Consider the following 55,845-nt stretch of genomic DNA (forward strand, 5'->3'; position numbering starts at 1 on the left):
GAAAGGCGCGTTCGGCGATGTGCCGGCGACGGAGAAGCCCGGCGGCATCCTGGTGATGCGGTCGCCATGGCTCATCCAGACCTGGTTCTTGCTGCCTGATGACCAGACGTCCTCGAACAGCTTGCTCTCGGCCTTGACCTCGACGTCGGCGCGGCCGAATTCGCGGTGATGGCCGCCCTCGACCTCGCCGCCGAGCTGCGCGGCCATGGTCATCTGGCCGTAGCAGATGCCCATCACGGGCACGCCGGAGGCGAAGATCAATTGCGGCGCGCGGGGCGAGCCGGCCTCGTGCACCGACTCGGGGCCGCCGGAGAGGATCACCGCCTTCGGCTTCATCTCCTTGAAGGCCTCTTCGGCCTTGTTGAACGGCACGATCTCGCAATAGACGCCGTCCTCGCGCACGCGGCGCGCGATCAGCTGCGTCACCTGGCTGCCGAAGTCGACGATGAGAATCTTGTCGTGCGCCGAGGCCACCGGGGGCGTCGACGCGGAGCGGTCGTTCTGTGCTGCTGTCATGGCCAGCAGATACGCTGGCAGCGGGCGCGCCGCAACCGCGCACGCGGCGCGCCCACATGCTTCTTTGGGCATGGACAAGCGGATATAGGTCAGTATTATTGACCTATTATCGACCCGCTCTGAAAAGGGTCGCTCAGGGAGAATGCCATGTCACAGCATCATCAGCCATCAACGCTTGCCGCGCTCGGCCGGACCTGGGTCGAGGCCTGGAATACTGGCGATCTCGAGCGCGTGCTGGCGCTCTATGACGAGGCGGCCGTGATGACCTCGGACCGCATCCCCGCGATGGGGTTCGACGCCAGCGGCACCGTGCGCGGCAAGGACAGCTTGCGCGCCTATTGGGGCAAGGCGCTGGGGCTGCTGCCGGAGCTGCACTTTTCACTGATCGATCTGTTCGTCAGCCCGGACAGCGTGGTGGTGTTCTACGAGAACGAGCGGGGGAAGAAGATCTGCGAATATCTGCGGGTGAACGATGCCGGGCTGATCGTGCAGGGCTCGGCGAATCATTTGCCCCATTGATCCGTCTGCGCCGCGAGATCAGCCCTTGCGTGCGCCGACCTTTCGTACCTTCGTGTCGGACCACGTCAGCGGCCGGCCGGTTCGCGACGGCAGCACCAGCAGCCCAACCGGCTGGCCTGCCTGGTCCACCAGGTCGGAATGCGCCTCGCCGCGCGCATAGAGATGCGCCTCACCCCATTGGCGCAAACCGACGATGACAGGAAACAAGTCGCGTCCCCGCCTCGTCAGCGCGTATTCCTGATACGCGCTGCCGTCGGCAGCCGGCACCAGTTCGAGCACGTCGAGCTCGACCAGCTTGCGCAGGCGCGTGCTGAGCATGCCCTTGGCAATGCCGAGGTTCTTCTGGAAATCGCCGAACCGGCGCAGCCCGTCGAAAGCATCGCGCACGATCAGGAGCGACCACCAGTCTCCGATCGCATCGAGCGCGCGCGCCACCGGGCAGTCGGCCTCGGAAAAACCTGTCCGCTTCATGCTCCCGCTCCAATCTGGTTCTAAAATAGGACTAGACAGCGCCATGTGCAACTGGTCCTATTATAGGACCAAGAAAGCAGTGCCGGAGATGACGGATGACGAGCAATGACCTCGCTGGAGGCACCCCGAAGACCAGTGCCGGGCCGGCCGGGCACGGGCTTTCTTCCGCGATGGCGCTGCTGCTCGCGCTGGCGTGCGGCCTCAGCGTCGCCAACATCTACTTCGCCCAGCCACTGCTCGACGCGATGGCCCAGGACCTCGGCATCGCTCCCGCAGCGATCGGCATGGTCGTGACCTTCACGCAGATCGGCTACGCGTTCGGCCTGATCCTGATCGTGCCGCTCGGCGACCTCTGGGATCGCCGACGTCTGATCGCCGGCCAGATTGCACTGTCGGCAACCGGACTCGTGGTCGTCGGCACCGCATCGCACGCCGCGGTCCTGCTCGCGGGGCTGACGCTGGTCGGCGTGCTTGCCGTCGTCGTGCAAATCCTCGTCGCCTTTGCCGCAACGCTCGCGACGCCGGACGGCCGGGGCCGCGCCATCGGGACAGTGACCAGCGGCGTCGTCGGTGGAATCCTGCTCGCGCGTTTCGCCTCGGGCGCGCTGGCCGATATCGGCGGCTGGCGCACGGTCTACCTGGTCTCGGCCGGCCTCATGCTCGCCATGGCCGTCCTGCTGTTGCGCGTCCTGCCCCGCGGTCCGCACGCGGCAATGGCCGGCTCCTCGTATCTGTCGCTGTTGCGCTCGACGGCGGCGCTGTTCGCCGAGGAGCCGATCCTGCGCGAGCGCGCCCTGTTTGCGTTCCTGATCTTTGCCGACCTCAACGTGTTCTGGACCTCGATCGTACTGCCGCTTTCGGCGCCCCCCTTCGTGCTGTCGCACACCACGATTGGACTGCTCGGGGTCGCCGGCTTCGCCGGAGCACTCGGCGCGCGCAATGCCGGCCGTCTCGCCGACCTCGGATGGGCCCAACGCACCACCGGACTGTCGCTGATGCTGATGCTCGCCGCCTGGGGCGCGATCGCCTGCCTGCATGTCTCGCTCTGGTTCGTCGTCGCAGGCGTGATCATGCTGGATCTCGGGCTGCAGGCCGTGCATGTGACCAGCCAGAGCCTGATCGTCGCCGCCCGTCCCGACGCAGCGAGCAGGCTGGTCGGCGGCTACATGGTATTCTACTCGATCGGCAGCGCGGCTGGCGGAATCGCGGCGACCATGGTGTACGCGATGATGGGGTGGAGCGGCGTTTGCATGCTGGGTTCCGGCATCAGCGCCGCAGCTCTGCTGGTCTGGGCCATCAATGCGAGCAGGATGCAAGAGGCGGCCGGCTGTGCGCTGACGCCCTCGCCGCCCAGGTAAAGTGCACGACCCGGAAATCGGCATCGGCTAACAAGCGATGCACCGCATCAAGGCAGGATACCCCCATGAAACTCCCCACCTCCCCCTTTACCGTCACCGACTGGAGCCGGATCGAGGCGACCACGCATCCCGGCGAGAGCGGTGCGGCCAGGTGGCGCACGCTCAATATCGGCGATCTCCGGGTGCGGATGGTGGAATATTCGCCGGGCTATCTCGCCGATCATTGGTGCGATCGCGGCCACGTGCTCTACGTGCTGAAGGGCGAGCTCGACTCCGAGCTGCGCGACGGGCGCAAATTCAAGCTCACGGCAGGCATGAGCTACCAGGTCTCGGATTTCGGCGACGCGGCGCACCGGTCCTCGACGGCCACCGGCGCCACGCTCTTCATCGTGGACTGATGCGCCCGGGGCGGTTCATTGCACCGCAAAATAGCAAAGAGGCGCGACATCCCGAGCCACGGGTGGTGCCTTGAAGTAGCCCCAAATTCTCGCTATATTGTGATCATCGATACTTGGCCGAACGACTGGGCCGCTTCGCTTCGTTACAGACGGGCGCGCACGCTTCAGATGACTTCTCCAAAAATCGACTGAACAGGATCAAGGGCGCAGCGACGCGTACCGGTCCGCGTGCGTACCCTCTCTAACAAAGGAAATTCCCATGGCTATGGGCACCGTGAAGTGGTTCAACACCCAAAAGGGTTATGGTTTCATCCAGCCGGACGACGGCCAGAAGGACGTGTTCGTGCACATCAGCGCGGTCGAGCGCGCCGGCCTTTCGACCCTCAACGAGGGCCAGAAGGTCTCGTTCGACATCGTCGCCGACCGCCGCAGCGGCAAGTCCTCGGCTGACAATCTCCGCGTCGGCTAACGCCCACGCATCGTTCTGACCACGGACGTACCGGCAGAACGCTAGAACTAGAAAGCCCCGCGACCGGGATCGGTGCGCGGGGCTTTTGTTTGGGCTCTCGTCCGTCATTCGAGGCGGGATCAGCCACTCTTCCGCAGCACCGAGACGAAAAACCCGTCCGTTCCGGTCCGTCGCGGTGTCATCAGCCAGCCCTCCGGCGACCGGAGCGCGGCCTCGCCAAAAGCTTCCGCCTTGTCCCAGAGCACGCTCGCGGTCTGCTCGGGCGGCACCACGCTGAACTCGGGATGGCGCGCGACGAGCGCCCTCACCTGCTCGCCGTTCTCCTCCGCCAGCACCGAGCAGGTGATGTAGGCGATGCGGCCACCCGGCTTCACCAGCGGCACCGCACGCGCGAGCACCTCGGCCTGGTCGCGCAGGCGGATCTCCAGCGCGCCCGGGCGCATGCGCCATTTGGCATCGGGGTTGCGGCGCCAAGTGCCGGTACCCGTGCAGGGGGCGTCGATCACGACGAGGTCGGCCGAGGCGCGAATGTCCGCCAGCGGATCGGCCTCGCCCTTGGGCGTGCGAACGTCGGCATTGTGGACGCCGGCGCGCGACAACCGCTCATGGATCGGCGCGAGCTGGCGCTTATCGCGATCGGTCGCGATCAGGCGGCCCTTGCCCTGCATCAGGGCGGCGAGCGCCAGCGTCTTGCCGCCGGCGCCGGCGCAGAGATCGATCACCTGCTCGCCGGGCTTTGCCGCGGTAAACTGGGCCGCCAGCTGCGATCCTTCATCCTGCACTTCAATTGCGCCCTTGATGAAATCCTCTTCCGCCTGGATGCCCGGGTTGCGCGCATCGGCCGAAAGCTCGATGCGCAGGCCCGTTGCCGACCACGGCGTCGGTTTCGCATGAAGATGAGCAAGTGCACGCAGCACCTTGTCGCGATTGGACTTTAGCGTGTTGACGCGCAAATCGAGCGGCGCCCGGCTCGCCATCGCGGCGGCTTCCGCAGCACGGTCGCCACCGAAGACCTTTTCGAGGTGCGGATCCAGCCATTCGGGATAGTCGCCGGCCACGGCGGCTGGCGCGTCCTTCAGGGAGCGCGAGGCGAGCGCGGCCTGCTCGGCCTCGGTCAGCGGCGCCGGCGCAAACCGGCTGCCGTCGAACATCGCGGCCATGGTGGCCGTGTCCATCTTGCGCTCGAGGCGGAGCATGCCGATCAGGCGCGCCCGCGCGGTATCGGAATCCATCAGGAACGCGCTCGAGGCGTAGCGGCGCAGCACGTCCCAGACGAGACCGGCGATCGCGGCGCGGTCGCCCGAGCCGGCGAAGCGGTGCGCGGTGCCCCACTCCTTCAGTGCCTTGGCCGCGGGCACGCGGTCCCTCTCGATGGTGTCGATCAGTTCGATGGCTGCGGACAGCCGGGCAGCGGGGGTCATTTAAATCTTTCGGTTTTGCGCATGATCTTCTCGGAAAACCGGGATCCACTTTTCCGGATCATGCGCGCTCAGATCAGCAGCAAGAGCTTCAGCGCGAAGTAGATCCACATCGCCAGCAGCACCAGCACACCGGCAAGCCAGACGGTGGAGCGCCGGCCCATATCGTTCGAGGACACGAAGATCCCGGCATGGGCAAAGCGCGCCACGACGAACACCCAGGACATCAGCACGATGAAGAGATCGGCGCGGCGCAAGGGCAATGCCAGCGCGATCAGGACGTAGAACAGCACCGGCAGCTCGAACTGGTTGCGGTAGCAATTGGCGATTTGTGTGGCGCCCTTCGGCCAGTTCGGCTCGCCCAGCGCAATGTCTCGAATCCTGGTTTCGCCGGAGACCAGCGTCTTGCGGCGCGCGACGACCATGCCGATCAAGAGCGCGAAGGTGAGAGCGACCTGCACGAAGACCGGCAGCAAAACCATTTGAACGGACATCGGAACTTTCCCGAGAGGCGAAATGCCGCCGACCGTCATTAGCCGCGACTTCTGCCGCTGACAATGAACGACTTGAACCGGCGTTCCCGGCCTTGCGACCAACCACCGACAGCTAAAGCGATTTCGGCCCCTTGGGCCCGCAGCAAGATAGCGCCATGACGACCTGGTCCAGCCTCTTCACCGAATCCGCCGACGGCAGGCTCGGCATCCTGATGTCGGCGCTGTCAGGTATCGCGATGGCGCTCGCGGCCGCGCTGGCGATGACGGTGTACCTCCGCTCGAGCTATCGGATGATCTACGTGACTTGGCGCGACGCGGCCCGGTACGGCCTTGCTGCCTTCGCCGCGCTCGCCCTGTTCGCCTTTGCCGCCTACGACATGCGCCATGCTGCGCTTGCCTATCTCGGCCTCAATCCGTCCAAGCCCGCCGTCGCTTTCGAGATCCGCATGCCCCGGGAGATGCCGACGGCGGTGACGGCCGACACCCAGATCGAGCTGCATACCGACCGCAACCAGACGCTGGCTCTGGTCGAGGGGCTGCACGACCTCTCGGACGGGCGGGCGGTGCTGCGCGGCGCAGTCGCGCTCAACCATCGCACCGCGGACCGCGTTCTGGTCGTGAACCTGCCCGGCAAGGGCACCTTCGAGTTCCGCCTCCGCCTGCCGGCCGAGCCGCATCGCTCCGAGCAGTTCGGCCCCTGGCATCTCGCCGACCGCATCGCCTCGCCGCTCGCCGGCCCCGTCGCCCCGCAGGACGGCTACACGATCCGCTACCGCGTGCTTTAAACTTTGTTCGTTGCGATCCATGCCCGCGCCGTCATCGTTCCGACGCGCGACGACGGGTAGGATGATCGCATGCCCGAATTTCGCCTGACCCAGATTTCCGACACCCATCTCGGCCGGCGCTTTCCCGGCCTGATCGCCAACTTCCACCGCATCAGCGAGCACATCGACGCCGACAGGCCCGATCTCGTCGTCAACACCGGCGACGTCTCGTTCGACGGGCCGGCCGGCCGCGACGACGCCGAATTCGCGAAGGGCCTGCACGACGCCCTGCCCGTCGCCTGCCGCTACCTGCCCGGCAATCACGACATCGGCGACAATCCGACCGCGATCGGGCCGGCGCCGAAGCCGCCCGTCAGCCCGGCTCACCGGCGGCAATTTTGCGACATCATCGGCGAAGACCATTGGTCGTTCGACGCCGCAGGCTGGCGCTTCATCGGCCTCAACTCGCTGGTGATGAATTCGGGGCTCGGCTTCGAGGCCGAGCAGTTCGACTGGCTCGCCTCCGAGCTATCGCGCACGAACGGCAGGCCGGTCGCGCTGTTCCTGCACAAGCCGCTGTTTCTCAACCTGCCCGACGACCCCGAGACGCCGGAGACCTCGATCCGCTATGTGCCGCAGCCGGCACGGGCGCGGCTGATCGAGATGTTCGGGAATGTCGACCTGCGTCTCATCGCCAGCGGTCACGTACACCAGCGGCGCGACTTCACCTGGCGCCGCACCCGCCACGTCTGGGCGCCGTCGGCCGGTTTCGTCATCAATGATCAGCGCCAGGACCGGATCGCGATCAAGGAAGTCGGGCTCGTCGAATACCGCTTCCAGCCCGACAGTCTCGAGGTTCGTCACGTCCGCGCGGCGGGCCAGGTGGACGTCGACATCGAGGAGCTGCTCGTCCAGATGGGCGGCGAGCACTGAATCAGCTCGCCATCGGTTCTCAGGCGACGCTCTTGAGATCCTGCTGGATCGCGGCGAGCAGGGATTGCAGCGCTTCACTGTTCACTGGTTTGGCCGCCGGATCATTGGCAGGCGGATGCCCTGGAGTTTGCGCAACCATGACCGGACGCCTCGGGAATGGCGGCGGCACCGGCATCGCGGCCTGCGTGAAATCGCCCTCTTCGTCGACGTGGACGAACTTGCCATGGATGACGTCGTCGCGACGGCCCATGACGAACATGGTCGCCCAATAGCCGGCGGCCAGCACAATGACGCACAAAATACCAATCTCTAACATCGCAGCACCTAAAATATCTGCGATGATTCAATGCCTTCGCCGGCCCGTCAATCAACCGGCGCACACACCTGCGGCTTTTGCCAGCAGGTGTGGCCGATCGGTAACTCTTTCTTAACCATTCCCGCCCCCCTGCGGGGCCCGGAAGCGGCGGCTCAGGCCTTGTCCGGCCCGACCCGCACCAGCTGCTTGCCGAAATTGGCGCCCTTCAGGAGCCCCATGAAGGCGCCGGGCGCGCTCTCCAGGCCCTCGGTGACGAATTCCTTGTACTTGACCTTGCCGTCGCGAACCCAGGCGGACATGTCCCGCAGGAAGTCGCCATGGCGTGCGGCGAAGTCGGAAACGATGAAGCCGCGGAAGGTCAGCCGCTTGGTGAGGATGTTGCGCATCATCGCGCCGGCCCATTTCGGCGGCTTGGCCTCGGTGTCGTTGTAATGGGCGATCAGGCCGCAGACCGGCACGCGCGCGAACGGATTGAGCAGCGGGAACACAGCCTCGAACACGGCGCCGCCGACATTCTCGAAATAGACGTCGATCCCCTTGGGGCAGGCCTCCTTGAGCCTGGCGGCGAGATCGGGATCGCGGTGATCGATACAGGCATCGAAGCCGAGCTCCTTGACCACGTAGTCGCACTTGTCCTTGCCGCCGGCGATGCCGACCGCGCGTGCGCCCTTGATCCTGGCGATCTGGCCGACGGCCGAGCCGACCGCGCCGGAAGCGCCGGCAACGACGACGGTCTCGCCGGGTTGCGGCTTGCCGATGTCGAGCAGGCCCGTGTAGGCCGTCATCCCCGGCATGCCGAGCACGCCGATCGAGGTCGAGATCGGCCCGAGCTTGGGATCGACCTTGTTCAGGCCCTTGCCGTTCGAGATCGCATGCGTCTGCCAGCCGGAGCGGATGCGCACGATGTCGCCGACCGCGAAATCGGGATTGTTGGAGGCCGCGACCTCGCTGACCGCCTCGCCTTCCATCACCCCGCCGATCGGCACCGGTGCAGCGTAGGACGGTCCCTCGCTCATGCGCCCGCGCATGTAGGGATCGAGCGACAGCCAGATCGTGCGCAGCAGGACTTCACCCTGTCCGGGTGTCGGAACTGCAAATTCCTCCAGGCGAAAATCGGACGGCTTGGGTTCGCCGGCGGGGCGTGCGGCGAGAACGATGCGTTTGCCTTGGGACATGACTTCCTCCGGAGTTTCGTCGGCGCGAGCGAAGCGGAGGGAGAGAAGCGCGTCAATACAAAAGCGGTGGACCGGTTATGCGGAGACGTACACAGCACTCGTGTCCCGGACGCGCTGCAACGTGAAACGTTGCTGCGCAGAGCCGGGACCCAGAGCGCAACACGGCAGGACGCGGAGGCATGGGCCCCGGCTCTGCAGCGCACCACCGAAGAGGTGCTGCGCTGCGTCCGGGGCACGAGGCCGGCGGCTAACCCCCGCCCGGATAATTCGGGCTCTCGCGCGTGATCGTCACGTCGTGGACGTGGCTTTCGCGCAGGCCGGCGCCGGTGATGCGGACGAACTGGGCCTTCTCGTGCAGCTCCTTCATGTCGCGTGCGCCGACATAGCCCATCGCGGCGCGCAGGCCGCCGGCGAGCTGGTGCATGACGTGGCCGACCGCACCCTTGTAGGGCACCTGGCCCTCGATGCCTTCAGGCACGAGCTTGAGCGTGTCCTTGATATCCTGCTGGAAATAGCGGTCGGCCGATCCGCGCGCCATCGCGCCGACCGAGCCCATGCCGCGATAGGCCTTGTAGGAGCGGCCCTGCCACAAGAACACTTCGCCGGGCGTCTCGTCGGTGCCGGCGAGCAGCGAGCCTACCATCGCGATGTCGGCACCGGCGGCAAGCGCTTTCGCAAGGTCGCCGGAGTATTTGATGCCGCCGTCGGCGATGACCGGGATGTCGGACTTCTTCGCCGCTTCAACCGCATCCATGATCGCGGTGAGCTGGGGAACGCCGACGCCGGCGACGATGCGGGTGGTGCAGATCGAGCCCGGGCCGATGCCGACCTTGATACAATCCGCGCCCGCGTCGATCAGCGCCTGCGCGCCTTCGGTGGTGGCGACGTTGCCGGCGACCACCTGCACCGAGTTGGACAGACGCTTGATGCGGTTCACCGCGTGCAGCACGTGACGGGAATGGCCATGCGCGGTGTCGACGACGACGAGGTCGACGCCGGCATCGATCAGGCGCTCGGTACGCTCGAAGCCGGTATCGCCGACGGTGGTGGCCGCGGCGACGCGCAGGCGCCCTTGCGCGTCCTTGCAGGCGAGCGGATGGGCGACCGCCTTCTCCATGTCCTTCACGGTGATGAGACCGACGCAGCGATATTGCTCGTCGACGACGAGCAGCTTCTCGATACGGTGCTGGTGCAGCATCCGCCGCGCCTCGTCCTGGCTGACATTCTCACGGACCGTGACGAGGTTTTCGTGCGTCATCAGCTCGGAGATTTTTTGCTGGCGATTGGTCGCAAACCGCACGTCACGGTTGGTGAGAATGCCGACCAGCTTGCCGGGCGTGGACTTGCCCGCGCCGGTGACGACGGGAATGCCGGAGATGCCGTGATCGCTCATCAGCTTCAGCGCATCGTCGAGCGTGGCCTCGGGGCTGATGGTGAGCGGGTTTACCACCATGCCGGACTCGTAGCGCTTGACCTGCCGCACCTGGGCGGCCTGCCCTTCGGGATCGAAATTGCGGTGGATGACGCCGAGGCCGCCGGCCTGCGCCATGGCGATCGCCATGCGGGCCTCGGTGACCGTGTCCATGGCGGAGGCCATGATCGGAATATTGAGCGGAATGGCGCGGGTGACGCGGGAACGGATGTCGACCTCGCCCGGCATGACGTCGGACAGGCCCGGCTTCAACAGCACGTCGTCGAACGTAAGGGCTTCGCGGATGCCTTGAAGTTGCACCGTGGCCATCTGCCAACTCCTTCCTGCGGCCCTGCCGCAAATGCTTATGGATGAGCGCCGCCCTCGGCGTACCTTGCGGCATCGCCGGAGAATCGGAGCCCATCGGTGGGGTTGACGCGGGTCGATAGCACGGCCGCGTGACGAATCAAAGCAATTCGGGCCGCCGGCCAGCCATGCACAGGCTTTTTACGTAAATTCGGCGGAATAGCCCGTGCGCGCGGCCCACCCGCTGCCAATCCGGGGCGCGACGAAGTCGCGAACCCGGAAATCCATCCCACAGCGGTCCCCCGGCCCAATGGATTCTCGGGTACGCCATTGCGCACCACAGCTCGCGCCAGGCCGCGCGCCCCGGAAGGACGGAGACGGAGGGTCACACCGTTGTTACGCGGGATTTAGGTGCCATGCGTCGATCCGCAATGGTCTCCGCCGGGTGGCGATGATAAGCCGCAACTCCGTCCTGTCTCCCGATTTCATTACCAATCCGTCATGGTCGACAAGCAACGCGTCATTCCGCTGATCGTGGCCACTGCTCTCTTCATGGAGAACATGGACTCGACGGTGATCGCCACCTCGCTGCCGGCGATCGCGGCCGACATCGGCACCAGCCCGCTGACGCTGAAGCTTGCGATCACCTCCTATCTGCTGTCGCTGGCGGTGTTCATTCCGGCGAGCGGCTGGACCGCCGACCGGTTCGGCGCGCGCATGGTGTTCGCCATCGCGGTCGGGGTGTTCATGGTCGGCTCGGTCGGCTGCGCGCTCTCGACCTCGGTCACCGACTTCGTCTTCGCGCGCATCCTGCAAGGCATGGGCGGCGCGATGATGACGCCGGTCGGACGCCTCGTCCTGCTGCGCTCGGTCGACAAGAGTGCGCTGGTCAATGCCATGGCCTGGGTGACGGTTCCTGCCCTCATAGGCCCCGTGATCGGCCCGCCGCTCGGCGGCTTCATCACCACCTACGCGTCCTGGCACTGGATATTCCTGATCAACATCCCGATCGGGCTGCTCGGCATCTTCATGGCCCTGCGCTTCATCGATCCGATCAAGAGCGAGGAACGCGAGCCGTTCGATCTCTACGGCATGGTGCTCGCGGGCATCGGGCTCGCAGGCATCGCCTTCGGCCTGTCGGTTGCCGGCCTCAATCTGCTGCCGTGGAGCACCGTTGCCGCGCTGATCGCGGGCGGTGCGATCTCGATGACGCTCTACGTCATCCATGCCCGGCGCACGGGATCGCCGGTGCTGGATTTCTCGCTTCTGAAGCTGCCGACGCTGCGCGCGGCCGTGTTCGGCGGCTTCCTGTTTCGCCTCGGCATCGGCGCGCTGCCGTTCCTGCTGCCGCTCTTGATGCAGATCGGCTTCGGGCTGACGCCGTTCCATTCCGGCCTCGTCACCTTCGCCTCCTCGCTCGGCGCGATGGGCATGAAGACGCTGGCCGCCCGCATCATCCGCACCTTCGGCTTCCGCAATCTGATGACGGTGAACGCGATCGTCAGCGCGTTCTTCCTCGGCGTCTGCGCGCTGTTCACGGTGTCGACGCCGCTGCTGATCATCATGGTCATCCTGGTGGTCGGCGGCTTCTTCCGCTCGCTGGAGTTCACCGCGATCAACACGGTCGCCTATGCCGAGGTCGAGACCGCGCAGATGAGCCGTGCCACCACCCTCGTCAGCGTCAACCAGCAGCTCGCGGTCTCGGCCGGCGTCGCCGTCGGCGCGGCCTGCGTCGAGACGACGATGTGGTTCAACCATGTCAGCGAGATCGACGCCACCGTGTTCGCGCCGGCCTTCATCGTGGTGGCGCTGACCTCGGCGGCATCGAGCTGGTTCTTCTGGCAGATGCCCGCCGACGCCGGCAACGAGATCTCCGGTCGCAAGGCGGCGGAGATCGCGAGCCGCAAGGGCGCCGGCAAAGGCGCGGCGAAGGCTGCCGTCAAGGCGGCGTCCGAGGACACGCAGGACGTTCGGGACCAGCGGCTGGGGTAGTTTCTCGCTCGTCATTGCGAGCGCAGCGAAGCAATCCAGAATGCCTCCGCGGCAACAGCCTGGATTGCTTCGTCGCTACGCTCCTCGCAATGACGGATGATGTGGCTACTGCTGTGTCCCGCCGCGAAATCCCGTCGCCAGCACGTAGCGCTCCGAGGAATCCTGCCGGCTCGCGGCCGGCTTCACGTGGCGCACCGTCGCAAAGTCGCGCTTGAGCTGGGCCAGAAGCTCGGCATCGGCGCCGCTCTGGAACGTCTTTGCGAGGAACGTGCCGCCGGGCTTGAGCACGTCACAGGCAAACGCAGCGGCCGTCTCGACCAGGCCGACGATGCGGAGCTGGTCGGTCTTGCGGTGTCCGGTGGTGTTGGCGGCCATGTCGGACATCACGACGTCCGCCTTGCCGCCGAGCATCGCGGTGAGCTTTTCCGGCGCGTCATTGTCCATGAAGTCGAGCTGCGCGAAATCGACGCCGGGGATCTCGGGCATCTCCAGCAGGTCGATCGCGACGACCCTGCCCTTGCCTTCCGCGGAGCCGACGCGCTTGGCGGCGATCTGGCTCCAGCCGCCGGGCGCGGCGCCGAGGTCGACCACGGCCATGCCGGGCTTCAACAGCCGATACTTGTCATCGATCTCCAAGAGCTTGAACGCCGCGCGCGAGCGATAACCTGCCGCCTTGGCTTTCGCGACATAGGGATCGTTGAGCTGCCGCTCCAGCCAGAGCTTGGACGACAATTTGCGCTTGCCGCCGGTCTTGACCTGGACGTGCAAGCGGCCGGTGGTGTCTTTCGCCATCTCACCAGCTCCTGAGCGCGCCGTCCTCGCGCATCATCTCGACCAGCATGCCCTCGCGCAGGCCCCGGTCGGCGACGCGCAGGCGCGGCAGCGGAAAGGCGCGGCGGATGGCATCGAGGATGGCGCAGCCGGCCAGCACGAGATCGGCGCGCTCGACGCTGATGCAGCTGTTGTTCGCGCGCTCCTCGTAGCTCATGCCGAGCAGCCTGCCGATGGTCGCGGTGAGGTCCCCATCATTCATCCAGATGCTGTCGATACGGCGGCGGTCGTAGCGCGGCAGGTTGAGATGGATGCCGGCGAGCGTCGTCACCGTGCCGGACGTGCCGAGCAGGTGCATGTCGGTGAGATCGCGGCCGTGCTCCTCCGCGAACGGGGCGACATGGTTTGCGACCTCGCGCTCCATCGCGGCATAGACCCCGGGCGTCACGTCGCGGCCGCCGAACTGCTCGGCGAGCGTGACCACACCGTACGGGATCGACATCCAGGCCTTGATGCGCGGCTGCGGATTTGCGGGATCGCGCTCGATCCGCACCAGCTCGGTCGAACCGCCGCCGATGTCGAACAGGATCGCGCCGCGTCCTCTGGGGTCGACCAGCGGCGAGCAGCCGAGCACGGCGAGCGAGGCCTCGGTCTCGCGGTCGATCACCTCGAGCTCGATCCCGGTCTCGGCCGCGACGCGGCTGCGGAAACCTTCCGCGTTCGAGGCGGCTCGGCAGGCTTCGGTCGCGATCAACCGCAGCCGCCGCGCCTTCCTCAGATTGATCTTGTCGCGGCAAATGCTGAGCGCCGCAATGGCGCGCTCGATCGCGGCCTCGCTGATGCACCCGGTCGCGGAGACGCCCTCGCCGAGGCGGATGATGCGTGAGAAGGAATCGACCACGCGAAAGCCGTCGTGGGTCGGACAGGCGATCAGCAGCCTGCAATTGTTGGTGCCGAGGTCCAGCGCCGCATAGACGCCGGTTCCCGGCGCTTGCGCGCCAATGGCCGGATCGGCGGCCAACGCCACCGCCGTCATCGACCCCTCCAGCTCGCCGTGCGGCCCATGTTGGCTTACATGGCCGTCGCGGAGCCGCGTGTGGTCATTCATACAAACTGTCTTTCCGCGGCCGGTCGGGCCGGTCTGGAATTGATTTTTCGCCTGAAACATTAGCAGCGCGGCAGGCCTGCGCAACAACGCATCACATGGGACCATGCCCATTCGTGCGTTGTCGTGAACAGGGTGGTGGGTTATCTGAGGAAAGTCCGGTCCCCCGCTGCCGCGAAAATGCGCAAATGCCGGCTTTTCAGGTCAATTCCATGCAAGAACACACCAAATCGTCCACGCTCGAGAACGCTATTGCACTGCAAAAATATGGCGTCGGGCAACCGGTCCGCCGCAAGGAGGACGACACGCTGGTGCGCGGCAAGGGCCGCTACACCGACGATTTCAACCTGCCCGGCCAGGCCTATGCCGTGATCGTCCGCTCCACCCATGCCCATGGCATCATCCGCGGCATCAACAGCGAGGCTGCCAAGGCGATGCCGGGCGTGCTGGGGGTGTGGACCGGCAAGGATCTCGATGCCGCCGGTTATGGCCCCTTCACCTGCGGCCTGCCGCTGAAGAGCCGTGACGGCTCGCCCCTGCTCCAGACCAACCGCCAGCCGCTCGCGACCGACAAGGTCCGCTTCGTCGGCGATCCCGTCGCCTTCGTGGTGGCGGAGACGCTGGCGCAGGCGCGCGACGCCGCCGAGGCGGTCGAGCTCGACATCGAGCCGCTGCCCGCGGTGACCGATCCCGAGGAAGCCGCCAAGCCCGGCGCGCCGCAGCTTTACGACCACATCCCTGATAACGTCGCGCTCGACTACCACTATGGCGACATGGACAAGGTCAACGCGGCCTTTGCCAGCGCCGCCCATGTCACAAAGCTCGACATCGAGAACACCCGCGTCGCCGTGGTCTCGATGGAGCCGCGTGTCGGCCTTGCCTCCTACGACAAGAAGACCGAGCGCTACACGCTTCAGGTGCCGACGCAGGGTGTCGCCGGCAACCGCGCCAATCTCGCCAAGAACCTCAACGTGCCGAATGACAAGGTGCGCATCCTGACCGCCAATGTCGGCGGTTCCTTCGGCATGAAGAACATCAACTATCCCGAATACATGTGCATCCTGTATGCGGCCAAGGCGCTGGGACGTCCGGTGAAGTGGCTCGACGAGCGCTCCACCAGCTTCCTCTCCGACAGCCACGGCCGCGCGCAGAAGATCCATGCCGAGCTCGCGCTCGACGCCGAGGGGCATTTCCTCGCGGCAAAGCTGTCCGGCTACGGCAATCTCGGCGCCTACATCACCGGCGTCGCGCCGGGGCCGCTCTCGCTCAACACCGGCAAGAATTTCTCCAGCGTCTATCGCACGCCGCTGATGGCGGTCGACATCAAGACGGTGCTGACCAACACCACGTTGATGGGCGCCTATCGCGGCGCCGGCCGGCCCGAGGCGAACTACTACATGGAGCGGCTGATCGACCGCGCCGCCGACGAGATGGGCATCAACCGGCTGGCCTTGCGCAGGCGCAACTTCATCAAGCCGAACCAGATTCCGTTCCCGGCCTCCTCCGGCGTCACCTATGACAGCGGCGACTTCCAGTCCGTGTTCAACAAGGCGCTCGAGATTTCCGACCACGAGAATTTCGCCAAGCGCAAGAAGGAGAGCAAGAAGGCCGGCAAGCTGCGCGGCATCGCGATCGGCTCCTATCTCGAGGTCACCGCGCCGCCGAGCCCCGAGCTCGGCAAGATCGTGTTCGATCCCGACGGCACCGTGCAGCTCATCACCGGCACGCTCGACTACGGGCAGGGTCATGCGACGCCGTTCGCGCAGGTGCTGTGCCAGCAGCTGGGCGTCCCCTTCGACAGCATCAAGCTGGTGCAGGGCGACAGCGACATCGTCCACACCGGCAACGGCACCGGCGGCTCGCGCTCGATCACCGCGAGCGGCCAGGCCATCGTGGGAGCCGCAAAGCTCGTCATCGAGAAGGGCAAGCGCGCGGCGGCGCACATGCTGGAAGCGTCCGAAGCCGACATCGAATTCGCAGATGGCAGCTTTACGATCGCCGGCACCGATCGCAGCATCGACATCATGGAGCTCGCCAAGAAGCTGCACGAGGGCAAGGTGCCGGAGGGGGTGCCCGACTCGCTCGACGTCGATCACACCAGCGAACCGGTCGCCTCGGCGTTCCCGAACGGCTGCCACGTCGCCGAGGTCGAGATCGATCCGGAGACCGGCGTGGTGCAGATCGTGCGCTATAGCGCGGTGAACGATTTCGGCACGGTGATCAACCCGATGCTGGTCGCGGGCCAGCTCCATGGCGGCGTCGTCCAGGGCATCGGCCAGGCGCTGATGGAGCACGTCCGCTACGACGAGAGCGGCCAGCCGATCACGGGCTCGCTGATGGACTACGCCCTGCCCCGCGCCGAGGACGTACCGAACATGGCGGTCGGCGACCACCCGGTGCCGGCCACGACCAATCCGCTCGGCAGCAAGGGCTGCGGCGAAGCCGGCTGCGCCGGCAGCCTGTCGACGGTGGTGAACGCGGTGATCGATGCTCTCTCCGAGTACGGCATCAAGCACATCGACATGCCGCTGACCCCGGAGCGCGTGTGGCGCGCGATCCAGGAGGCGAAGGCCAGGGCGGCGTAAGGCGTAGGAGCTCTCTCCGCCGTCATGGCCGGGCTTGACCCGGCCATCCACGCCTTGACGCACAAAGAACGTGGATGCCCGGGACAAGCCCGGGCATGACGATGTGGTGACGGCGTGCGGCTTCCCTCCTACGCCGCTGCCTGCTCGCGCGGCTGGTAGATCGCTATGTGCTGGCAGTGCGCCAGCGGCGTCGTGCCGTTGGCGACCACCAGCGCGTCGAGCTCGACGAAGCGATGGCCTTTCTTCTCGTAATTGGCGGTGACCTTCGCCCGTGCGGTGATCTCGTCGCCGGCGCGTGCGGCCGACAGCAGCTGCATGCGGCTGCCGACGTGAATCCAGGGCCCCAGAATGGTGTTGTCGACGAGGACGCGGTTCATGACACGCTGGATCAGGCCGGGATGGCCGAGCCCCTCGCGCGCGAAGATCGGATCCTTCTCCCTGATGTCGGCGAGATAATCCGTTGCGTCCTGTCCGGCCCAGCGGCGCGGCGCCGTGCCGAGCCATTTGCCCGTCTCGAACGTCGCCGGGCTGACCGGCTTTCGCTCGGCGACCGCGGGGACCTCGACATAGTCGCTCAATGACACGGCAGGCGCCTTCGCCGGCAGCGAAGCCGTCCCCGTGGCGCAAAGCTCGGTGCGGCTGAACACCTCGATCGTGAGCAGGTCGTTGTGCTCGGTGGCATCGACGTCGGCGGTCTCGCCGTCATAGACCGGCTTGATGAAGCGGGCCTCGACCAGCCCGCCCGACAGAAAATCCCGCCCCCAGCGCGCGATCGGCACGTGCATCATGTAGGCAAACACATCGACGCCGGGGACCAGTCCGCCGGAAAAGCCGAAGCGGCGTGCCACCGTGTCGTCATGCATCTTGTTTTCGGACTGCCTGGCGGTGTTGTAGGCCTCGACGCGGTAGGTTTCGAGCCGGTTCGGCATGGGGCATCTTCCCTGTTTTCTTGTTGTTCAGGAGCGATCGTAGGGCCTGAGGAACCGGGGTCAATCCCCTCGCCTTTAGGGCTCGAATGGGGTACCACGCGGCGAATGACTGACACCCCCACCCGCATCTATGTCGACGCCGACGCCTGTCCGGTGAAGGACGAGATCTACCGTGTCGCGCTCCGACACGGCGTGCCCGTGAGCGTCGTTGCCGGCAATTTCATTCGCGTGCCGCAGGACCCCTTGATCGAGCGGATCGCCGCAGGTGCCGGCATGGACGCAGCGGACGACTGGATCGCGGAGCGCGCCAGGCCCGGCGACGTCGTCGTGACGTCGGACATTCCGCTGGCGAGCCGCTGCGTGAAGGCGGGCGCCGACGTGATCGCGCCGAACGGCAAGCCGTTCACCGAAGAATCGATCGGGATGACGCTGGCGGTGCGCAATCTCATGACGGATCTGCGCTCGGCCGGCGAAGTCACGGGCGGGCCGCGATCGTTCGCGCCGCGCGACCGCTCCGCCTTCCTCTCGGCGCTCGACCAGACGCTGCGCCGGATCCAGCGCCGCCGCGCTGATGCGGCCGCCACCAGTCGGGGCTGATCATGGCGCCCCCGCTGATCCAATTGAAGGACATCAGGCTGACCTTTGGCGGCACGCCGCTCCTGAGCGGCGTCGAGCTCAATGTCGCGCCGGGTGAACGCGTCTGCCTGATCGGCCGCAACGGCTCCGGCAAGTCGACACTGCTCAGGATCGCCGCCGGCCTGGTCGAGCCAGATTCCGGCACGCGTTTCGTGCAGCCGGGCGCGACCGTGCGCTACCTGCCGCAGGAGCCTGACTTCGGGGACCACAGGACCACGCTCGCCTATGTCGAGGCGGGGCTTGCGCCCGGCGACGACCAGCACCAGGCGCGTTACCTCCTGGAGCAGCTCGGCCTCACCGGCGAGGAGAACCCGCACGATCTCTCCGGCGGCGAGGCCCGTCGCGCGGCGCTCGCCTGCGTGCTGGCACCCTCGCCGGACATATTGCTGCTGGACGAGCCGACCAACCATCTCGATCTCTCCACCATCGAATGGCTGGAACAGGAGCTCGACAGCCGCCGCGGCGCGCTGGTGATCATCAGCCATGACCGCCGCTTCCTCACCAATCTGTCGCGCTCCACCGCCTGGCTCGACCGCGGCAGGATCAAGCAGATCGACCGCGGCTTTGCCTCGTTCGAGACCTGGCGCGACGAGGTGCTCGCGGAAGAAGAGCGCGACCAGCACAAGCTCGACCGCAAGATCGTCGACGAGGAGCACTGGCTGCGCCACGGCGTCTCCGGCCGGCGCAAGCGCAACGTCAAACGGCTCGCCAATCTGCATGCGCTGCGCGACCAGCGCCGCAACTATCGCGGCACCGCCGGCAGCGCCAATCTCGCGGCCGCTGAAGCCGAGCAATCCGGCAAGCTGGTGATCGAGGCGAAGGGCATCACCAAGGCCTATGGCGAGCGCAAGATCGTCGAGAATTTTTCGACCCGCATCCAGCGCGGCGACCGGCTCGGCATTATCGGCCCGAACGGGGCCGGCAAGACCACACTGGTCAACCTGCTCACCGGCGGCATGCAGCCGGATTCCGGCACGGTACGGTTAGGTGCCAATCTGGAGATGGCGACGCTCGACCAGCACCGCGAAAGCCTCGATCCCAAGTCGACGCTGGCGGAAGCGCTGACCGGTGGCCGCGGCGACCAGATCATGGTGGGCGGCAAGCCGAAGCATGTCGTCGGCTACATGAAGGACTTCCTGTTCGCGCAGGAGCAGCGCGGCACGCCGCTCGAAGTGCTCTCCGGCGGCGAGCGCGGCCGCTTGATGCTGGCGCGCGCGCTGGCAAAGCCGTCGAACCTCCTGGTGCTGGACGAGCCGACCAACGATCTCGATCTCGAGACGCTCGACGTGCTCGAGGAGATGCTCGGCGACTACGAGGGCACGGTGATCCTGATCAGCCACGACCGCGATTTTCTCGACCGCGTCGTCACCTCCGTGATCGCGCCCGAAGGCAACGGCAAGTGGATCGAATATGCCGGCGGCTACAGCGACATGCTGGCGCAACGCGGCGCCGACCTGAAGCGCGAGACGGCGAAGGCGCAGGCCCCGGCGGAGAAGAAAGAGGAGCGCTCCGCTGCCCCGGCGGCGGCGCCGAAACGGAAGCTGAGCTTCAACGAGAAGCACGCGCTGGAAACGCTGCCGAAGAAGATGGAGACGTTGCAGGCAGACATTGCAAAATTGCAGCGCGTCCTCGACGATCCCAATCTCTATACCAGGGATCGCAAGAAATTCGACGACACCTCCGCCGCGATCGCCAAGGCGCATGAAGAATTGTCCGCTGCCGAAGAGCGCTGGCTCGAACTCGAAATGCTCCGCGAAGAGATAGAACAGGCTTGAACCGTAGGATGGGTAGAGCGCAGCGAAACCCATCCTACAGGACCGAACATAGAGACATCCCATGACCACATCCCTCGCCGCCAAGATCGCCCGCGAATACGGCACGCCCTGCGCCGTCATCGACATGGACCGGGTCGAGCGCAACATCGCGCGGATCCAGAAGGCCTGCGACGACGCCGGCGTCGCCAACCGCCCGCACATCAAGACGCACAAGAACCCGACCATCGCCAGGATGCAGGTCGCGGCCGGTGCCAAGGGCATCACCTGCCAGAAGCTGGGCGAAGCCGAGATCATGGCCAATGCCGGCATCGACGACATCCTGATCAGCTACAACCTGCTCGGCGAAGAAAAGATGGCGCGCCTCGGCGCGCTGCAGGCGAAGGCGAACATGACGGTGGCCGCCGATAATTCGACCGTCGTCGCCGGGTTGCCCAAGGCAGCCGCATCATCCGGCCGTCCGCTTTCGGTCGTCGTCGAATGCGACACCGGCCGCAAGCGTGCGGGTGTCGAGACGCCGGCCGAGGCGATTGCGCTGGCGCGTGAGATCGCAGCCTCCAAGGGACTCGAGTTCGCCGGCTTCATGCTGTACCCGACCGAGACCGGCTGGGCGGACGCGCAGAAATTCTATGACGAGGCGCTGGCCGGCGTGCGGGCGCACGGGCTCGATGCCAAGATCGTTTCGACCGGCGGCACGCCGAATCTCGTCAATCTCGGCAAGCTCAAGGGCGGCACCGAGCATCGCTTCGGCACCTATATCTATAATGACCGCATGCAGGTTGCCGCAGGCTCGGCGACCTGGGACGATTGCGCGCTCCACATCTATTCGACGGTCGTGAGTCGCGCCGCGCCCGAGCGCGGCATCCTCGATGCCGGCTCGAAGACGCTGACGTCAGATACCGGCGGCCTCGACGGCCACGGCCTGATCCTGGAGCATCCCGAGGCCAAGATCGCGAAATTCGCCGAGGAGCACGGCTTCCTCGACCTCTCCCGCAGCAACACGCGGCCGAAGGTCGGCGACGTCGTCCGCATCGTGCCGAACCATGTCTGCGTCGTCGTCAACATGATGGACGAAGTGGTGATGGTGCGCGGCGAGGAGATCATCGGCACGCTGCCAGTCGCGGCGCGGGGGAAGCTGCGGTAGGGCCTGCGTCGCTGGCATCGGAACGCCCGCGCATCCTTCGAGGCTCCCGGCGCGCTGCTTTGCATCGCGCCACTCGCACCTCCAGCGACAACGGCTTCGCCGTTGCGCGGGGATGACGCTCTCTCTAGACTAAGCCAGCGCAAGCTGACTCTCTTTCGTAGCCGTCACCCTGAGGTGGCCGCTTCTTCAGCGGCCCTCGAAGGGCGGCGGCGTTCTACGAACGCTTCAGCCATTCCAGCACGCCCCTGCCCGCAGCAAGCCCCGTCGCGAACGAGGCCTGCAGCAGGTAGCCGCCGGTCGGCGCTTCCCAGTCCAGCATCTCGCCGGCGGCGAACACGCCCGGCAACTTGCGCAGCATGAAGCGGTCGTCCAGCTCGTCGAAGGTGATCCCGCCCGCGGTCGAGATCGCGCGCTCGATCGGGGCGACGCCTGTGAGCTGAACCGGAATGGCATTGATCAGCTGCGCAAGCTCCGCCGGCGCGAACGAGGCCAGCGTTCGGCCGGACGCAATGGCGGCCTCCTGCATCAGGCCGATTCCGACGGGCGACAATTGCGCGGCCTTGCGCAAAAAATTCGCCAGCGATTGCTTGCCGCGCGTGCCCGATAGCCGCGTCGTCAGCGCGGCGGCATCGAGGTCGGGCCGCAATGCGATCATCAACGTCGCCTGACCAAGACCCAGCACCGCCTCCCGCAACTCCGCCGACAGCGCGTAGACCGAGCCGCCTTCGATACCGCTGCGGGTGATCATGGCCTCGCCGCGCACCGTATGTGCACCGACCGTCAGCGCAACGCCCTTGAGCGGCTGGCCCTCGAAGCGATCGCGGAACACGTTTGACCAGGCGACCGTGAAGCCGGAATTGGCCGGCCGCAGTCTGGAAATGGCAACGCCCCTGGCAGCGAGGAGCCCGACCCAACCGCCATCCGAGCCGAGCCGCGGCCAGCTCGCGCCGCCGAGCGCGAGGACCGTGGCGTGGGCAACGACCGCCGCCTCGCCATCGGGCGTTCGAAACAGCAGCCGCCCCTCGCCATCCCAGCCGGTCCAGCGATGCCGGAAGGCAAACCGCACGCCGCTGGCATCGAGCCGCCGCAGCCATGCGCGCAGCAAGGGCGAGGCCTTGAACGCTTTCGGAAACACCCGCCCGCTGGTGCCGACGAAGGTCGTCTCGCCCAGCGCCTCGCTCCAGGCGCGCAGCGCGTCCGGCGGGAACGCCGCGATCGCCGCTTGCAGATTCGGTGCCGCCTCGCGATAGCGCGTCATGAACTGCGACAGCGGCTCGCTGTGGGTGAGATTGAGCCCGCCGCGGCCGGCCATCAGGAATTTGCGGCCTGCGGACGGCATCGCGTCGTAGACGGTGACGCGGGCGCCGCCCTGCGCCAGCACCTCCGCCGCCATCAGCCCGGCGGGGCCGGCGCCGATGACGGCGGCGGCCGTCAGAGCTTGATCCCCGCCCGCGCCGCGGCCTGCGCCACGTACTTCTGCGTCTGCTCGAAGGCGCCTTGCAGCGCTTTCGCCTTCGACATGTCGCTGATCTCTGCGAAATGCGCGGCGACCGCATCGGGCGTCCATTCGGACTCCGGCAGGTTGATGCCTTCGCTCTCTAGGATCTTGATCACGGCGAAGGAGCCGGCGCCGGCACCCATGATGGTGCGGGTCGGGGCATCCTCACTGAGCATGTACTCGACCGCGGGCGTAATCGCGTTCGGCTTCATCAGCTGCAGCGCCTGGGGCGGCAGCAGCTCTTCCGTCATGCGGGTCGCCGCCGTGGGCGAGATGATGTTGACGCGGATGTTGTTCTTGCGGCCCTCTTCCGCGAGCACGTTCATCAGGCCGACCATGCCGGACTTGGCCGCACCGTAATTGGCCTGGCCGAAATTGCCGTAGAGGCCGGACGACGAGGTGGTCAGCACGATGCGGCCGTAATTGCGGTCGCGCATGCCGGCCCAGGCCGCCTTGCAGCAATAGAAGGTGCCGACGAGATGCACGTCGAGCACCTTCTGGAAATCGGCGGCTTCCATCTTGCCGAACGACTTGTCGCGCAAAATGCCGGCATTGGCGCATAGGAGGTCGACGCTGCCCCATTCCTTGGTGGCGCGCTCGACCATGGCGGTGACCTGCTCGAAATTGGACACGTCCGCGCCGTCGGCCATCGCGGTGCCGCCGGCCTTGCGGATCTCCTCGACCACGGATTCGGCCGGCGACAGCGAGCCGCCGGTGCCGTCGCGCGCGCCGCCGAAATCGTTGACGACGACCTTGGCGCCGCGGCTGGCCAATCCCAGCGCGTGCGCCTTGCCAAGACCATTGCCCGCGCCGGTGACGATGGCGACGCGTCCGTCGAACCTGATTGCCATGAGTAAAGGTCTCTATCGTTCTTCCCTTCTCCCCTTGCGGGAGAAGGTGGCGCGAAGCGCCGGATGAGGGGTCTCTCTCGGCAGATGCGCTCGCGGAGAGAGACCCCTCACCCGCCTCGCGTTCCGCGAGGCGCCCTCTCCCACAAGGGGAGAGGGCGAACCCCGCTCTGGGTTGCCTTTTTGAGCAGCGATGGGTTGCCGGGTCAAGCCCGGCAGCGACACGCGGTATCAGGCGAAATAGATCAGGCCGAGCCAATCCGCGACCAGCGCCGGCTTGTCCTCGCCTTCGATCTCGACCGTGACGTTGGTGCGGGACTGCAATTCGTTGGGCTTGCGCAGCTTGGCCTCCGCCAGCACGAAGCGGCCGCGGACGCGCTTGCCCGAGCGGACCGGTGAGATGAAGCGCAGTCGGTCGAAGCCGTAGTTCACCCCCATCGTGGTACCTGCGATGACGGGCATCACCTCGTAGGACATGATCGACAGCAGCGACATCGTCAGGAAACCGTGCGCGATGGTGCTGCCGAAAGCGGTTTCCTTCTTGGCTCTTTCAGGGTCGACGTGGATGAACTGGTGATCCTCGATCACGTCGGCATAGGTGTCGATGCGGGGCTGGTCGATCAGGTGCCACGACGACACGCCGATCTCCTTGCCGACCATGGCCTGATAGGCCTGAAGCGCAATCGGCGGCTTCTTCCAGACTTCGTTCACTTAGGTCTCGCTCCGTGTCTTTGCCAGCTCCGGAAACTCCTCCTCGCGGAATTCCCGGCCGCGCAGCGGATCGTCGCGATCATTGTCGCGTTCCAGCCGTCGTAGCTGGACGCGACGGATTTTTCCAGAGATCGTCTTCGGCAGTTCGGTGACGATTTCGAGACGGCGAATGCGCTTGAATGGCGCGAGGCGCGTGTGCAGATGTTTGAAGATGGAGAACGCGGTCTCGGGTGAACGCTCCGCGCCCGACGTCAGCAGCACGAAGGCCTTGGGAATGGCGAGCCGGATCGGATCCGGGCTCGGCACCACCGCGGCTTCCGCGACCAGCTCATGCTCCAGCAGCACGCTCTCGAGCTCGAACGGACTGATGCGGTAATCCGACGACTTGAACACGTCATCGGAGCGGCCGACGAAGGTGAGATAGCCCTCGTCGTCTTCGAACACGACATCGCCGCTGCGATAGAGCTCGCCCTCGGCGCCGGACAGTTTGCCGTCGTCGCTTTGATAGCCCTGCATCAGGCCGGCCGGGCGCTCAGTCCCGAGCACCAGCGTGACCTCGCCTTCCTTGGCCGGGTTCCCATCGGCGTCGCTGATCTGGACGCGATAACCCGGCAGCGGCCGGCCCATCGAGCCGACCTTGATCTTCTGGCCCGGCGAGTTGCCGGCGAGCGCCGTGGTTTCGGTCTGGCCGTATCCGTCGCGGATGGTAAGTCCCCAGGCCGCCCGCACCTGATCGATCACCTCGGGGTTCAGCGGTTCGCCGGCGCCGCAGACCTCGCGCAAGGCCACCTTGAACGATGCAAGATTCTCCTGGATGAACAGACGCCATACCGTCGGCGGCGCACACAGCGTGGTGACGCCGCAGCGGCCGATGGTGGCGAGCAGCGCCTTGGCATCGAAGCGCGGCTGGTTGACCACGAATACGGTCGCGCCCGCGTTCCACGGCGCGAAGAAACAGCTCCAGGCGTGCTTGGCCCAGCCGGGCGAGGAGATGTTGAGATGGATGTCACCGGGCTTCAGCCCGATCCAGTACATGGTCGAGAGATGGCCGACCGGATAGCTGCGCTGGCTGTGCCGCACCAGCTTTGGTTTCGCCGTCGTGCCCGAGGTGAAATAGAGCAGCATCGGGTCGTCGGCGTCGGTCGGGCCATCCGGCGTGAAGCCCTCCGGCATCTTGGCCGCCTCGTCATAGGCAAGCCAACCGTTGGCAGCCGCGCCGACCACGATGCGAACGACATTCTCGGTGCCCAGGCTCGCGAACTTTGCGACCTGATCCTCGGCGGCCACCACCGCCTTCGCCTTGCCGCGATCGAGCCGGTCGCGAAGTTCGTCGGCGGTGAGCAGTGTCGTCGCGGGAATCACGACGACGCCGAGCTTCATCGCCGCCAGCATCGTCTCCCACAACGGCACCACGTTGCCGAGCAGCAGCAAAAGGTGGTCGCCGCGCTCAAGGCCCTGCGCGCGGAGGAAGTTGGCGACCTGGTTCGAGCGCTTCGAGAGCGCCGCGAATGACAGTTTTGTCTGCTTGTCCTGCGCGGCATCGACAATCCAGAGCGCGGGATGGTCCTTGCTGTCCGCATTCGCCGCCAGCTCGGCGTCGAACCAGTCGAGCGCCCAGTTGAAGGGAACCGGCTCGGGCCAGCGGAATCCCTTGACCGCGGCCTCGTAATCCGTGCGGTGCTCTAGGAGAAAAGCGCGCGCTTCCTGGAATGTCGTCATCAAGCTTTCCCGGCTAGACTCCTAACGTGCTTGATAATTCCGGAAAAATCCACCCCACCCTGGCCGGCCGCGTCGAAAGCCTGATAGATTTCCTGCGCATGCTTGCCGAGTGGCGTCGCCGCGCCTGCGGCCGTCGCCGCGTCCTGCGCCAGCGTCAGATCCTTCACCATCAGCGCAGAAGCAAAGCCCGGCTTGTAGTCGTTGTTCGCCGGCGAGGTCGGCACCGGTCCCGGCACCGGGCAATAGGTCGTCAGCGACCAGCATTGGCCGGACGAGGTCGAGGCGACGTCGAACAGCGCCTGGTGCGAGAGTCCGAGCTTTTCACCGAGCGCGAAGGCCTCGCTCACCGCGATCATGGAAATGCCGAGGATCATGTTGTTGCAGATCTTTGCGGCCTGCCCTGCGCCGGCGCCGCCGCAATGCACGATCTTCTTGCCCATGTTTTCAAGGACCGGCTTGGCAGCTGCGAACGCCTTCTCCTCGCCGCCGCACATGAAGGTGAGCGTCGCGCCCTTGGCGCCGCCGGTTCCGCCGGAGACCGGCGCGTCGACCGAGAGTACGCCGTGCTTGGCGGCCAGCGCATGCGCCTGCCGCGCGCTTTCGACGTCGATGGTGGAGCTATCGATGATCAGCGCGCCCTTGGTCATGGCTGGAACGACCTCGTTCCAGACGCCGAGCACGTGCTTGCCTGCGGGGAGCATGGTCACGACGACATCGGCACCCTTCACCGCGCCCGCGGCGCTGTCGGCAATGCCGGCGCCGTCGGCCTTGGCCTGATTGCGGGAGGCCTCGACGAGGTCGAACGCCACCACCTTGTGGCCTGCCTTGACCAGATTAGCGGCCATCGGGCCGCCCATGTTGCCGAGACCGATGAATGCGATCGTGGCCATTGTCGTTTCCTCCGCTGTCGCGTTGTTAGTTGAACTTCAGCTCGTCGGCGCCGATCTCGGCGAGATACGGCGCAAGCATCTCCGGCGTCACATCCTCGATCCGCGGCGGCGACCAGATCGGATTGCGGTCCTTGTCGATCACGGCGGCGCGCACGCCCTCGCGGAAATCGTCGCTGCGGAAGACTTCCAGCGCGGCGCGGTATTCGCGCACCAGGCACTCTTCCAGGTTCGACGCCGTGCGCGCAAGCCGCAGCAATTTCAGCGTCACCACCATGCCACGCGGCGATTTCTCGTTGAGCGTCTTCAGCGTCGCCTGTGCGAATTCGGAGCCCTCGCGCTTCAGCGCCGCGACGATATCCTCCATGCGCTCGAAGCCGAACAGCGAATCGATAGCAGGCTCCTTCGCAGCCACCGGCCCCGCGGTCTCGCCGGTGGCAAAGCCGCTGATGAGCTTGCCGACATCGGCGGCACTCGCACCGGAACGGAGCTTTGTCAGGGCCTCGCGCAGCTCCGGCAATTTCACCGCCGGCACGACCCAATCGGCGAACTTCGCGTGGATCGCGTCCGGCCCGTTCATGGTCTGGCCGGTCAGCCCGAAATAGGTGCCGATCTCGCCCGGCGAATGCGACAGCAGATAGGTGCCGCCGACATCTGGGAAGAAGCCAAGACCGACTTCCGGCATCGCGAGCCTGGTGCGATCGGTGACGACGCGATGGCTGGCATGAGCCGACAAGCCGACGCCGCCGCCCATCACGATGCCGTCCATGAAGGCGACATACGGCTTCGGAAACTTCTTGATGCGGGCGTTGAGGATGTATTCCTCCCGCCACAGGATCTTGCCGAGGTCGCCGCCAGCCTTGGAGCTCTCCCAGAGCGTGCGGATGTCGCCGCCAGCGCAGAGCCCGCGCTCGCCGGCACCTTCCAGCAGGATCACAGCGACGGCGGGATCAGCTTCGAAGCGATCGAGCGCCTTGTCGATGTCGCGAAACATCTCCAGCGTGACGGCATTGATGGCCTTGGGCCGATTGAGCCTGATGACGCCGACCGCGCCTTCGACGCGCGCGACGAGATCGCCCTCTTCCGCTCCGCTCATCGTGCGCCCTCGATCAGTTTGCGCGCCACGATGAGCCGCATGATTTCGTTGGTGCCTTCGAGGATCTGGTGCACGCGCAGGTCGCGCACGATCTTCTCGATGCCGTACTCGCTGAGGTAGCCATAGCCGCCGTGAAGCTGGAGCGCGTGGTTGGCGACCTCGAAGCCGACATCGGTGCCGAAGCGCTTGGCCATGGCGCAGAGCATGGTGGCGTCAGGGTCCTTGCGATCCAGCGCCGCGGCGGCGCGCCACAGGAAGGTGCGCGCGGCCTCGAGCTCGATCGCCATGTCGGCAAGGCGGAATTGCAGGGCCTGGAATTCGTCGAGGCGTTTTCCAAACGCCTTGCGCTCCTTCATGTAGGCGCGCGCCTTGTCGAGCGCCGTCTGCGCGCCACCGAGCGAGCATGCCGTGATGTTGAGGCGGCCGCCGTCGAGACCGGCCATCGCGATCTTGAAACCGACGCCCTCCTCGCCGAGGCGATTGGCCGCCGGCACCCGGGCGTTCTCGAACATCACGGCGCGGGTCGGCTGCGCGTTCCATCCCATCTTGCGCTCGTTGGCACCGAAGGAGACGCCCGGCGTCTTGCCGTCGATGACGAGGGTCGAGATGCCGCCGGGGCCGTCGCCGCCGGTCCTGACCATCGCGACCAGGAGATCGGTGCCGCCGGCGCCGGAGATGAATTGCTTCTGGCCGTTGAGGACGTAGTGGTCGCCGTCGCGTACCGCGCGGGTGCGCAGCGCAGCTGCGTCGGAGCCTGCGCCCGGCTCGGTCAGGCAGTAGCTCGCGATCAACTCCATGGTGCAGAGCTTCGGCAGCCATGTGTGGCGCTGGGTGTCGCTGCCGAAGGCATCGATCATCCAGGACGCCATGTTGTGGATGGAGATAAAGGCCGAGGTGGTCGGGCAGCCCGTCGCCAGCGCTTCAAATATCAGCGCCGCGTCGAACCGCGTCATCGCGGAGCCGCCGACATCGTCGCGGATATAGATGCCGCCCATGCCGAGCGTGGCGGCCTCACGCATCACGTCGACTGGGAAATGCTTCTCCTCGTCCCAACGCAACGCGTGCGGCGCGATCTTCTCCGCCGCGAACGCGAGCGCCATGTCGCGGATTGCAATCTGATCCTCGTTCAGAGCGAACTGCATGCTGCCGTTACTCTCTTGCCCCATCGTCATTGCGAGCGCAGCGAAGCAATCCAGGCGGCCTCCGCGGAAAGACTCTGGATTGCTTCGTCGCACCAGTGCAAAATTGCTACGCAATTTTGTCACGGGCTCCTCGCAATGACGGGCTGGGCTACAGCCTTACTTCATCAGCGGGATCGAGAACTCCGCACCTTCCTTGACGCCGGACGGCCAGCGCGAGGTCACCGTCTTGGTCTTGGTGTAGAAGCGGATCGAGTCCGGGCCGTGCTGGTTGAGATCACCGAAGCCGGACTTCTTCCAGCCGCCGAAGGTGTAGTAGGCGATCGGCACCGGGATCGGCACGTTGATGCCGACCATGCCGACGTTCACCTTGGCCGCGAAGTCGCGCGCGGCGTCGCCGTCGCGGGTGAAGATGGCAACGCCGTTGCCGTAGTCATGATCCGACGGCAGCGCCAGCGCTTCCTTGTAGTCGTGCGCGCGCACGACCGAGAGCACCGGGCCGAAGATCTCTTCCTTGTAGATCCGCATGTCCTTGGTGACGTTGTCGAACAGCGAACCGCCGAGATAGAAGCCGTTCTCGTAGCCCTGCATCTTGAAGCCGCGGCCGTCGACGGCGAGCGTCGCGCCTTCCTTGATGCCGATGTCGATGTAGCTCTTGACCTTCTCGACCGCCTCGCGCGTGACCAGCGGACCGTAATCGGCCGACGGATCGATCGAGGTGCCGATCTTGAGGCTCTCGACGCGCGGGATCAGCTTCTCCATCAGGCGATCGGCGGTGGACTTGCCGACGGGCACTGCGACCGAGACCGCCATGCAGCGTTCGCCGGCCGAGCCGTAGCCTGCGCCGATCAGTGCGTCGACAGCCTGGTCCATGTCGGCGTCGGGCATGATGATGGCGTGGTTCTTGGCGCCGCCGAAGCACTGGCAGCGCTTGCCGGTCTGCGCGGCGCGCTCGTAGATGTACTGCGCGATCGGAGTCGAGCCGACGAAGCCGATGGCCTTGATGTCGGGATCGTCGAGGATGGCGTCGACCGCCTCCTTGTCGCCGTTGACGACGTTAAGGATGCCGGCCGGCAGGCCCGCTTCCATCATGAGTTCAGCGAGCAGCATCGGCACGCCGGGGTCGCGCTCCGACGGCTTGAGGATGAAGGCGTTGCCGCAGGCGATCGCCGGGGCGAACTTCCACATCGGGATCATCGCCGGGAAATTGAACGGCGTGATGCCCGCGACGACGCCGAGCGGCTGGCGCATGGAATAGATGTCGATGCCGGGGCCGGCGCCCTCAGTGTATTCGCCCTTCATCAGATGCGGAATGCCGCAGGCGAATTCCGCGACCTCGAGGCCGCGCTGGATGTCGCCCTTGGCGTCGGGCACGGTCTTGCCGTGCTCGCGCGCGAGCAATTCGGCGAGCTTGTCGTAATCGCGCTGAACCAGCTCCACGAATTTCATCATCACGCGGGCGCGGCGCTGTGGATTGGTTGCGGCCCACTCCGGCTGCGCGGCGCGGGCATTCTCCACGGCGGCGCGGACTTCGGCCTTGGACGCCAGCGCGACCTTGGCCTGGACGTCACCGGTCATCGGCTCGAAGACGTCGGCAGTGCGGCCCGAGGTGCCCTTGACCTCCTTGCCACCGATGAAATGTCCGATTGAACGCATGGATGATCTCCTTCAGGCCGAACGTGGTCGCTTTGACAAATCCTATTGACCTGCATTTTATAGGATTCAAGTCTGAGATAATGCACCATAGATGTGCGAAAATGCTGGATCAAGGCGCTATCGACTGGGACGACTTTCGCTTCGTGCTGGCCATCGTGCGGGGCGGCTCGGTCTCGGCTGCGGCAAAACAGCTCGGCGTCGACCATGCCACGGTGATCCGCCGCGTCGATCGGCTGGAAAAGCACCTGTCGGCCAAGCTGTTCGACCGGCGCAAGACCGGCTATCTCCTCACCGAGGCAGGCCAGCGCGTCGCCGACAGCGCCGAAGCCATGGAATCGACCATCGTCGCCAACCAGGAGCAGGTCGGCGGCTCGGTGGCACGGCTGACCGGCACCGTGCGGATCGGAGCGCCCGACGGGTTCGGCACTGCGTTCCTGGCGCCACGGCTCGCCCCCTTCGCCGACCGCTACCCCGATCTCGATCTGCAACTTGTGGCAACCGCGCGGCTGTTCAGTCTCTCCAAGCGCGAGGCTGATATCGCCATCAGCCTGACCATGCCGAAGGAAGGCCGCATCGTCGGCCGCAAGCTGCTCGACTACCGCCTCGGGCTCTATGCCTCGCCAGCCTATCTCGACCGCTTTCCCAAGATCTCGTCACGGCAAGACCTGCCGCAGCACCGCTTCGTCGGCTATATCGAGGAGCTGCTGTTCACGCCGGAGCTCGACTATCTGCCGCAGGTGTCGCCGCGGATTTCCGCGCGCTTTCGCAGTGCCAATCTGATCGCTCAGCTCAATGCTACGCTCTCGGGCTTCGGCATTGCGGTGCTCCCGCATTTCATGGCGAGCGACCATCCGCAGCTTGTCGCAGTGTTGCCGGACGACATCTCGATCATGCGGACATTCTGGATGCTGATGCACGCCGACAGCAAGGACCTCGCGCGGATCAGAGCGGTGGCGGACTACATCAGCGAGATCGTCGAGCGCGAGCGGACGCTGTTTGCGGGACGGTGAACGCCACTGCCGAGCTCGCCCTAACTCTGCTTCGCCTTCTTCGCCGCAGGCACCTTCGGCTCGCGCTTCACGCCACCGAGCGCGCTATCCCGGCCTGCCTTCAGCACCTCGTCCGACAATTCGTTCGATCCGGCGATGCGCGCCAGCAGCATGGTGCCGGCCATCGTCGCCAGCGTCGCGATCGCCTGCTTGCGCGCGGCCTTGCGCGGCATGTTCGGGATATAGTCGGTCATCATCTCGATCATCTGGTCGAGCTTGCCGGCAAAGGCCTTGCGCGTCTTCGGGCTCTCGCGGGCGATCTCGGCGCCCAGAGCGGGGATCGAGCAGCCATGGCCGGGATTGTCGCGGTGCAGCGTGGACAGATAGCTTTCCGCGACCAGCGCCAGGCGCTTTTCAGGAGCGGCCTCGCCGGTGAGCTTGCGCCAATGCTCCATCGAGCGGTCCATGGCATAGCCAAAGGCCTCGATCACCAGCGCCTCGCGGGAATCGAAATGCGCATAGAAGCCGCCATGGGTCAGGCCCGCCTCCTTCATGAGATCGGCAACGCCGATGCCGTGGGCACCCTTCTCGCGCAGCCGCACGGAGGCCTTCTTCACGATGCGGTCGTGGGTTTCCTGCTTGTGTTCCGGGGAATAGCGCATGCGGATCTCATTGGATGTCGAGAGTCATCTCATAGCACGCAAATGCCGGGATCGGTGCATTAATTCACGTTAAGTTGCGCCGATCATGGAAAAGGTTGCAGTTGCATGGACCGCCAGGGCCCCCTTGCCGTCGCGGACAAAGCCCTCGGTGTAGCTGGTCTGGCGTCCCAGCTTGATCACCTTGCCCTCGGCCGAGACCAGCCCGGAGCGAACCGAGAGCGGGCGCAAATAGGTCAGCTTCAGATCGAGGGTCACCGAGCTTTGCCCGGCCTCGAGCCGGGTGGAGATCGCACACCCCATGGCCGTATCGAGCAGCGCCGCTGCGGTCGCGCCGTGGAGGAGACCGATGGTGTTTTCGAGATCTTCGCGCGGCTCCAGTTCCATGACGATCCGGCCCGGCTCGACCACGGCCATCGTGAAACCGATCAGTTTCGCAAAGGGCGGCGGCGGCAGCCGGCCGTCGCGAATGCCGAGCATGGCGTCCATGCCCGACAGGCCCATTGCCACTTTCGCAACCGGCGCCGGCACCTGCCAGTCCACCACGCGCTCACGCCGCCGTTCAGGCGAAAACAGATCGAGTTGATCGAGATGGGTCATGACATGTCCCTTTGTATGATTATCATCATACTATGCCACGGACTTCGCGCTGGCAACTCGATCTCGCCTGCTTGACAAGCCGGGCGTTTCGGCCCGGAAGTGATCCCGACCAGTGCGCCTCGCACGCGTCCACGAAACCTTCGAGATGCCCCGATGGAAATGCTCAACAACCACTGCGGCGTGACGCGCGATGCGCGCGGCGTCGTTCATGTCGCGATCTGCAACGCCGGCCCGCTCAACATTCTCGGCTCGCCCGTCACCGAGGCCGTGCGCGAAGGCCTCCAGCAGCTCGCCTCCGACCGCAGCATCCGGGTCGTGGTGCTGTGCGGCCAGAGCGAGAAGAGCATGATCGGCGGCGCAGACATCAAGGAGATGGCCAAGCTCGACCCAAAATCCGCCGAAGCCTTCATCAGCCGCCTGCGCGATCTCTGCGAGGCGGTGCGCCAATTCCCTGCCCCGGTGATCGCACGGATGCCCGGCTGGTGTCTCGGCGGCGGGCTCGAAGTGGCGGCGGCCTGCGACTTCCGCATTGCCGCGCATGATGCGCATTTCGGCATGCCGGAGGTACGCGTCGGCATCCCCTCGGTGATCCATGCCGCTCTCTTGCCGCGCCTGATCGGCTGGGCCCGTGCGCGCTGGCTGGTGATGACGGCGGAGAACATCGACGCCCCGACCGCGCTGGCCTGGGGACTGATCGACAAGGTCGCGCCGGAAGGCGAGCTCGATGCCGTGATCGAGCACACCGTGAAGGCGCTGCTCGAATGCGGCCCCGAGGCGCTACGATCGCAGAAGGCACTGCTGCGGCAATGGGAGGAACTGCCGCTGACGGAGTCGGTGAATCTGAGCGTCAAGGTGTTCGGCGAGTCGTTCCTGACCGACGAGCCGACGCGGCTGATGCAGGCATTTGTGAACCGGAAGCGGTAGACTTTCTCCGGATCCACTCCAACGGTGTCATGCCACGGCTTGACCGGGGCATCCAGTACGCCGCAGCGCCAGTTCAAAGGCAGATTCTCCAACGCAGGCCTCTGGGATACTGGATCGCCCGCCTTCGCGGGCGATGACAGCGTGGGGCTGAACGACCAAATCTCATCTGAATCACGACATTTTCTCATCCTTGGCGCGGTTGCATTTTTTGCGTTGCATCATATGATGACCATAATCTTACCCGTCATCGCAGGGAGTTCCGTCATGGCCGAAGCCGCCGATCCCGTCGTCATCGTCTCCGCCGCCCGCACCCCGCTCGGCCGTTTCATGGGCGAATTGTCGCCGCTTGCCGCCCACAAGCTCGGATCGCACGTGATCGGCGCGGCGCTGGAGCGCGCCAGGCTCGCACCCGAAAAGGTCGACGAGGTCTTCATGGGCTGCGTGCTGCCGGCCGGACAAGGCCAGGCGCCGGCGCGCCAGGCGGCCCGTGGCGCCGGTCTGCCCGATGCCACCGGCGCGACCACGGTGAACAAGGTTTGCGGCTCCGGCATGAAGGCGACCATGCTGGCGCACGACATCATCCGCGCCGGCTCGGCCGAGATCGTGGTCTCCGGCGGCATGGAGAGCATGAGCAACGCGCCGTATCTCCTCGCCAAGGCGCGCGGCGGCTATCGCGTCGGCCATGACCGCATCATCGACCACATGATCATGGACGGGCTCGAGGACGCCTATGAGACCGGCCGCTCCATGGGCGATTTCGGCGAGGCCACGGCTGAAGCCTATCAGTTCACCCGCAAGGACCAGGACGCCTACGCCATGGAGACGCTCAGCCGCGCCCGCAAGGCGGTCGAGGGCGGCGCGTTCAAGGCCGAGATCGCGCCGATCACGCTGACCGAGAAGGCCGGCCCGCGCGTCATCGCCAATGACGAGCATCCGCTGAAGGTTGACCCCGCCAAGATTCCCGGATTGAAGCCGGCGTTCCGCGCCAACGGCACGATCACGCCGGCGGCCTCCTCCGCCAATGCCGACGGCGCCGCGGCGCTCGTGCTGACGAAGCGCTCGCTCGCCGATCGGGGCGGCCTGCCTGTTCTCGCCGAGATCAAGGGCCACGCCACTCACAGCCAGGAGCCGCAATGGTTCACCACGGCGCCGATTCCGGCGATCCGCAAGCTGCTCGACAAGGTCGGCTGGGCTGCCTCCGATGTGGACCTGTTCGAGATCAACGAGGCGTTCGCCGTGGTCGCGATGGCTGCGCAACGCGATCTCGGCATTCCCCGCGAAAAGCTCAACATCAACGGTGGCGCCTGCGCGCTCGGACACCCGATCGGCGCCACCGGCGCGCGGCTGATCGTGACGCTGCTGCATGCGCTCGAGACGCAGAACCTCAGGCGCGGCATTGCCGCGCTCTGCATCGGCGGCGGCGAAGCCACGGCCATCGCGGTGGAGCGGCCGGCACACTAGCCGTCCGCGGAATGGCCGAAATCAAGGGAAGTCTGGCATTTCAGCCTTTCCTCGCCTGTGCCAGAATGTAACGATGACGCGGGTCTCCCGAGGGCTCGCAAACCAAGATTGAGGCCCAATGATCTCGAACTGGCTCGCGGCAGCGCTTTCTCGCCGCAACATTCACTATGGCTGGGTGATGGTCGGCGTGACCTTCCTCGCCGCGCTGATCAGCGCCGGCACGGTCGGCGCGCCCGGGGTGTTCATCGTGCCGCTGCAGAAGGAATTCGGCTGGAGCACGGCGGAGATCTCCTCCGCGCTGTCGATCCGCTTCGTCCTGTTCGGGCTGATGGCGCCGTTTGCGGCCGCCCTGCTCAACCGCTACGGCCTGCGCAACGTGACGCTGGTCGCGCAGCTGATCGTGGTCTCGGCGCTCGTGCTCTCGCTGGGCATGACCGAGGTCTGGCAGCTCATCGCGCTGTGGGGCGTGGCGATCGGGATCGGCACGGGCATGACCGCCCTGGTGCTCGGCGCGACGATTGCCACGCGCTGGTTCGCAGCAAGACGCGGCCTCGTCGTCGGCATCATGACCGCGAGCGTCGCCACCGGCCAGCTCGTGTTCCTGCCGCTGCTGGCAAGCCTCACCGACCATTACGGCTGGCGGCTCGCACTCGGCTTCGTCTGCATCGCGCTCGGCGTGTCCGCGGTCGCCGTGCTGCTGGTGATGCGCGACCGGCCGAGCGACGTCGGCCTGCGCCCGTTCGGCGATGAAGGTACTGAGCCCCTGCCCGCCCCGCCGGTCAGCCACGGCACGATCACCGGCGTTGCGCTCGGCACGTTGCGCGATGCCTCGAAATCGACGGCGTTCTGGATCCTGTTCGCGACCTTCTTCGTCTGCGGCGCTTCGACCAACGGCCTCGTCCAGGTGCACCTGATCCCGATGTGCCTCGATTTCGGCATCCCGCAGGTTCAGGCGGCGAGCCTCTTGGCTGCGATGGGCATCTTCGACTTCTTCGGCACCATCATGTCGGGCTGGCTGTCGGACCGCTACGACAATCGCTGGCTGCTGTTCTGGTATTACGGCCTGCGCGGACTCTCGCTGATCTTCCTGCCCTTCAGCGACTTCTCGTTCTACGGCCTCTCCGTCTTCGCAATGTTCTACGGGCTCGACTGGATCGCCACAGTGCCGCCGACCGTGCGGATCACCGCGCAGAAATTCGGACCGGAGCGCGCCAATCTGGTGTTCGGCTGGATCTTTGCCGGCCATCAGCTCGGCGCCGGCGCCGCCGCCTTCGGCGCCGGCCTGTCTCGCACGGTGTATGAGAGCTACCTACCTGCGTTCTTCATTGCCGGCGCACTGTGCGTGTTCGCCGCGCTGATCGTGCTGGCCCTCTCGCGTCAGCCCAAGCCGCAGCCTGCGATGGCGTAGTATCTCATCGTGATGGTGACGCCGAACACGGCGGCGTCACCAATCCGCTCGAGCCGGTGAAACCTTCGAGCACCCGGCGCGTCGCTGAGGCGGAGAGCGTTTGCCGTGTATGGTAGATTGTGACGGCACGAGGATCGGCATCACTTCGAATCCTTGTTCAATTCGATCGCGACCTCCGACATCCAGGACCCCGGCGCCTCCATCAGGAAGGATTGATGATTGCTCTTGGTCTGGATCGTCACCAGCGCGGCCACCGTGTTTCCCTCGATTCGCGCCTCGATCAGGCCGTCCTTGTTCGTGCCGTAGACCTTGCCGCCCTGTCGATATTCGCTCTCGAACCAGTTGCCGGAAAGCTCCGTCCCGCTCTGCTCGATGTTCGCGGAGAGGACCATCCTGTACGCATCGCTTGCGCAGCGCAGATCGAGTGTCAACGACCGTCCCGGCCTGGTGACGTTGTATGCCACTTTGCAGCGGACCTTCTCACGCGGACCATCCGACGGCTTCATCGTACCGATACCCGACCATGCGCCGGCCAGGCTGTCGAACACCGGCTCTGCGCACAACGGGCTGATGCCGATAAGTACGAGGCAGGCCGCGCCGATGCCGATGCGCGCCGCCGGAAACTTCAATAACATTCTGCCGATCCTGATTTGTAAAGTCTGGGCGCGTCCTACGCCCCAACAGCCGCGGGATGTTGACGAAGCTGTTTAGAAATGTTGCAAAGATTGCCTGAACGTTGCCGGGATCGGCACAACGAGTACACGCCAAGATGTACCCCAGGGGAAACAAAATGCCGGCTCCATCGTCCGCACCCATCATCCCGACCAATCCAGTGACCGCCGAGATGCGCGATGCGTTGCGCGCGATCGTCGGCGAGAAGGGATTTATCGAGGACGAGCACGGCAAGCAGCCGTTCGTGACGGATTGGCGGGGACTGCTGGTCGGCGGGGCCGGCGCCGTCGTTCGTCCCGGCAGCACCGAGGAAGTGTCGAAAGTGGTCCGGCTTTGCCACGCGCACGGCGTGGCGATCGTGCCGCAGGGCGGCAACACCGGCCTGATGGGCGGGGCCACGCCCTGGCCGGCGCACACCGGCATTGTGCTGTCGCTCGGCCGCATGAATCGCGTGCTGGATGTCGATCCCGTCGGCTATTCGATGACGGTCGAGGCGGGCTGCGTGCTGCAGACGCTGCAGGAGACCGCCAGCGAGCACGACAGGTTCCTGCCGCTCAGCCTCGGCGCCCAGGGCTCGTGCATGATCGGCGGCAACCTCTCGACCAACGCCGGCGGCGTGCAAGTGCTGCGCTACGGCAACGCCCGCAATCTCGTGCTGGGGCTCGAGGTCGTCCTGCCCAACGGCGACGTCTGGGACGGATTGCGTGCGCTCAAGAAGGACAATACGGGCTACGACCTCAAGCACCTGTTCATGGGCGCCGAGGGGACGCTCGGCATCATCACCAAGGCCGTGCTCAAGCTGTGGCCAGCGCCGAAGGACGTCTGCACGGCATGGCTGGCGATCCGGGATCCACGCGCGGCACTGGAGATCCTGTCCGAATCGCATGCGGCATCCGAGGACAATGTCGGCTCCTGCGAACTGATGAGCCGCGCCGCCATCGACATGGTGCTGCGCCACATTCCCGGCACCCAGGATCCGCTCAAGGCGGACACGCCATGGTATCTCCTGCTCGAATGGTCGTCTGCGCGCCCACGCCGGGATGGGACCGAGGGCATGTCCGAGAAGCTGGAGCAGTTCCTTGCCGACCAGCTCGAGGCCGGCCGCGTGCTCGATGCCGCGATCGCTCACACGGTCGGCCAGTCGCGCAACATGTGGCGGATCCGGGAGGGTGTGGCCGAGGCCTCCAGGGCCGAGGGACCGGGGCTGAGCTACGACGTGTCGGTGGCGATCTCCAGGATACCGGACTTCATCGACAAGGGGACCAAGGCCGTGCTCGACATCCTCCCGACCATCCGCCCCTACCCCCTGGGTCACATCGGCGACGGCAATCTGCATTTCTCGTTCATGGGGCCGGTCGGCATGGATCAGCAGACACTGACCCAATACAAGGGCGCCATCACGCGGGCCGTGAACGACCTCATCACTTCCATGGGCGGATCGATCTCGGCGGAGCACGGCATCGGCATCGACAAGCTCGACGAGCTCAGTCACTACCGGTCGAAGACCGAGCTCGACATCATGCGCACCATCAAGCGCGCGCTCGATCCGCAGAACATCATGAACCCCGGCAAGGTGCTGCGCCTGTGACTGCCGATCAACAGGTCTTCTTCTGCAAATGCTCGACGCAGGTGCAGGTCTTGGTCGCCGGATATTTCACGTCGTAGTAGGGAAAGCTTGAGGTGGCCGGGCTGTTGGTCGAGCAGCGCGGGAACAGATAGTAGTTGTCGGACAGCTTCACGGTGCCAGCGATGGTGAAGCCGAGGTTGGGCGCATAGTCATAGGTCACCTCGCTCAGGACGAGCGAGATGTTGGCGTTGGTGGTGCCGCTCGGCCCCGTGAACTTCGACAAGGTCATCGGGTCACCCTGCTTTCTCGCGCCCGTCGAGCTGGTCGACGTGCTCCATTGCACCGTCGCATTGCCGTTGCTGTCGGTCGACACGCCCGAGACCGTGATCGTCATCAAGGAGGTGCTGCCGCTCTTGGTCGGATAGGGAGCCATGATGGCGCTCGCAGCCGCGAGAATGCCGTCCATCTGAGACGAGGTGACGGCCGTGTTCTGCGTGACCATGTCGGCGACACTGTGCGCGGTCGCGCTGACCTTGACGTTCATCGAAAGGCCGGTAGCGAGCTCGACGCCGCCGACATAGAGCACCAGCATGAACGGCGCCACAATGGCGAACTCCGTCGCGGCGACAGCGCGGTCATCGGCGACCAGGTGCCGGGCGCGAGACGACAGGGCGGAGATCATCAGGAGGCTCCTGGCTCGTTCTGGAACGCGGCGGACGACATGATCAGCCGGTTGCCGTTGCTGAGGTTCGAGAGGTTGAAACCGAGCGGCCCGAGCACGACCGGCCAGACATACATGACGCGGAGCACGACGATATCGCCGGCATCGCCGGGGTCGTACTGCCAGGTATTGGTGACCTTGCCCGAGCTGTCGAAGGTCAGGGTCGGCATTCCCGTGTTCGTGGACGTCCACGAGGTCGCCACCTGCATGTCGACCATGAGGCCGCTGCAATTGAACAGGATCACGATCTGCTCGCAGACCTTCTGCTTGAAAGCCGCCTGCGTCATCTGTGCGGATTGAACCTGTCCGGTCATGACGAGGCGCGCCGACTGGCGCACGATGGTTTCGAGCGTCTGCTGCGCGAAGAAAACGAGGAACGTCTGGATCAGCGCGATGATGAGGGCGAGGAACGGCGCAGCGACCAGCGCGAATTCCACGGCCGTCGCGCCCCTCTTGTCCCGCGCGAAAGCCGTGCAGCGATTGCGGCGTCTCATAGTTGTTGCATCTCCCGGCCCCGTCATGGCGCTTTCTCTACTGCACGAGGCTGGCTGTGCTGGACGCGACCTTGATGAACAGGTCGGTCAGCGCATCGGAAATGTTCTTGCCGCTCTGAACACTTTTATAGAAACCAGGCGAGGCGCACGCCTGGAGGTTTTGCGCGATCTTGCCGGTTGAGGACTCAGGCTGGTTATACTTGTGGATCCAGTCCATGTACCATTTATCGGTTTTCTGGATGCCGGTATTGGGATCGGCGATGAGCTGTAGATACTCCGTGTAGAGGACGGCGATCTTGATGCCGCGGTTCTTGATGGTCGTGCACATCGTCGTGTCGAGCGGCTGCTGGCATCGATTGTTGGAGGCGAAGCTCGCGTTGGGGCAGGTCGTGGAAATCTTGTCTTCGACGCCGTCGGTGACGAGGAATACCACTTGCTGCGGCGTATCTCCCGCCGCGTTGCTCCCAAGCCCGGGCGTGGGCATGATGTCGTTGAGGCTCTTGAGCGCGCCTGCGATGTTCGTGCCATTGTCGGTCTTACAGTTGGTCTTCACAACAACGCAGTTCTGGTAGGCGACCGGCATCAGCGAGATGCTGGAAACCTTGGTTCCGGCGAGGGTCGGGGTGGTCAGCGTGGCCAGTGTGTTCAAACTCAAGTCGAACGTGTAGAGCGCCGCCTTGTAGGTGGTGTTGTTCAGCGCCGCCATGCACTGCATGACGCCCCCCGAGATGCCGGACTGCGGGCAGTTCGACCATGAATTGAGCAGCTGATTGACGGCATTTGTCACCAGATCAATCCGCAAAGTGATATTATTGTTTCGCGCGATCGCGAGGTTATCGTATTTCCCGCCGTCGTGGGCGATGTCGGTCTGATGACAAGCGAAGCCGCAATTCTGCGAGGCCGTTGCCGACTGATACGCGGGGGCGGTGTACTTGATGAGATCGCTAATGTCTTTCGCGGTCGCGCCGATCCCCATGGACGGCGAGTCATCCATCAGCAGATAGAAATTCATGTTGGGCGCGCTGGACGCCCGCGCTGTGGCGGATCCATTGACCTGCCAGGTCTGCTTGCCGAGAACACCGGGGAAATTGTTGATGGACTGCGCGGTGTAGGACACCGTGATCGTGCGAGCAAGACCGGTATCAGTGACGGTGACCGTCGGCGTCGGGACCGACGACAGGCCGGGAAGATTCGCCTTCGCAGCGAAAACGGCTTCCGCGGTCGCCTTGACGATGGCCGTGTCGCTCTGCACCAGCATCGCCGGCCGCACGGCTGCGATCGCGGCGGCGTCGGCGGCGGCGTTCAGCTGCTCGCGCTTACGCAAGGCCAGTGTGTAGTCGAGCGTCATGCCCAAAAGAAAGATGATCGGAACCATCGTGAGCGCGAAGATGATGGCGACGTTGGCCTTCCGATCACTCCCGAAACGGAGTACTGCGCGGCGGAGCATGACCTTCATCCTGATTGCCGTCGTTACGGCAAAAAACTTCCCTGAAATCTCGTGATGGGAGAGGCCGCAGCATGGCTGCGATCACCCCCATATCGCAGGCTGCAATATGGATTTGGCCTTCTTAATCAACACTTACGGGCGATCGACAAACATGGACCGCGACAAAGTGCGATGTATCGTATTGAGAAAGCATCATTAACGTCGCTTAAACGCGATCGCAGAGATCGACGGTTAACGGAATCATGCACAAGGCGCCGGCGGGTCATGACGTGCACCGGCAGACGAAGAGCGCGTCAGGCGCGCCTGGCGCGGGCGGCGGCTCAAACAAGACCCCCGAAAACGCCCCCCATGAACAGCTGTCGATGCAAAAAACGCCCTGATTGCCGGGCTTTCCGGGCCATGAATGCGCACCATCAAGCGGGCGCTCGATCCGCAGAACATCATGAATCCCGGCAAGGGTGGCGGGCCCGGCGCCAACAATCGGTCCAGCGTGGGAGGGTCGCAAAGATGTTGCGACCCGTCCGCGATCTGTCGAGCGTGGTGTTAGCTGTCCTCAAGCCACCGAACCGCCACGGGGATTGACGATCGTATACCCTCGCAATGAACGTGCGTGGATTCGCGTCGCGCGCCCGCCCGAGTTGGCGTCATAGGCCATCCAGACGTCGCCCCCGAGGTGCTGCTCCAGGACGAAAACGTGTCCTCGTCGCGCAGCAACCATTCCTGGTGCGGGTGATGTCCGCGGAAAGCGCAGCCAGTTGGACGCAAGATTCAATTCCGGCACAATCCGGCCAAACACGCGCAGGGCCGCGCCGCAGCCGCAGAAGGACGAAGGGCAACCGGCCGGACGGCCCCCGACAATGCGAACGCCGGAGACACCGGAGACGGTCGCCGACGTGGCGGTGCCCCCCGCATCAGTTACCGTCAGTTGCGTCGAGCGGTAGGCTTGCAGCGATGACCTGGAAACCGGTGAAGATCTGGAAGCTGCTAAGGATCGCGAAGTCCGTTCGCGTCGTGTCTGCGAATACGAGAAGTCGCAGGGCATGGTGACATTACATTCAGGGGCTTGATGAATGCGATAAGGCCGTGCTTCCGAAGCGACAGAACCGAGGACAATGAAGAGGCACGCAGAAAATACTCGCTTGAACATTGCAAGGACTCCAAATGAGAGACCCTGCCCCGGATGATGAGAAACAAATACAGTTTGGCTGAAATGGGACTAAAGGCCGGCTGAAAACTGACTGCATTACGCGACACGGCCAGCAATCGTCATAGCCTACACGTAGCGACCGAGATAATTAACTCGCAACGCACGAATGCCCGCTCAGCGGGTCAAGCTTGCGGCATGCAATCAAGTCAGATTCGCATTTGGAGCGTTGCGAAGGCAGAACCCGCTGCCGCTCACTGTATTATCGCGGCCGCGATCTTCTCGGCCGACATCAGGACCGGGAAGTTGGTGTTGGCGCACGGCACCACCGGGAAGATCGAGGCGTCGACGACGCGCAGGCCTTGCACGCCCTTGACCCGGCCCTGGCTGTCGACCACCGCCATGGGATCGTCGGCCCGGCCCATGCGGCACGAGCAGGAGGCGTGCCACACCCCGATGGTCGCCTTGCGCACGAAGGCTTCCAGCGCCTCGTCGTCGTTCATCACCTGGTCGAAGGTGAAGCCCTCGACCACGAAATTGTCGATCATGTAGTGACGCAGCGCCGCCGGCCCGTCCATCAAGGCTGCGGCGATCGTGGTGAGGAATCTGTTCCTGGTGTTGACCACGCCGATCTTGCGGACGCGGTCGGTGTAGGCGGCCGGGAACGGCTTGTCCGTCACCCTCCTGACGACGTCGCTCATCTGCACCGCCGCCATCTTGCGGAAGCCGCTCATCAGGCGATCGAGGTCGCGCCGGTCGGACAGCAGGTTGAACTCGACGATCGGCTCTGCCGAGGGATCGCGCGAGGCGAGCTTGACCTGTCCGGTCTCGGAATAGGTCTTGTTGACGAAGGTCAGGAGCGAGCCGATCTGTGCGCCGACGGCGTGCCAGGCCGACTTGCTGATCACGACGACGAACATGTCGCCCTTCGGCACGCCCGCCAGCCCGGACGAATAACGCAGGCCCAGCTGCATGTGACGCCTGGTATGCTCGTTCATGCGCGCGCCGCGCCGAACGAAGGACGACAGTGAGATCGAGGGATGATCCATCAGGCGCTGGCCGACGCCCGGCAAGCCCATCAGCACGGGAATGCCCATGTCCTTGAGGTGACCGACCGGGCCGATGCCCGCGCGCAGCAGATGCGCCGGCGAATGGATCGCGCCGCTGGAGAGAATGATCTCGCGTCCGCGGAATTCCTGCCCGCGTCCATCAACCGTCGCCTTCACGCCGACGCAGCGCGTGCCTTCGAATAGAAGCTCTTTGACTTGCGTGTTGGTGGAGATCGTGAGGTTGGTACGCTTGCGGGTGTCGCGGTCAAGATAGCCCATCGCGGCCGAGACGCGCTGCTCGGCCTGGTTGGAATGCGTGACCGGAAAATAGCCGTCGACGAACTCGCCATTCTGGTCGGGCACGAATTGATGCCCGGCCTGCTGGAAGGCTTGCGCGAACGCCTGCGAATGCCGCGTCCAATGCTCCCGCGGGATACGGCGCACCGGGATCCGGCCGTCCTTGCCGTGATACGGTCCGTCGAAGTCGAGGTCGCGCTCGACCTTCTTGAAGAAGGGCAGCACGTCGGGCCACGACCACCCCTCGGCGCCCCGCGCCTCCCATTCGTCGTAATCGGTCGGCGCGCCGCGATTGGCCATCTGGCCGTTGATCGACGAGCCGCCGCCCAGCACGCGCGCCTGTTCGTATTTGCGTAAAGGGGGACGCGATTCGTTCGGATTGTTGTGACTGACGACCTGCGTCGTGACCTTGAGCTCGGTCCAGTGAAAGCGCGGATCGAAATAGGCCGTGCCGGGATAGCTGTCCCTGATCTCGGCCGGCTCGTTGCCGGGCGGCGTGTCCTGTCCGGCCTCGCACAGCAGGACCTTGTTGGCGCTTCTTGCGGAGAGTCGATGGGCGAGCACGGACCCGGCCGAGCCGCCGCCCACGATGATGAAGTCGTACACGATTGGCGTTTCCTGTTGTTTTTGTTGGGGGGAGCTTAGCGCGGGATTGCGACGCGATGGAAGCTTGATTGCATCACCATCAACTCGTCATCCTGAGGCGCTCGCGCAGCGAGCCTCGAAGGATGCACGGCCCCGATGCAGCCGGGCCGTCGTCCTTCGAGGCTCGTCCTGCGTTGCAGGGCGAGCGCCTCAGGATGACGGTGATGGAGTTGTGCTTCAGCCGCGTCTAAGGCCTGATCGAAAAGTTCGCCGGCGGCCCCGGCTTGCGCAGCGGCTCGGCGAGGCGCGCGAACTCGCACAGCAGCGAGCGCGTCTTGCGGGGATCGATGATCTCCTCGACCCAGAATTTCTCGGCCGAGCGGAACGGCGAGCGCAGCTTGTTGAGACGCTGCTGGATCTCCTCGAGCTTCGCCGCCTTGTCCTCCGCTGCGTCGATGTCGGCGCGGTAGGCGGCTTCGATGCCGCCTTCCAGCGGGAGCGAGCCCCAATAGGCCGACGGCCAGGCATAGCGGATCGAAAAGCGGTCGGCGGGCTGATGGACGACGCCGGCAACGCCGAAGGCGTTGCGCAGGATCACGGTGCACCAGGGCACCGTGGTCTGGTTGACCGCGGCCATGGCGCGCACGCCATGGCGGATGGTGGCCGCCTTCTCGGCGTCGAGGCCGATCATGAAGCCGGGGCAGTCCAAGAGATAGACGATCGGCAGATGGAAGGTTTCCGCAAAGTCGACCCAGCGCACCACTTTCTGGCAGGCATCGGCCGTCCAGGAGCCGCCATAGTGAAAGCTGTCGCTGGCCAGCAGCAGCACCGCCCTGCCCTCGAGCCGGGCGAGGCCGATAATGATCGGCTTGCCGAAATTCTTGGCAACCTCGAAGAACGAGCCCTTGTCGACGACGGACTCGATGATCGGCCGCATCTTGTAGACCTGCTTGCGGTTGCGCGGCACCGCATTCATCAGCGCTTCGTCGCCGCGCTCCGGATCGTCGATGCAGGGCAATGTCGGCGGCAGCTCGTAGACCGATGACGGCAGATAGGAGAGGAAACGCCGCGCGCAGGCAAAGGCCTCCTCCTCGGTGTCGACGGCGTGATCGACCGCGCCGGCGCGGGTCTGAATGTCGGCGCCGCCGAGCTCCTCCTTCGTGAGGTCCTGCCCCAGCGCCTTCACCACCGGCGGCCCTGCGACGAACATCGCGGATTTCCGGGTCATGATGGAATAGTGGCTGGCGGCAAGACGCGCCGCGCCCAGGCCCGCCACCGAGCCGAGACCGAGTGCGACCACCGGCACGCGCGACAGATTTTCCGTCGTGAAGCGATACCAGCGCGTGCCGCCGATGCCGCCGGGCAGGTTCGCCGCCCCCTTGGTCTCGATGGTCTTGACCGAGCCACCGCCGCCGGAGCCTTCGATGATGCGGACGATGGGCAGACGGAAATCGTGCGCCATCTCCTCCGCCATCAGCGGCTTTGCGGAGATCGACGCATCGGCCGAGCCACCGCGCACCGTGAAATCGTCGCCGACCACGACGACGGTGCGGCCGTCGACGCGCGCGCGGCCGAACACGCAGTTGGCCGGCGTCAGTTTCTGCAGCTCGCCGCTGGAATCGTATTCACCGGTGCCGGAGACGGCACCGATCTCGTGAAAGCTGCCTTTGTCGATCAGCTTGTCGATACGCTCCCGAACAGTCAGCCGGCCCTGGTCATGCTGTCGCTTGACCTTGTCAACGCCGCCCATCTCCCGCGCGAAGGCTTCGCGCCGGGCGAGCTCGTCGAGTTCCGGCTTCCAGTTCATTCACTCCCTCCGAATTGATCGGCTTGTTATTGTTGTGCACGGCCATGGCGACCGGTCTACGCGAGATACGGTTGCTGAAGGCGTCGCCCTCCGCGCCTTCCATCAGGCTGCCGAGCGAGCGGCCAAGATGGAGCATCAACGGGGCGACCTCGTCGTGCAGACGCTGCTCGTCATACATCGCAGACAGAAGGCCGATCGTGACGACCACGAAGGTCTGGTATTGCGGCGACCAGATCGGCACCGCGAGGCCGTTGATGTGCGGGCTCCAGAGGCCGCAGGCCACGACATAGCCGCGCTCGCGCAGCGACTGCCGGTTGGCCTCGATGCGGGGCCTGAGGATCTTCGCAGCCTCGGGGGCTTCCCGCTCCATGTCGGAGACGAAGGCATCGCCGACTTCCGGCGCCAGGGCTGCGGTGTAGGCCGCGCCCGCGGCGGTCGACGCCATCGAGATGCGGCTGCCGGTGCCCTCGTGCAGGCCGAGTGCGCTCGCCGAGCGCGCGAACAGGAGATAGACGAGATGGAAGCGATCGGGGACGACGAAGCCGACGGTGCCCGGCAGTTGCTCGGCCACTTCCTGCAGCCGCTGCCGGATCATGCTGCGCAGCTGTGCGCCCTTCATCATCGAGGCGCTCATCGCCACCGCGCTCGGGCCGATGCGATATTTCTGATCGCGCGGCAGATAGACGAGCTGGCCCATGCGGGTCAGCGTGTGCGTGAGCCGCGATACCGTCGAGCGCGGCAGACCGCAGCGGTTTGAAATCTCGAGATTGCCGAGCCTGCTATCGTGGCCCTCGAAGCAGCGCAACACGTCGAACGCGCGCGAGACCACCTGGATGACATCACCTTCGCCGGCATCGCCAGCGAGCGCGCCTTGCCTACTCAACCGCTCCGATCGTCGTCCCATGTTCCCTACCATCTGTTCCGCTGTGCGGAATTAAATTCCACTTGCAGACGACGCTACCTCAGGCATTTTGCGACGACAACAAAAAGGCGATGGCATGCCAGAAATTAAGATCGTCACGGAGATCGCGGGACGCGTCTGCGCAACTCCCGTGCAAGTTGGAGGAACCGTCGCGGATGGCGATGACGTTGTGGTTGTCGAAGCGATGAAGATGGAGATACCGGTGGCCTCGCCGGCGAGCGGCACGATCACGTCGCTTCTCGTCAAGCTCGACGACGTCGTTGCCGAGGGACAGACGATCGCGATCATCGCGAGCTAGTGCTTTATCTGTCGTTTCCGCGACAATCTGTCAGCTGCATTCCCGCTTGCACGGTACGGCGTTGCCATCGTGGATGCGCGGTGACATGATCCGGCTCAAGCAAGAATGTCTTCGCGCTGAAGCGAGGATGATGGAGGGAAACATGCTTCGTGGGCTGCTGGTGCTCGCGCCTGCCTTGGTGGCGGGCATTTCTTTTGCGTCTACACGCTACTCGTTCGCCGAAGACATCAAGCTGCCGGCGACATTGACCTTCACGGCCTATGACACCGGAACCGCCGGCTTCAACATCGCGGTCGGCGTCGGCAAGATGATGAAGGACAAGTACGGCACCGACGTGCGCGTGCTCCCCGCAGGCAACGACGTCGCCCGCCTTGCGCCGCTGCGCGCCAAGCGCGCCGCCTCGGCGGCGATGGGATCGGGCACCTACTTCGCGCAGGAAGGTGTGTTCGAGTTCGGCTCGAAGGAATGGGGGCCACAGCCGCTCCAGATCCTGCTCTCCACCGTCGACTGCAATTGCGGCTCGCTCGGCGTCGCTGCCGACACCGGCGTGAAGGAGCTGAAAGACCTGAAGGGCAAGCGTGTCGGCTTCGTCGTCGGCTCGCCCGCGCTGAATCAGAATTCGCTCGCGGTGCTCGCCTTCGCCGGGCTGACGCAGAAGGACGTCAAGGTCGTCGAGTTCGCCAGCTACGGCGCAATGTGGAAAGGGCTGATCAACAACGACGTCGATGCCGCCTTTGGCACCACCATCACCGGTCCCGCCAAGGAGGCCGAGACCTCGCCGCGCGGACTGATCTGGCCGCCGCTGCCCGCCAAGGACAAGGAAGGCTGGGCGCGGATGCAGAAGGTCGGCTCGTTCTTCTTTCCGCAGCTTGCAACCTGCGGCGCCGGCATCTCGCCGGAGAAACCGGTCGAGCTCGGCAACTACCCCTATCCGATCTTCGTCGCCTACGCGTCGCAACCGGCCGATCAGGTCTACGCGGTGACCAAGGCGATGATCGTGAACTACGACGCCTATAAGGACTCCGCGCCCGGCGCCGGCGGACTCGCGGCCAACCGCCAGACCAAGAACTGGGTGGTGCCGGTGCATCCCGGCGCGGTGAAGGCGCTGAAGGAAGCCGGGCAATGGAGCGACGCGCAGGAGGCACACAACAACAAGCTGATCAAGCGCCAGGAGGTGCTGGCAGCCGCCTGGGCCGATTACGGCAAGTCCAATCCAGCGTCGGAGGACAAGGCGTTTCTCGACGGCTGGATGAAGGCCCGCGCGACAGCGCTCGCCAAGGCCAACATGCCGAACGGGTTCGAGGAATAAGGCGAATGGACCCACGCTTGGCGCCAAGAGGGAAGTGCGCTCCCTCCCCCGCTTGCGGGGGAGGGTTGGGGAGAGGGTGTTTCCACGGTGGGACTCCCCCAGAGGCGAAAGCCCTCACCCGCGCCTTCGGCGCGACCTCTCCCGCAAGCGGGAGAGGTTGAGCGCGCGGCCCGAGCGATTCAAACAACTGCCATTGGCTTAGTCTGCGTTCAACAGCCCACAGGCGCGGGATCAATGATGTCTTCCTCCACCACCACCGCCCCGCAAGACGAGGCCAAGCGGATCGTGTTCGACGATCCGCATGGCGCCGCCGCCAACATGCAGGAGGCGGAGGTCACGCGCGTGCGCACCCTGCGCGGCCCCTGGCGCTGGGCGCTGGTCGCAGCGACCGCGGCGACGATCCTGCTCTGCATCAACCAGCAATTCTCGCTGCGCTTCTTCATCGGCTACACCCAGCTCAACACGGAGTATTTCTACCTCCTGATCGCCTTGATGCTGCCCTTCACCTTCCTGATCTTCCCAGGGACTGAGCGCGCCCCGCTCGACCGCATTCCCTGGTACGACCTGGTCTTGTTCCTCGCGACCTTCGCGGCAGCGCTGCTGCTGATGTCGAACGTGCGCAAGGCGGCGGAGGCCGGCTGGGAATTCGGCGGCGCGCCGACCAACGTGATCGCCGCCGGCCTCGTGATGTGGGTGATGCTGATGGAGGCGCTGCGCCGCACCGGCGGCTGGAGCCTGCTGCTGAGCGTCTTGCCCTTCACCGTCTATCCGCTGTTTGCCGAAGCCGGCTGGCTCGGTCCGTTCCGCGGCACGCAATCGACCCTGGAGCAGGCGACCGCCTATCACGTGCTATCGGGCGAAAGCCTGCTGGGCATTCCCATCCAAGCCTTTGCCGACACCGTGATCGGCTTCCTGGTGTTCGGTACCGCGCTGATGATGACGGGGGCTGGAAAATTCTTCATCAATCTCGCCTTCGCGCTGTGCGGCACCTTCCGCGGCGGCGCGGCGAAAGTCTGCATCTTTGCCAGCGGCCTGCTCGGCATGATGTCGGGCTCGATCATCTCCAACGTGCTGACCGCCGGCACCATGACCATCCCGGTCATGAAGAAGAGCGGCTTCCGCGCCTCCTATGCGGCCGCGATCGAGGCCTGCGCCTCGACCGGCGCGGTGCTGGCGCCGCCGGTGATGGGCGCCACCGCCTTCGTGATCGCGCAGTTCCTCAATGTCAGCTACGCCGACGTCGCAATCGCCGCCATCATCCCCGCCGTGCTCTACTATGTCGGCCTGTTCATGCAGGTCGACGCCTATGCGGCCCGCCACAAGCTGCAGGGCATTCCGCGCGCCGAACTGCCGCGGATCATGGATACGATCAAGGAGGGCTGGTACTACGTCTTCGTCATCGCGCTCCTGGTCGTGATGCTGCTCTACTTCAAGCGCGAGAGCCACGCGCCGTTCTATGCGACCGCGCTGCTGCTGGTTCTCAACCAGCTCTTCTCCAAGGACACGCGCTGGACGTTGGCGACGATCGGCAAATTCCTCGAGGTGAACGGACGCACCTTCGTGGAGCTCGTCGGCATCCTCGCCGGCTGCGGCCTGCTGATCGGCGCCTTCTCGATGACCGGCGTCGTCTCGAGCCTCGCCAACGACCTCCTGCACATCGCCGGCGACAACCCGTTCCTGCTGCTCGGCATGTGCGCCCTCACCAGCCTCATTCTCGGCCTCGGCCTGACGACGACCGCCTGCTATATCTTCCTCGCCATCCTGGTCGCGCCGGCGCTGGAGAAGCTCGGGCTCAACCGCATGGCGGTGCACATGTTCATCTTCTACTGGGGTATGCTGTCGTCGATCACCCCGCCGGTTGCGATCGCCTCGTTCGCGGCCGCAGGCATTGCAGGTTCACCGGCGATGAAGACGGGCTGGGAATCGATGTGGGTCGGCAGCATCATCTATTTCCTGCCGTTCTTCTTCGTGCTCAATCCGGCGCTGGTGCTGCAAGGGCCGAGCCCCTATCTCGCCGGCCTCGGCCTGATGGGGCTCGCCGCCTTCGGCACGCTGTTCATCTGCGGCGGCATCCAGGGCTACCAGCCCTTCGTCGGCGACCTCCGCGGTGCCGGCGCGCTGGAATGGCCCATTCGCGTGCTGCTCGTGATCGGCGGCTTCGTGGTGGCGACCCCCGGCGGCGGGATCATGCCGCTGTCGCAGATGCAGGTCACGATGCTGGGGCTGGCGATCCTGCTGCCGACGATCTTGATCGCGCTTCTTCTGGTCCGACGCCAGCCTGTGATGCCGGACGGGTTGCGCGTGCCTTAATTGCGTTGCACAAGTGCGGCGATGAAGCCGCACCTGCCCGCCGCCTCCGCCTGGACCCGCTCGAAACCGCCTTTGCTGCGGTTCCTGGACAATTGCCTCAGCGAATTCTCCGCCGAGACCTCGGGCCATGTCGCCGACTACATTCCCGAGCTCGGCAAGGTCGACCCTGCCTATTTTGGCATCAGCCTGGCGACCCTGGACGGCCATGTCTATGAGGTCGGCGACAGCCGCGTGCCCTTCACCATCCAGTCGATGTCGAAGCCCTTCGTGTTCGCACTGGCGCTGGACCTGCTCGGTGCCGCCACGGTCGAGAGCGCGATCGGCGTCGAGCCCTCGGGCGATCCCTTCAACTCGATCCGGCTCAATTCCGACAACCATCCGTTCAACCCGATGGTCAATGCCGGCGCGATCGCCTGCACCGGGCTGATCTACGACAGCAAGGGCGTGGAGGCCTTCGAGCAGATTCGCACTGCGCTCAGCCGCTTTGCCGGACGCGACCTCGCGCTCGACGAGGCCGTCTATGCCTCCGAGAGCCAGACCGGCGACCGCAACCGCGCCATCGGCTATCTGCTGAAGACCAATGCGGTCATCTCGGACAATGTCGCCGGCGTCCTCGACGTCTATTTCCGGCAATGCGCCGTGCTGGTCACCGCGCGGGACATCGCGGTGATGGCGGCGACGCTCGCCAATCGGGGCATTAATCCCGTGACGGGCGAGCAGGTGCTCAGCGCTTACGCGATCTCGCGCACGCTCTCGGTGATGACATCGTCGGGCATGTACGACTATGCCGGCGAGTGGATCTACCGGATCGGCATTCCCGCCAAGAGCGGGGTCGGCGGCGGCATCTTGGCCGCCCTGCCCGCCCGCCTCGGACTCGGCAGCTATTCACCGCGCCTCGACAAGCACGGCAACAGCGTGCGCGGCATCAAGGTGTGCGAGGCGCTGTCCTCGCACTACGACCTGCACATGCTCAACCGCAGCGACGATGCGCGCAACGCCGTCATCGCGGACTACGACATCGGCAAGAGCCCGTCGCGCCGCGTGCGCCGCCCGCAGGAGCGTGAGATTTTGGCGGCGCACGAACAGGAGGTGCGGATCATCGAGTTGGTCGGCACGCTGTCGCTCTCCGCGGTCGATTACGTCTCGCGGCGCATTGCCGGGCGACCGCGGCCGCAATTCGTGATCTTCGATCTGCACCGCGTGACCTCGACCACGCGCGCCGGCGCGCGGCTGGTCGCCGAGGCGTTCGAGGAGCTTGCGGCGCTGAACGTGACCGTCGTGCTGTCAGGCGTCAGACGTGCCTCCAAGGAATGGAACACGTTGCGCGAATGGACCGCCGAGCTGAAGAACGTCCGCGACTTCTACCTGCTCGACACCGCGATCGAATGGGCCGAAGACCAGATCGTGTATCGCTACGGCGGCTCGATCGATTTTCACGAGACAACCAAGCTCGCCGAGCAGCCACTGCTGGCAGGGCTGAGCGAGGAAGAGCTGACCGATCTGGCCTCGCTCTGCACCATCAGGACCTATCAGTCCGGCGCGAAGATTCTCACGACCGGCGATCCTGCGGATGCCCTGTATTTCCTGCGCAGCGGCGCGGTGCACGTCACCTTGCCAGACGGCATACGGCTGGCGACGCTCACCGCCGGCATGGCATTCGGTGAGATGGCACTGCTGGAGGCAACGCGTTCTGCCGACGTGTTCGCCGACATGGCGGCAACCGCATGCGAGGTGTCGCTGAAGGATTTCGAACGCTTCCGCAAGCAGCATCCACGCGCCAGCGAATGCATCATGCGCAACCTCGCCCAGCTGCTGGCCGACCGCCTGATCGTTGCCAATGCGAAGGTGGATATTCTGACGTCGACGTGAGTCGCGGCCGAGGTCCTTTCACCTCTCCCCGATTGGGAGAGGTGATCCGCGCCTCCCGCCCACATGGGCCCTAACGGCTCGCCGCTTCGCTCAGCCGCCGCTTGATCTTGGCAGCGCTCGCTTCGAGCAGTTCGGACGGCTTCTGGCCGGTCGCGGCGCAGAGGCAGGCCCAGTAATAGATGACATCGCCAAGCTCATCGACCAGGCCCGCCTTGTCGAGCCAATCATCGCGCAAGAGCTTCTTGATGTGGTCGGCGACCTCGCCGGCTTCGCCGGCAAGTCCGAGGCCCAGATAAGACAGCCGCTCGTTGGACGGCTGCTCATCGACTTTCGCAATACCCGCGGCCCAGACCGCGTATTCATCGATCGTCATCGGCATTCCCCGCCGCTTGCATCGATTCAGCCCACCACTTCGGTGACAGGCTGGAGATCGATCTCGAAGGTCTCCAGGAATTTCGAGGTCATGATGTAGAAGCCGACCGAGAGCTGCAATTCGACCAGAGCGGCCGGCGTCAGCTTCGACGCGATCGCCTTGAACGTCGCATCCGTCGGCTTCTTCAGCTTCACGACCTCATCGGTAAAGGCGAGCGCGGCGCGCTGCACCTCATTGAAGCAGGACGCCGCCTGCCAGTTCTCGAGCGCCTCGTTCTGCTCGTCGGTGACGCCCACATTCTTGCCGATCCGCTTGTGCGCGACGATCTCATACGGGGCCTCGCACAAGATTCCGGTGCGGGTGATCGCGAGCTCGCGCACGATCGGATCGAGCTCGCCCTTGTGCCTGATGGCGCCCCCCAAGCGGCAGTATTGCTCGAAGTAGCTCGGCGAGTGCGCCATCATGCGGAAAATGTTGGCATGACGGTTCTTGTCGAGGATTTCGCGGGTGCGGTCGGATGCCTTGGACGGGTCGCTGTACTGAATGCGGGCCATGATTTTCCTGAAGTTTTCCCTGAGCTTTTGATGCTTTTTGTCGTTGTGGGGATAAGTTCCCACAGACTCTATTCGCGGGCGGACGCAGGAGCAACATCATCGAGTCAAATTGCCGCCGCATTGCTGATCGACCCTGAAACAGTCGATATTCGCCGCGTGGGGACAGATCGCGGTGAATACTCGAGAGTGGGGTGTTCCGAGTAAAAACAATTGGCCGTCGGGTGCGCTAGCCGCGCAACGACGAGTCACGCCCAAGTCTAGGGAGAGAACGGCATGAAGGAAGCCACCAAGGGGGCGGCCTCGGGAGCGCTTGCGCATATGCTGGCGGTGACGGCGATGCTCGTCATCGCCAGCATCTTGTTCTACGGGCGCTAGAGTAGAGTTTCGTCATTCCGGGGTGGCCCTCGCACAGGCCAGGCCCAGAATACCCGTTCCAGGCTCGGTCCCATGACCGCCCCCGAATGACGATCCCACTAGGCCCTCTTCGCGAAGAACGGCACGAGCTTTCCCGCAAAGGGCTTGAAGCTCGCGACGACCGAATCGCCGATGGCGAGATCGCTCGCGCCGTGCGCCATCATGCGAAAGCCCTCGGCGCAATCGACCAGCAGGATGTTGTAGGGCACGTGGGCGCGCGTTTCGGGCGTGGCGGCGCGGCAGACCAGTGAGGTCGCGTAGACCCTTCCCTCGCCGCTGGCGCGCTGCTCACGCGGATCGGGCGCGCCGCAGGCCGCGCAGAAGGCGCGGTGGAAATACTGCACATGGCTGCACGCGCCACAGGCCTGAAACGTGATCGCCTCTTCGCCCTTGGTCCAGTCCGCGAGACGCTCGCTCATCGCACCCGCTCCAGGAACATGCTCACGTGCGACGACAGCACGCCGCCGTCGCCGTGCAGCAGCGCAATGGATGCATCGCGCACCTGCCGATTCGTCGCCCGGCCCGTCATCTGCAAATGCGCCTCGACCAGATGCGCCATGGCGCCGCCGACGCCGCAATGGCCATAGCTGAGCAGACCGCCATGGGTGTTGAGCGGCATGGCACCGTCGCGGCCGAAATGGCCGGCGCGGACGCGCGCGGCCGCCTCGCCGCGGCCGGCAAGGCCAAGGTCTTCCAGCAGCATCGCGAGCGTGATGGTGAAGCTGTCGTAGATCGCGGCGTAACGTACGTCGGAGATCGCAAGGCCTGTCGCCTGCCTGGCGCGCGCGATGGAGATCTCGGCACCGAGCTCGCTGAGGCCAGGCGCGGCCGTGACATGCTGATGGGTATGCGCCTGGGCGCAGCCGCGGATGCGCACACCCGCTTTCCCTGTCCGCTCGCGGCTGATGACGAAGGCGGCCCCGCCGTCGGAGACCG

At 65.3% G+C, this 55,845-nt stretch carries 51 protein-coding genes and 1 pseudogene (2 of these 52 only partly in view); 21 read left to right on the forward strand and 31 right to left on the reverse strand.

Going from position 1 to position 55,845, the window contains the following annotated elements:
- Positions 1–516: the beginning of a glutamine-hydrolyzing GMP synthase gene (gene guaA / locus AC1RQP_RS05425; protein ID WP_492936162.1), read on the reverse strand. 1,083 nt of this gene lie to the left of the window's left edge; only the first 516 of its 1,599 coding nucleotides appear in the window; the start codon lies at positions 514–516; its stop codon lies beyond the left edge, outside the window.
- A gap of 147 nt (positions 517–663) precedes the next feature.
- On the opposite strand from guaA, the gene AC1RQP_RS05430 reads away from it, so the two are divergent.
- Positions 664–1,035: a nuclear transport factor 2 family protein gene (locus tag AC1RQP_RS05430; protein ID WP_492936163.1), complete on the forward strand. Its 372-nt coding sequence runs from the start codon at positions 664–666 to the stop codon at positions 1,033–1,035.
- Positions 1,036–1,053: 18 nt separating this feature from the next.
- Here AC1RQP_RS05430 and AC1RQP_RS05435 read toward each other — a convergent pair whose 3' ends face one another.
- Positions 1,054–1,506 (reverse strand): winged helix-turn-helix transcriptional regulator, encoded by a 453-nt coding sequence (locus AC1RQP_RS05435; RefSeq protein ID WP_492936164.1) that lies wholly within the window; start codon positions 1,504–1,506, stop codon positions 1,054–1,056.
- 95 nt (positions 1,507–1,601) lie between these two features.
- Here AC1RQP_RS05435 and AC1RQP_RS05440 point away from each other — a divergent pair, with 95 nt between their 5' ends.
- From AC1RQP_RS05440 to AC1RQP_RS05450, 3 genes are all read left to right on the forward strand, one after another.
- Entirely contained in the window at positions 1,602–2,864 is a 1,263-nt protein-coding gene (locus AC1RQP_RS05440; RefSeq protein WP_492936165.1) for an MFS transporter, read from the forward strand.
- A 65-nt stretch (positions 2,865–2,929) separates the two neighbouring features.
- On the forward strand, positions 2,930–3,262 hold the full coding sequence (locus AC1RQP_RS05445; RefSeq protein ID WP_492936166.1) for a DHCW motif cupin fold protein: 333 nt from the start codon (positions 2,930–2,932) through the stop codon (positions 3,260–3,262).
- 259 nt (positions 3,263–3,521) lie between these two features.
- Entirely contained in the window at positions 3,522–3,731 is a 210-nt protein-coding gene (locus tag AC1RQP_RS05450; RefSeq protein WP_015686739.1) for a cold-shock protein, read from the forward strand.
- Between the two features lie 119 nt (positions 3,732–3,850).
- Here the strand turns inward: AC1RQP_RS05450 and AC1RQP_RS05455 are convergent, their stop codons facing one another.
- On the reverse strand, positions 3,851–5,152 hold the full coding sequence (locus AC1RQP_RS05455) for an RsmB/NOP family class I SAM-dependent RNA methyltransferase (RefSeq protein WP_492936167.1): 1,302 nt from the start codon (positions 5,150–5,152) through the stop codon (positions 3,851–3,853).
- A 68-nt stretch (positions 5,153–5,220) separates the two neighbouring features.
- Complete coding sequence (locus AC1RQP_RS05460) at positions 5,221–5,643, reverse strand: MAPEG family protein (RefSeq protein WP_131871470.1); 423 nt, start codon at positions 5,641–5,643, stop codon at positions 5,221–5,223.
- Between the two features lie 155 nt (positions 5,644–5,798).
- On the opposite strand from AC1RQP_RS05460, the gene AC1RQP_RS05465 reads away from it, so the two are divergent.
- A complete protein-coding gene (locus tag AC1RQP_RS05465) occupies positions 5,799–6,428 on the forward strand; it encodes an acriflavin resistance protein (protein ID WP_492936168.1) in 630 nt (209 codons plus the stop codon).
- A 69-nt stretch (positions 6,429–6,497) separates the two neighbouring features.
- The gene (locus AC1RQP_RS05470; RefSeq protein WP_492936169.1) at positions 6,498–7,340 is read left to right on the forward strand and encodes a metallophosphoesterase family protein; all 843 of its coding nucleotides are present in this window, start codon (positions 6,498–6,500) and stop codon (positions 7,338–7,340) included.
- 19 nt (positions 7,341–7,359) lie between these two features.
- Here AC1RQP_RS05470 and AC1RQP_RS05475 read toward each other — a convergent pair whose 3' ends face one another.
- From AC1RQP_RS05475 to guaB, 3 genes are all read right to left on the reverse strand, one after another.
- Positions 7,360–7,656: a hypothetical protein gene (locus AC1RQP_RS05475; protein ID WP_492936170.1), complete on the reverse strand. Its 297-nt coding sequence runs from the start codon at positions 7,654–7,656 to the stop codon at positions 7,360–7,362.
- Between the two features lie 152 nt (positions 7,657–7,808).
- Positions 7,809–8,831, reverse strand: coding sequence for an NADPH-dependent curcumin/dihydrocurcumin reductase (gene curA / locus AC1RQP_RS05480; protein WP_492936171.1), 1,023 nt, complete (start codon positions 8,829–8,831; stop codon positions 7,809–7,811).
- A 247-nt stretch (positions 8,832–9,078) separates the two neighbouring features.
- Entirely contained in the window at positions 9,079–10,572 is a 1,494-nt protein-coding gene (guaB, locus tag AC1RQP_RS05485; RefSeq protein ID WP_028178447.1) for an IMP dehydrogenase, read from the reverse strand.
- 477 nt (positions 10,573–11,049) lie between these two features.
- Between guaB and AC1RQP_RS05490 the strand changes: the two genes are divergently transcribed.
- On the forward strand, positions 11,050–12,540 hold the full coding sequence (locus AC1RQP_RS05490) for a DHA2 family efflux MFS transporter permease subunit (protein ID WP_492936172.1): 1,491 nt from the start codon (positions 11,050–11,052) through the stop codon (positions 12,538–12,540).
- Positions 12,541–12,645: 105 nt separating this feature from the next.
- Here AC1RQP_RS05490 and AC1RQP_RS05495 read toward each other — a convergent pair whose 3' ends face one another.
- Positions 12,646–13,332, reverse strand: coding sequence for an RlmE family RNA methyltransferase (locus AC1RQP_RS05495; protein ID WP_492936173.1), 687 nt, complete (start codon positions 13,330–13,332; stop codon positions 12,646–12,648).
- A gap of 1 nt (position 13,333) precedes the next feature.
- Positions 13,334–14,419 carry a Ppx/GppA phosphatase family protein gene (locus AC1RQP_RS05500; protein WP_492936174.1) on the reverse strand — a complete coding sequence of 362 codons (1,086 nt, stop codon included), beginning with the start codon at positions 14,417–14,419 and terminating at the stop codon, positions 13,334–13,336.
- Positions 14,420–14,628: 209 nt separating this feature from the next.
- Here AC1RQP_RS05500 and AC1RQP_RS05505 point away from each other — a divergent pair, with 209 nt between their 5' ends.
- On the forward strand, positions 14,629–17,001 hold the full coding sequence (locus AC1RQP_RS05505) for a xanthine dehydrogenase family protein molybdopterin-binding subunit (RefSeq protein WP_492936175.1): 2,373 nt from the start codon (positions 14,629–14,631) through the stop codon (positions 16,999–17,001).
- Positions 17,002–17,129: 128 nt separating this feature from the next.
- Here the strand turns inward: AC1RQP_RS05505 and AC1RQP_RS05510 are convergent, their stop codons facing one another.
- Positions 17,130–17,930 (reverse strand): hypothetical protein, encoded by an 801-nt coding sequence (locus AC1RQP_RS05510; protein ID WP_492936176.1) that lies wholly within the window; start codon positions 17,928–17,930, stop codon positions 17,130–17,132.
- A 105-nt stretch (positions 17,931–18,035) separates the two neighbouring features.
- On the opposite strand from AC1RQP_RS05510, the gene AC1RQP_RS05515 reads away from it, so the two are divergent.
- The 3 genes from AC1RQP_RS05515 (at position 18,036) to AC1RQP_RS05525 (ending at position 21,482) form a co-directional block, all read left to right on the forward strand.
- Positions 18,036–18,527: a YaiI/YqxD family protein gene (locus AC1RQP_RS05515; RefSeq protein WP_239623156.1), complete on the forward strand. Its 492-nt coding sequence runs from the start codon at positions 18,036–18,038 to the stop codon at positions 18,525–18,527.
- Between the two features lie 2 nt (positions 18,528–18,529).
- The gene (locus tag AC1RQP_RS05520; RefSeq protein WP_492936177.1) at positions 18,530–20,341 is read left to right on the forward strand and encodes an ABC-F family ATP-binding cassette domain-containing protein; all 1,812 of its coding nucleotides are present in this window, start codon (positions 18,530–18,532) and stop codon (positions 20,339–20,341) included.
- A 61-nt stretch (positions 20,342–20,402) separates the two neighbouring features.
- Complete coding sequence (locus AC1RQP_RS05525; RefSeq protein WP_492936178.1) at positions 20,403–21,482, forward strand: D-TA family PLP-dependent enzyme; 1,080 nt, start codon at positions 20,403–20,405, stop codon at positions 21,480–21,482.
- Positions 21,483–21,696: 214 nt separating this feature from the next.
- On the opposite strand, the gene AC1RQP_RS05530 is transcribed toward AC1RQP_RS05525, so the two are convergent.
- The 8 genes and pseudogenes from AC1RQP_RS05530 to AC1RQP_RS05565 all read right to left on the reverse strand — a co-directional run bounded on the left by AC1RQP_RS05530 (position 21,697) and on the right by AC1RQP_RS05565 (position 31,036).
- The gene (locus tag AC1RQP_RS05530) at positions 21,697–22,917 is read right to left on the reverse strand and encodes a BaiN/RdsA family NAD(P)/FAD-dependent oxidoreductase (protein WP_492936387.1); all 1,221 of its coding nucleotides are present in this window, start codon (positions 22,915–22,917) and stop codon (positions 21,697–21,699) included.
- On the reverse strand, positions 22,914–23,831 hold the full coding sequence (locus AC1RQP_RS05535; RefSeq protein WP_492936179.1) for an SDR family NAD(P)-dependent oxidoreductase: 918 nt from the start codon (positions 23,829–23,831) through the stop codon (positions 22,914–22,916). The genes AC1RQP_RS05530 and AC1RQP_RS05535 overlap by 4 nt, the downstream gene beginning before the upstream one ends.
- Before the next feature lie 228 nt (positions 23,832–24,059).
- On the reverse strand, positions 24,060–24,539 hold the full coding sequence (locus AC1RQP_RS05540) for a MaoC family dehydratase (RefSeq protein WP_492936180.1): 480 nt from the start codon (positions 24,537–24,539) through the stop codon (positions 24,060–24,062).
- Positions 24,540–26,258, reverse strand: a complete 1,719-nt coding sequence (locus AC1RQP_RS05545; protein WP_492936181.1) for an AMP-binding protein — start codon at positions 26,256–26,258, stop codon at positions 24,540–24,542.
- Positions 26,258–27,160: pseudogene (mmsB, locus tag AC1RQP_RS05550) on the reverse strand (3-hydroxyisobutyrate dehydrogenase); the annotation flags it as partial. The gene AC1RQP_RS05545 and the pseudogene mmsB, both read right to left, overlap by 1 nt.
- A 13-nt stretch (positions 27,161–27,173) precedes the next feature.
- Positions 27,174–28,241, reverse strand: a complete 1,068-nt coding sequence (locus AC1RQP_RS05555) for an enoyl-CoA hydratase/isomerase family protein (RefSeq protein WP_492936182.1) — start codon at positions 28,239–28,241, stop codon at positions 27,174–27,176.
- Complete coding sequence (locus tag AC1RQP_RS05560; protein ID WP_239623148.1) at positions 28,238–29,383, reverse strand: isobutyryl-CoA dehydrogenase; 1,146 nt, start codon at positions 29,381–29,383, stop codon at positions 28,238–28,240. The genes AC1RQP_RS05555 and AC1RQP_RS05560 overlap by 4 nt, the downstream gene beginning before the upstream one ends.
- A 156-nt stretch (positions 29,384–29,539) precedes the next feature.
- Complete coding sequence (locus AC1RQP_RS05565; RefSeq protein ID WP_492936183.1) at positions 29,540–31,036, reverse strand: CoA-acylating methylmalonate-semialdehyde dehydrogenase; 1,497 nt, start codon at positions 31,034–31,036, stop codon at positions 29,540–29,542.
- A gap of 101 nt (positions 31,037–31,137) precedes the next feature.
- On the opposite strand from AC1RQP_RS05565, the gene AC1RQP_RS05570 reads away from it, so the two are divergent.
- Complete coding sequence (locus AC1RQP_RS05570; RefSeq protein ID WP_492936184.1) at positions 31,138–32,046, forward strand: LysR family transcriptional regulator; 909 nt, start codon at positions 31,138–31,140, stop codon at positions 32,044–32,046.
- 20 nt (positions 32,047–32,066) lie between these two features.
- Here AC1RQP_RS05570 and AC1RQP_RS05575 read toward each other — a convergent pair whose 3' ends face one another.
- Complete coding sequence (locus tag AC1RQP_RS05575) at positions 32,067–32,687, reverse strand: TetR/AcrR family transcriptional regulator (protein WP_492936185.1); 621 nt, start codon at positions 32,685–32,687, stop codon at positions 32,067–32,069.
- Between the two features lie 69 nt (positions 32,688–32,756).
- Positions 32,757–33,284 carry a PaaI family thioesterase gene (locus AC1RQP_RS05580; protein ID WP_239623145.1) on the reverse strand — a complete coding sequence of 176 codons (528 nt, stop codon included), beginning with the start codon at positions 33,282–33,284 and terminating at the stop codon, positions 32,757–32,759.
- A 153-nt stretch (positions 33,285–33,437) separates the two neighbouring features.
- On the opposite strand from AC1RQP_RS05580, the gene AC1RQP_RS05585 reads away from it, so the two are divergent.
- From AC1RQP_RS05585 to AC1RQP_RS05595, 3 genes are all read left to right on the forward strand, one after another.
- Positions 33,438–34,208: an enoyl-CoA hydratase gene (locus AC1RQP_RS05585; protein WP_492936186.1), complete on the forward strand. Its 771-nt coding sequence runs from the start codon at positions 33,438–33,440 to the stop codon at positions 34,206–34,208.
- A 264-nt stretch (positions 34,209–34,472) separates the two neighbouring features.
- Positions 34,473–35,669, forward strand: a complete 1,197-nt coding sequence (locus AC1RQP_RS05590) for an acetyl-CoA C-acyltransferase (RefSeq protein WP_492936187.1) — start codon at positions 34,473–34,475, stop codon at positions 35,667–35,669.
- Between the two features lie 118 nt (positions 35,670–35,787).
- A complete protein-coding gene (locus AC1RQP_RS05595) occupies positions 35,788–37,077 on the forward strand; it encodes an MFS transporter (RefSeq protein WP_492936188.1) in 1,290 nt (429 codons plus the stop codon).
- A 140-nt stretch (positions 37,078–37,217) separates the two neighbouring features.
- On the opposite strand, the gene AC1RQP_RS05600 is transcribed toward AC1RQP_RS05595, so the two are convergent.
- Complete coding sequence (locus AC1RQP_RS05600) at positions 37,218–37,712, reverse strand: hypothetical protein (protein WP_239623141.1); 495 nt, start codon at positions 37,710–37,712, stop codon at positions 37,218–37,220.
- Positions 37,713–37,867: 155 nt separating this feature from the next.
- On the opposite strand from AC1RQP_RS05600, the gene AC1RQP_RS05605 reads away from it, so the two are divergent.
- Positions 37,868–39,337: an FAD-binding oxidoreductase gene (locus AC1RQP_RS05605; protein ID WP_492936189.1), complete on the forward strand. Its 1,470-nt coding sequence runs from the start codon at positions 37,868–37,870 to the stop codon at positions 39,335–39,337.
- Between the two features lie 7 nt (positions 39,338–39,344).
- On the opposite strand, the gene AC1RQP_RS05610 is transcribed toward AC1RQP_RS05605, so the two are convergent.
- The 3 genes from AC1RQP_RS05610 to AC1RQP_RS05620 are packed head-to-tail and all read right to left on the reverse strand — an operon-like array spanning position 39,345 to position 41,978.
- Positions 39,345–39,998: a TadE/TadG family type IV pilus assembly protein gene (locus AC1RQP_RS05610; protein ID WP_492936190.1), complete on the reverse strand. Its 654-nt coding sequence runs from the start codon at positions 39,996–39,998 to the stop codon at positions 39,345–39,347.
- Positions 39,998–40,558: a TadE/TadG family type IV pilus assembly protein gene (locus tag AC1RQP_RS05615; protein ID WP_492936191.1), complete on the reverse strand. Its 561-nt coding sequence runs from the start codon at positions 40,556–40,558 to the stop codon at positions 39,998–40,000. Before AC1RQP_RS05615 ends, AC1RQP_RS05610 begins: the two co-directional genes overlap by 1 nt.
- A gap of 10 nt (positions 40,559–40,568) precedes the next feature.
- A complete protein-coding gene (locus AC1RQP_RS05620) occupies positions 40,569–41,978 on the reverse strand; it encodes a TadE/TadG family type IV pilus assembly protein (RefSeq protein ID WP_239623137.1) in 1,410 nt (469 codons plus the stop codon).
- A 403-nt stretch (positions 41,979–42,381) separates the two neighbouring features.
- Between AC1RQP_RS05620 and AC1RQP_RS05625 the strand changes: the two genes are divergently transcribed.
- Positions 42,382–42,525 carry an FAD-linked oxidase C-terminal domain-containing protein gene (locus AC1RQP_RS05625; RefSeq protein ID WP_492936192.1) on the forward strand — a complete coding sequence of 48 codons (144 nt, stop codon included), beginning with the start codon at positions 42,382–42,384 and terminating at the stop codon, positions 42,523–42,525.
- Between the two features lie 851 nt (positions 42,526–43,376).
- Here the strand turns inward: AC1RQP_RS05625 and AC1RQP_RS05630 are convergent.
- The 3 genes from AC1RQP_RS05630 to AC1RQP_RS05640 form a co-directional block, all read right to left on the reverse strand.
- The gene (locus AC1RQP_RS05630; RefSeq protein WP_492936193.1) at positions 43,377–45,074 is read right to left on the reverse strand and encodes a GMC family oxidoreductase; all 1,698 of its coding nucleotides are present in this window, start codon (positions 45,072–45,074) and stop codon (positions 43,377–43,379) included.
- 226 nt (positions 45,075–45,300) lie between these two features.
- The gene (locus AC1RQP_RS05635) at positions 45,301–46,860 is read right to left on the reverse strand and encodes an acyl-CoA carboxylase subunit beta (RefSeq protein WP_492936194.1); all 1,560 of its coding nucleotides are present in this window, start codon (positions 46,858–46,860) and stop codon (positions 45,301–45,303) included.
- Positions 46,790–47,764, reverse strand: coding sequence for an IclR family transcriptional regulator (locus AC1RQP_RS05640; RefSeq protein WP_492936195.1), 975 nt, complete (start codon positions 47,762–47,764; stop codon positions 46,790–46,792). The genes AC1RQP_RS05635 and AC1RQP_RS05640 overlap by 71 nt, the downstream gene beginning before the upstream one ends.
- A gap of 94 nt (positions 47,765–47,858) precedes the next feature.
- On the opposite strand from AC1RQP_RS05640, the gene AC1RQP_RS05645 reads away from it, so the two are divergent.
- From AC1RQP_RS05645 to glsA, 4 genes are all read left to right on the forward strand, one after another.
- On the forward strand, positions 47,859–48,080 hold the full coding sequence (locus tag AC1RQP_RS05645; protein WP_239623132.1) for an acyl-CoA carboxylase biotin carboxyl carrier protein subunit: 222 nt from the start codon (positions 47,859–47,861) through the stop codon (positions 48,078–48,080).
- 142 nt (positions 48,081–48,222) lie between these two features.
- Positions 48,223–49,389 carry a TAXI family TRAP transporter solute-binding subunit gene (locus tag AC1RQP_RS05650; RefSeq protein ID WP_492936196.1) on the forward strand — a complete coding sequence of 389 codons (1,167 nt, stop codon included), beginning with the start codon at positions 48,223–48,225 and terminating at the stop codon, positions 49,387–49,389.
- A 234-nt stretch (positions 49,390–49,623) separates the two neighbouring features.
- Positions 49,624–51,699, forward strand: a complete 2,076-nt coding sequence (locus tag AC1RQP_RS05655) for a TRAP transporter permease (protein WP_492936197.1) — start codon at positions 49,624–49,626, stop codon at positions 51,697–51,699.
- A gap of 21 nt (positions 51,700–51,720) precedes the next feature.
- A complete protein-coding gene (gene glsA, locus AC1RQP_RS05660) occupies positions 51,721–53,568 on the forward strand; it encodes a glutaminase A (protein WP_492936198.1) in 1,848 nt (615 codons plus the stop codon).
- Positions 53,569–53,638: 70 nt separating this feature from the next.
- Here glsA and AC1RQP_RS05665 read toward each other — a convergent pair whose 3' ends face one another.
- From AC1RQP_RS05665 to AC1RQP_RS05680, 4 genes are all read right to left on the reverse strand, one after another.
- Complete coding sequence (locus AC1RQP_RS05665; RefSeq protein ID WP_239623128.1) at positions 53,639–53,941, reverse strand: nucleoside triphosphate pyrophosphohydrolase family protein; 303 nt, start codon at positions 53,939–53,941, stop codon at positions 53,639–53,641.
- A 26-nt stretch (positions 53,942–53,967) separates the two neighbouring features.
- A complete protein-coding gene (locus AC1RQP_RS05670) occupies positions 53,968–54,495 on the reverse strand; it encodes a carboxymuconolactone decarboxylase family protein (protein ID WP_131871432.1) in 528 nt (175 codons plus the stop codon).
- 473 nt (positions 54,496–54,968) lie between these two features.
- On the reverse strand, positions 54,969–55,328 hold the full coding sequence (locus AC1RQP_RS05675; protein WP_492936199.1) for a Zn-ribbon domain-containing OB-fold protein: 360 nt from the start codon (positions 55,326–55,328) through the stop codon (positions 54,969–54,971).
- On the reverse strand, positions 55,325–55,845 hold the final stretch of the coding sequence (locus tag AC1RQP_RS05680; RefSeq protein WP_492936200.1) for a thiolase family protein. It continues 616 nt past the right edge of the window; 521 of the gene's 1,137 nt are visible here — the last part of the coding sequence; its start codon lies beyond the right edge, outside the window; the stop codon is at positions 55,325–55,327. The genes AC1RQP_RS05675 and AC1RQP_RS05680 overlap by 4 nt, the downstream gene beginning before the upstream one ends.

It is taken from the genome of Bradyrhizobium sp. GW821-FHT13H06, assembly GCF_058803975.1.

Coding starts and splice junctions, on each gene's coding strand:
- AC1RQP_RS05430 (WP_492936163.1), top strand. CDS start 664: ATGTCACAGCATCATCAGCCATCAACGCTTGCCGCGCTCGGCCGGACC.
- AC1RQP_RS05435 (WP_492936164.1), bottom strand. CDS start 1,506: ATGAAGCGGACAGGTTTTTCCGAGGCCGACTGCCCGGTGGCGCGCGCG.
- AC1RQP_RS05440 (WP_492936165.1), top strand. CDS start 1,602: ATGACGAGCAATGACCTCGCTGGAGGCACCCCGAAGACCAGTGCCGGG.
- AC1RQP_RS05445 (WP_492936166.1), top strand. CDS start 2,930: ATGAAACTCCCCACCTCCCCCTTTACCGTCACCGACTGGAGCCGGATC.
- AC1RQP_RS05450 (WP_015686739.1), top strand. CDS start 3,522: ATGGCTATGGGCACCGTGAAGTGGTTCAACACCCAAAAGGGTTATGGT.
- AC1RQP_RS05455 (WP_492936167.1), bottom strand. CDS start 5,152: ATGACCCCCGCTGCCCGGCTGTCCGCAGCCATCGAACTGATCGACACC.
- AC1RQP_RS05460 (WP_131871470.1), bottom strand. CDS start 5,643: ATGTCCGTTCAAATGGTTTTGCTGCCGGTCTTCGTGCAGGTCGCTCTC.
- AC1RQP_RS05465 (WP_492936168.1), top strand. CDS start 5,799: ATGACGACCTGGTCCAGCCTCTTCACCGAATCCGCCGACGGCAGGCTC.
- AC1RQP_RS05470 (WP_492936169.1), top strand. CDS start 6,498: ATGCCCGAATTTCGCCTGACCCAGATTTCCGACACCCATCTCGGCCGG.
- AC1RQP_RS05475 (WP_492936170.1), bottom strand. CDS start 7,656: ATGTTAGAGATTGGTATTTTGTGCGTCATTGTGCTGGCCGCCGGCTAT.
- curA (WP_492936171.1), bottom strand. CDS start 8,831: ATGTCCCAAGGCAAACGCATCGTTCTCGCCGCACGCCCCGCCGGCGAA.
- guaB (WP_028178447.1), bottom strand. CDS start 10,572: ATGGCCACGGTGCAACTTCAAGGCATCCGCGAAGCCCTTACGTTCGAC.
- AC1RQP_RS05490 (WP_492936172.1), top strand. CDS start 11,050: ATGGTCGACAAGCAACGCGTCATTCCGCTGATCGTGGCCACTGCTCTC.
- AC1RQP_RS05495 (WP_492936173.1), bottom strand. CDS start 13,332: ATGGCGAAAGACACCACCGGCCGCTTGCACGTCCAGGTCAAGACCGGC.
- AC1RQP_RS05500 (WP_492936174.1), bottom strand. CDS start 14,419: ATGAATGACCACACGCGGCTCCGCGACGGCCATGTAAGCCAACATGGG.
- AC1RQP_RS05505 (WP_492936175.1), top strand. CDS start 14,629: ATGCAAGAACACACCAAATCGTCCACGCTCGAGAACGCTATTGCACTG.
- AC1RQP_RS05510 (WP_492936176.1), bottom strand. CDS start 17,930: ATGCCGAACCGGCTCGAAACCTACCGCGTCGAGGCCTACAACACCGCC.
- AC1RQP_RS05515 (WP_239623156.1), top strand. CDS start 18,036: ATGACTGACACCCCCACCCGCATCTATGTCGACGCCGACGCCTGTCCG.
- AC1RQP_RS05520 (WP_492936177.1), top strand. CDS start 18,530: ATGGCGCCCCCGCTGATCCAATTGAAGGACATCAGGCTGACCTTTGGC.
- AC1RQP_RS05525 (WP_492936178.1), top strand. CDS start 20,403: ATGACCACATCCCTCGCCGCCAAGATCGCCCGCGAATACGGCACGCCC.
- AC1RQP_RS05535 (WP_492936179.1), bottom strand. CDS start 23,831: ATGGCAATCAGGTTCGACGGACGCGTCGCCATCGTCACCGGCGCGGGC.
- AC1RQP_RS05545 (WP_492936181.1), bottom strand. CDS start 26,258: ATGACGACATTCCAGGAAGCGCGCGCTTTTCTCCTAGAGCACCGCACG.
- AC1RQP_RS05555 (WP_492936182.1), bottom strand. CDS start 28,241: ATGAGCGGAGCGGAAGAGGGCGATCTCGTCGCGCGCGTCGAAGGCGCG.
- AC1RQP_RS05560 (WP_239623148.1), bottom strand. CDS start 29,383: ATGCAGTTCGCTCTGAACGAGGATCAGATTGCAATCCGCGACATGGCG.
- AC1RQP_RS05565 (WP_492936183.1), bottom strand. CDS start 31,036: ATGCGTTCAATCGGACATTTCATCGGTGGCAAGGAGGTCAAGGGCACC.
- AC1RQP_RS05570 (WP_492936184.1), top strand. CDS start 31,138: ATGCTGGATCAAGGCGCTATCGACTGGGACGACTTTCGCTTCGTGCTG.
- AC1RQP_RS05575 (WP_492936185.1), bottom strand. CDS start 32,687: ATGCGCTATTCCCCGGAACACAAGCAGGAAACCCACGACCGCATCGTG.
- AC1RQP_RS05580 (WP_239623145.1), bottom strand. CDS start 33,284: ATGACCCATCTCGATCAACTCGATCTGTTTTCGCCTGAACGGCGGCGT.
- AC1RQP_RS05585 (WP_492936186.1), top strand. CDS start 33,438: ATGGAAATGCTCAACAACCACTGCGGCGTGACGCGCGATGCGCGCGGC.
- AC1RQP_RS05590 (WP_492936187.1), top strand. CDS start 34,473: ATGGCCGAAGCCGCCGATCCCGTCGTCATCGTCTCCGCCGCCCGCACC.
- AC1RQP_RS05595 (WP_492936188.1), top strand. CDS start 35,788: ATGATCTCGAACTGGCTCGCGGCAGCGCTTTCTCGCCGCAACATTCAC.
- AC1RQP_RS05600 (WP_239623141.1), bottom strand. CDS start 37,712: ATGTTATTGAAGTTTCCGGCGGCGCGCATCGGCATCGGCGCGGCCTGC.
- AC1RQP_RS05605 (WP_492936189.1), top strand. CDS start 37,868: ATGCCGGCTCCATCGTCCGCACCCATCATCCCGACCAATCCAGTGACC.
- AC1RQP_RS05610 (WP_492936190.1), bottom strand. CDS start 39,998: ATGATCTCCGCCCTGTCGTCTCGCGCCCGGCACCTGGTCGCCGATGAC.
- AC1RQP_RS05615 (WP_492936191.1), bottom strand. CDS start 40,558: ATGACGGGGCCGGGAGATGCAACAACTATGAGACGCCGCAATCGCTGC.
- AC1RQP_RS05620 (WP_239623137.1), bottom strand. CDS start 41,978: ATGCTCCGCCGCGCAGTACTCCGTTTCGGGAGTGATCGGAAGGCCAAC.
- AC1RQP_RS05625 (WP_492936192.1), top strand. CDS start 42,382: ATGCGCACCATCAAGCGGGCGCTCGATCCGCAGAACATCATGAATCCC.
- AC1RQP_RS05635 (WP_492936194.1), bottom strand. CDS start 46,860: ATGAACTGGAAGCCGGAACTCGACGAGCTCGCCCGGCGCGAAGCCTTC.
- AC1RQP_RS05640 (WP_492936195.1), bottom strand. CDS start 47,764: ATGGGACGACGATCGGAGCGGTTGAGTAGGCAAGGCGCGCTCGCTGGC.
- AC1RQP_RS05645 (WP_239623132.1), top strand. CDS start 47,859: ATGCCAGAAATTAAGATCGTCACGGAGATCGCGGGACGCGTCTGCGCA.
- AC1RQP_RS05650 (WP_492936196.1), top strand. CDS start 48,223: ATGCTTCGTGGGCTGCTGGTGCTCGCGCCTGCCTTGGTGGCGGGCATT.
- AC1RQP_RS05655 (WP_492936197.1), top strand. CDS start 49,624: ATGATGTCTTCCTCCACCACCACCGCCCCGCAAGACGAGGCCAAGCGG.
- glsA (WP_492936198.1), top strand. CDS start 51,721: ATGAAGCCGCACCTGCCCGCCGCCTCCGCCTGGACCCGCTCGAAACCG.
- AC1RQP_RS05665 (WP_239623128.1), bottom strand. CDS start 53,941: ATGACGATCGATGAATACGCGGTCTGGGCCGCGGGTATTGCGAAAGTC.
- AC1RQP_RS05670 (WP_131871432.1), bottom strand. CDS start 54,495: ATGGCCCGCATTCAGTACAGCGACCCGTCCAAGGCATCCGACCGCACC.
- AC1RQP_RS05675 (WP_492936199.1), bottom strand. CDS start 55,328: ATGAGCGAGCGTCTCGCGGACTGGACCAAGGGCGAAGAGGCGATCACG.